We start from the raw sequence: 57,671 nt of genomic DNA, 5'->3' as shown, positions 1-57,671 counted from the left end.
CCGACCTCGGTCGTGCCGTCGGGCCACGTCGTGGTCGACGTACCGTCACCGTTGTCCACGGTGGTGGAACCGTCGGCGTTGGTCACTGTCATCGCGTCTCTCCTGTTCCTGTGTGTCCTGCTCAGGCACCGCTGCGACGGCTTCAGGTCACCGGAGTGACGAGCAGGTTCCGCCCCACCACCGACTCCCACGGGGAGAACGGCCCGGTGCCCTTGGTCGCCACGTTGCGCCGCCGGTACTCGAACTTCGGCTGGTCCGCGCGCAGGCCGGCGACCAGGTCCGAGAAACCGAACGGGATGTCGGCGCTCGCCTCGGGCGTGTCGCGGGTGAGGCTCACGGTGACCGCGTCGGCGCTGCCCCGGCGCATCTCGACGTCGATGCCGAACATGTCGGCCAGCTCAGGAGGCAGGCTCTCCGGGTGCTTCAACTGGTAGCTGCTCACGATCACTCGGGCGACCAGCCCGGTGGACGTGCCCAGCTCGTGAACGCGCTCGAGCATGACAGCGGGCTCGATCTTCACCGTGACCCCGGTGTAGTCGAGGGCCAGCGAGCTCACCAGGCGCGGATCGACGGGTTCGGCGTCGGTCTGGGTGAGGCGCAGCAGCGCCTCACCGTTGCCCACCGGAGGGTCGGCGGGCGGCTGGAACGCGGGCCGGCCAGGGGGAGTGGGCGGCGGAGCCTCCGGAGGGGGCTGGACCGGGGGTGAGCCGGCCCCGCCCACGGAGAAGGCCGCCGGGGTGGCCGTCGCGCGGGCGCAGTCGACCGGCACGCCGGTGAGCGGGTCGTTGACGAGCAGGGCCGCGACCACCCCCGAGACATCGGCCTGCACGGCGCTCGGGCTGCAGACCTTGGCGTAGAACGGCGGAGTCCAGCCGGGCGGCCAGGTGGCGGGATCCGGGAACGCAGGGGTGATCTGCTCGGTGGTGAGGAAACCGTCGTCCGGCTGGTCGAGCCGTATCCGCACCGGCACGTCGCGCTGTTCCTTCACCGTTTCGTCGTCGGGCGACCTCCGCAGGTTCAGCACGACCCGGCCCCCGATCCCGGTCGCCGCGCCGGACGCCGGGGCGAGCAACCGTGCCAGCAGCGTGTAGTACTCCATGGAGCAGTCCTGCACCAGCTCGAAGCCGCGTGCGTCGACCGTGGTGTTGCCGGCCTCCGTGCTGAGCGTCTTGCCTCCCAGGTCCTGCAGCCAGGAGGACTCGTCGAAGGAGGCACTGGCGTAGCCGCCCAGCACCAGTTGCGGGTAGGCGATCCCCTCCACTTCGGCGATGGCCGCGCGCAGGCGTTCCATCGACTGCGGGTCCAGCCAGGGGACCAGCTTGAAGCGCACCCTGACCTTCCACGCCTGGTCCGGGCCGGCGGCGGCGTCCGGCGCCGCGTCCGGCCGTACCAACAGCACACTCATGGCGGGGGCACCGTGCTCCAGGTCGAATGCCAGCCGGTACTCGCTGGGCAGGACGAAGTACTGGTTGGGCAGGGGCGACATCTGCCACAGACCCGCCGGGCTGTCCACCCACACGTTGTCCGGGTCGAGTCCCTGGTCCGCGTCGGCGCCGCTCTTGAAGTTCCAGTGGTAGTAGATCGGGCGGTTGGGCTTGTCCGATGCGGGCAGGCAGGCGGCGATTCCGCCGCCGCCCGGACCGAGCAGCATCGTCGTGGAGGCCATCTCGAGCTGGGCCTCCTCCCCGGGTTCCAGGTCCGCGAGGATCTCACCGGTCGGCGTTTCGGGGTTCCACACCCGGTAGGAGAGGGTGCCGTTGACGACGATGGCCGCGTTCGTGTCGTTCTGCAGGGTGTCGGCGGTGACGGCGGGATCCACCTCGGCGGCGAGGGCCAGGCGGCGCACGACGCCGGGCCCCGGCGTCGGCAGGTCGGTCACCGAGGCGAAGGTCACGGTGGACTGCTCATCGGTCGTGGTGAGGGTGGCCGTGAGGTCGCTCAGCGGCATCGGCCGGGCCTCGGCCGCAACGGTGTCCGGCCGCACCAGGTCGATCCACACCAGCAGGTTCCATCTGCCCACGTCGTCGGCCTCCAGGAACACCGCGGGCGTCCGCGAGCGCTTCGACCGGGCGGGCAGGGTTGCCACCGGGACGAAGTACGTCGCGTGGGCCCCGTCCAGGACGTCGCCCGGTTGCTCCGGCGGCGCGGGCACCAGAGGGACCTGATCGGCTTCCGGCTCGGCCCGTCGGGCCATCAGGTCGCTGAGGAGTCCGGGTTGGAAGGTTTCGCCGGTCGCGGTCAGGGTCTGTCCGGTGGCACCCGTCAGCCCGGGATCCAGGTCCCGTGTCTCGAGGCGCGCAGCGCCCGCTTCGTCGCTCATGACGCAGCTCCCTTCGGGCCGCCGTCCGTCACAGCTCGACCACGAGCAGTTTGTCGCTGCTCGTGGTGGCGGGCGTCGTCTTGTGGGTTCCGTCGACGCCGTAACCGGCCAGCTCGTAGGTGTACGTCGTGGCGGTGGGATCCTTCAGGGCGACCTTCCACGACTGGTCCTGGCCGGCGTTGGCCGGAGTGAGCTTGATCGTCTGCTCCTGGACCTCATGGGTGGCCGGGTCCTCATGGCGGAGTTTGACGACGACGAGCTTCCATTTGGTCATGTCCAGTGCACCGGCGGTCACTGTCACGTCCAACAGCGAGCTCTTCACTTCGCCGACCTGGACGGTCCCCTCCTGGCCCTCCTGCCATTGCCCGGGGGCCGTTGTCCCGTCGACGTAGGTGATGTCGGCCTTGTACTGGAACTTTCGGTTCTTCGCGGAGGGCAGGTCCACGTCCCAGCGCCAGGGCTCGGTGTTGTTGGTGAAGACGTGGGTGTTCTCCGTGTGGTACGAGGCGGCCTCGTCCGCGTACTTCGTGGACACGACGATCGACTGGAGAGGCGGGAAGAGGCCCTCGGGTGTGAAGAAGGCGCTCATGCGGTCCTCGAAGGGCGCGTCGATGAGCAGCCGTGAGGCGGAGGAGCGCTGCGGAGGGGTCGTCATACGGCTGCCGTTCACCAGCAGGAACTCGCAGCTGTATTCATACTCGGGTGATGTCTGGCCGCCGGTGTAGCTGAACCAGCTGTCCTCGGCGGTCGACGCGTTGAGGATGACCGTCTTCGCCGCCGACGGCAGGGACACGCCGGGCAGTCGCAGGTCGACCTGGACCGCCTGAACCGTCGTCCACGGAATCGTGCCGGCCACCACCTTGACGTCGACACAGCTCAGCCGGTCGTAGCCGATGATGAGGCTTTTCTCGCGGGTGGGCTGCGGGGGGATGTCGGTGGACGCCTGTGCGGCCTTGTAGTGGAGCCGGCTGGAATAGGTGAACGTGTCCTTCGGCGCTCCCTGGGCGTCCTTGGCCAAGGTGGTGCGGAAGTAGTAGGTCTCGGATCCGTTGAGGAAGTCGTAGGTCTGCGAGAAGGCCTTGACCTCGCCGGTGCGGTCGTCGGTCTGCCGGTAGTCGAGTGTCACCTGGATGCCGGCGATCGGGTCGTGCTCGAAGTCGGCGGTCACCCGGACCGGGACCTGGAGGGTGTGGAAGATGGGCGTGTTGAGGTCGGCCTCGATGAACGCCTTCTCCAGCTCGGGCTGGGTGACCATGGAGACCAGGGCCGCACTGGGGTAGGTCGAGAAGGGGTGAGCGATGTTGCCGTGGAAGGTCATGGCGAAGTCCGACTCACCCGTCTGCTCGAACTCCTTGAGCCACAGCTGGTTTCCGCCGCTCACCAGCGTCCCGGGCGGCTTGAAGTTCTGCATGGGGTCGTCGCCCAGTTTCGCCTTGTCCAGCTGACCCGTGATCAGGGGTTGGCAGAACATGCTCTTCAAGTACGCGGTGGCGATGTCCAGGACGAACTTCTCCAGTTGATCGCGCATCGCGTCGTCCTGCTGGGCGAAGTCGAACTTCGTGTACTCGACGTTGAGGCTGCCGGACAGGTCGTGGAGCTCCTTCAGGCTGCTCACCTGGGGAAACGTCCGGACGGGGACGCCATTTTGGGTCTCCACGATGGTGGCGTGGTCCTTCAGCTCCTGGTGCACCGCCTCGGAATGACCCGAAACGGTGACCGTGATCGAGGGGACCCGAGCCACGAACTGGAGACTGTAGGCGACGTGCGCAGGCAGCTTGCCCGTCTTGATCGTCTCACGGAAGAGCCGTATGCCTTCCTGTCCGAGCCCGATGGAGAAGCTGGCGACGTTCGACTCGGTCAGGGACGGCTTGACCTTGTTGTCGCCGGGCTGAACGAAGGTGGGGCCCATGGGGGAGGGGAGGCAGAACTGGACGTCGCCCTCGATCCAGGTGGGATAGGCGAGTTTGGGATCACCGGCCACCGGTCCGCGCCACTGCGTGCCGATCTCCCCGCCGGAGGCCACCGGACGGGCGAGCCGCAGCGCCCCCGACAGCACCTGGCTGCGCAGGTATGTGAGGATCTTCTCCCGGTCCTCCTGCTGCACCGTGCACTCGACGGTGAGGGTCATCAGTCCGCCCTCGGTCTCACCGGCCGGCAGCGGTTTGTCGATTCCCGCCATCACACTCATGTCCCTGGCGAAGGCGTAGATGGACAGTTCCGGGGTGTTCTGCGGACCGATGGCGGCCCGGACGCGTTGCGGAATCATCCAGAACTGAAGCGGGTCCTCGTCGTCCTGGTAGATGTCGACGTGACTCACCTCGGGAACCACGAACTTGTTGAGCAGGTTCAGCATGACGTCTCTCCTCGCACAGCTGATTCAGGCCGGCAGCCGGAGCACCACGGTCGGGTCGGTTCCGGGCGTCTCGGGGGTCGTGCGGTGGTCTCCGTCCCGCAGGTAGAAGGTGGAGGCGACGGTGTAGTCGGGTCCGCCCGCGCCGCTGTCGTCGGACAACGGCAACTGCCACGACGCGCTGGTGGCCCGGCCGGGAGCGAACACCATCTCGTGGGTGACCGGCTCACCCGTGGGCACCGGGTGGCGGAGGGTGGTCTTGACGAGTTTGACCACGGTGAAGTCCACGAGGTCGGCCACCACCGTCACGTCCAGGACCCGCGACGGTGCCGGCCCGACATCGAGAGTCCGGGACCCCTCGCCCTCCTTCCAGGGGTCCACGGTGGAGTGCCCGTCCGTGTACAGGGTCGTCACGCGGTAGCGGAACTGCCCGGTCGCGGCCGGCGCGAGGCTGGTGCGCCAGTCCGCCGTGCCGGTCTCGGGGGTGAGCCGGACGGTGGACCTGTTGGTGCGTCCCGTTCCGTCGTCGGCCTCCAGGTCGACCTGGAACGCGCTGATGCCGCCGGACCAGCCGGCCGCGCGCAGCCGGAGGGTCAGCCACCGGTCGAACGGCGCGGGTACGAGGACCGTTCTACCGGTCCGTGGCGACCAGTCCCGCACCAGGGTCTGTCCGTTGGTGAGGGCGTAGACCAGCCGCAGGTCGTAGGGCCGGCTCACGGGCGCGTACACAGTCCGCTCGTAGCGCTGACTGGGCTGGGACGCATCGAGTTTGACGGTGTCCTCCACGAGCCCGACGCCGTGGTCGCTGTCCTGGTAGCGGACGCCGGCCTCGACGTGGTGGACGGTCGACCAGTCGAGGGCTGCGGCGCTCAGGTCGACCGTCAGCCGTCCGACGTCGTCGATGCTGAGGAGCACGAACTGGTTGTCGGTGCGCAGCTCAGGCAGTTCCAGCGTGGCGCTGGAGGCGGCGAAGGACACCACCGGGCGCACGGTGATCGTCCTGCCGAGCGCCGGGTCGACCGTCCAAGTGACCTGATCGACCGTGGTGTTGTCGGTGAACACGGCGTCGTGGCGCTGGTCTCCGTACGTGATCCGGGCGGTGACGGCCGCGATCGTGCCCGCCGCGAAGTCGGCATTGCAGCTGACCACGGTGCGGCGTTGCTGGAAGATCGGATCGGAGAGGTCGACAGCGAGGAAGCAGCCCTCGTCGCGGGCCAGGTCGGGCGGGTCCAGCGTGCCGGCGGCGTCGAACGGCCACGGCAGGCCGGCCGCACCCGTGAACACGGCGTCGATGTCGCTGGTGGGTGGCGTGCCGTGCGGCGGCAGCCAGGGGGCGAGCCACTCCCAGCCCCAGGAGACGAAGGCTTCGCGGAGTGCGGGGTCGCCGTCCGCGGGCCAGTCCAGGACGTCGACGCCGGCCGCGGACGCCTGAACCAGTGCCTCCCGTGCGTCGGGGAGCGCCGCGACCTGCGTCCACAGGGCGGTCACGTCGGCGCTGCGGGCGTAGGCGTGCACCCGTCCGTCGGGGATCCTCGCCATCGCGCGCAGCCGGTAGGCGGCCTGCAGTGAGGGCCGTGCCGAGCGCAGTGCGTCCCACTGCATCGTGGCGCCCTCTTGCGTCAACGAGGCCTGGAACACGGCCGGGTTGCTCCCGGACAGCGAGGGCTGGGCGTGCACCGTCCGTTCGTCGGACCTCACTTCGGGGTCGAGCAGTTGCAGGGAGGCCGTGCCGTCCAGCCAGAGGGGAGTGGCGAGTTGAGGTCCGCCGGACGCCCGGACCGCGGCCGTGTCACCGCAGTGGGTGCGTGCGGCTGTCAGGGCCTCGTCGCGTTCCTCCGGGCGCAGCGCGAGCTCCGTTTGCAGTTCAATGATTCCGCCGTTCAACTTGTCGGTGCCGGAACGGTGCTTGATCAGCGACAGCACGGCGGCTCCGTCGGGTCCCCGGGCCAGCCGGGGCACTGATGCGATCGCGTAGAACACCTGGTCAAGCTGGTCGTCGGCGTACAGCGACCAGGTCGGTCGGGCCAGGAGTGCGGGGAGCCGGAGCACGATTCTCCACCTTCTTCCGTGCGACCAGGCGGAACGCGCTCTACACTTGATTGTGAGCACATCCACCCAATAGAGGCAAAATGTCCTCACACTCCTCCCCTCGGCTCCTCGTCGACCGGCATGCCCCTCTGACGGTCCGTCTGCTGCCAGGAGAGCCCGCTTTGGACCTCTCGCCGCAGGGCGTTCCCATGGCCAGCCTGGTGGTGGCGGGTGCTTCCGCGTCCGTGCAGATCAGTGCGCACTGGTGGCCGGACCACGAGGAGACGGCCGCCCTGCTGGCACAGGCCGCCGAGGAGTTGGAGGTCGCGCAGGGCGACCTGGTCGTCGCGATCGGCGGCGTGAAGGTCCACGGCGTCACGTTGACCGCGCGGGCCGACGGCGGAGAGGAGACCGAACTGGCCCAGTCCGCGTCGTCGGGCGCGCCACCGTACACGGCGCTGCTGACCGCACGCGTGGAGCCGGCACAGGTTCCCCTGGTGCAGGAGGCCCTCTCCGGCTCTCCCGGCAAGCTCTTCGTCCGCTTCGACGCCACGCTGGAGACCGAGCGGGTCCGCCGTGAACTGGACGTCGGCCAGGCCCTGAGCGCCGCGCCCTCGGCGGAACGCCACACCTTCGCGCTCTCCGCTCAGGCAGAGCCCCCCGAGTCCGTACCGACCCCGCCCGAGGCGGTGCTGCCGCTCCGGCTCACGGCCCCCGTGGGCGAGTTGCCCGTCCGCCGGCTGGATCTGTCCGGCACCGACGAGGCGGGGACGGCCTGGACGGTGACGGTCACCGCTGCGGACACCGCCCCGGCCCGGCTGCCGGCCGGGCAGAGCTTGCGGCTCACCGTCCACGGGGACGACGGCAGCTCCTACGAGCGCACAGGCACCCCCGACACCTCCGGCTGGACCGTGGACGATCACACCCTGGGCGTCGTCACCGTCACCTGCGAGGCGCCCGGCAGGGACGAGGGCACCACCGTCGCGGTCGAGGCCTGGTACCAGCCGGCGGGCGACGGCCTGCCCGACCACCGCAGCTTCACCCTGACCGCGCCCGCGTGGTCCGTGTCCTGGCGCGTGGCCAGCGGGCGGGACGACCTCGACGGCGAACTCGTCGTCGACGTGTCCGAGACCGGCGGCAGCGGCGGGACCGTCCCGAAGCACACCGTCCGTTTCACCACCCCCCACGTCCGGATCTAGCCGGAGCGCCGGCCGGTCCGGGCCCAGGAAGGCCACCATGCTCCAGATCGACAAGGCCCAGATGATCGCCGGCGTACAGGTCTACGGCGACCACGCCGACCCCGCGCTCTTCTACGCGGTGCCGCAACAGCCGACCTTCCGCTGCGACGCCCAGGGAAACCCCGTCTTCATGTACCTCAAGTACCGGCAGCCGAAGGTCCAGCCGTCGGGCCAGACCGGGGGCGGGTTCGCGACCTTCGACACCCAGTTCGCGCTGGACGACCCCACCCGCGCCGTCATTCTCGACCAGCTGCGCGCCCAGGTCGGTCAGGGCCTCGCCGACCGGGTCGGCCTCGGGACCATCACCTGGGCGAACGGCACGGCCCACCTCAACCTGTCCGACGTCGGCGGAACCCTCGTCAGCAAGGTGTGGAACCCGGTCGGGCCCTCCCTGTACGGGGACAATGTCACCCCGTTCACCGTCGAACTGCCGGACTTCGGCGCCACCCTGTTCGCCGAGGCACTCCAGGGCAAGGGCGGCATCGTCCAGGTGGCCTACGGCATGAACGGCTGGGTGAAGCTTCCCTCCGTCACGGGATACGGCCACTTCTCGTCGACCAAGTTCCGCTCCTTCGTGCAGAACGCCTCCGACGACGCCGGCTGGGGCGCCGACACCTTCTCCAACACGATCGCCGAGGTGGCGACGAACACCGATGTCATCGACACCCATGTGGACGCCGGCACGGGCGCAGACGCTCAGATGGTGGCCCGGATCGAGGAGAGCGTGCGGCGGACCGTGCTCGACCTCGCCACCAAGCGGATGACGGAACAGATCGAGGGCTACACCGGGGACCGTTCCGTCCTGGAGGACTACGAGACGATCCACCGGGAGTACAGCAATCTGCGCATCGACGACTTCACGATCACCGTCAACGAGCAGACCGCGGTGCTGTGGCCGTTCAATCCGCAGGGCACACTGCCGAACATCACCAACATGGCCGACAAGCAGGGCCGGCCGGTGCTGTGGGCCGATCACTACCGCGAGATCGACCTCGACGACCCGTTCTTCCGCTCGTTCTCCGTCCCGGTGCGGGTGAACGCCGACTTCGGCGCCGATGGGCCGGTGCACAGCGTGGACGTCCACGTGCAGTACCAGGGCGACAAGCTGGAGACAAACGACTACCACTTCGACAAGCCCGAACAGACCGAGACGTTCGCCGCCTACGTCAAAGGCGACTCCCGGGAGTACCAGCACTCCTTCACGGTCAACTACAGGGGAACGTCGACCGTCTACCAGGCACCCCTCGCGCCGCACACCGGGCCCCTGACCATCAACGCGGACGACCTGGGAGTACTCGAACTGCATGTGCTGCCCGGCAACCTCGACTTCAAGTGCGTGGACTCCGCCACCGTCAGCATCGAGTACACACCGGCCGACGGGCCGGCGATCTCGGACCAGGTCGTGTTCACCGAGCAGAACAACACCGAGCAGACCCTCACCCATGTCATCGCGGAGAAGCGCGACCGGCCCGTACGGTACCGGGTCGACTACCGGACCAAGGGCGAGGCCTTCCAGGACGACTGGAAGGAGACGACCGGCAAGCGCATCTACCTGAGCTCGCCGTTCAACGACATGCGCCGGGTCAGGGTCGTCGCCGTCGGCGACCTGGCCTCCACGATCGACTCCATCCTGGTCGACGTCCGCTACGAGGATCCCCAGAGCGGCTACAGCTGGGCCGACAGCAAACTGCTGAACGTGTCCGAGCCGTACAAGGAGTGGACGATCCAGGTCCGCGAGGCCCACTCCGGCACGCTGACGTACAGCGGCCTGGTGCGCTACAAGAACGGCAGCGTCCGGGAGATCCCCGAGACCGTGACCGACGAGGCGACGGTCGAGGTAGGGGACATGGTCGGCTCGGTGATCAGCGTCATCGTCTCGCCGGACCTCGTCGACTGGGCCACCGTCGACCTGGTCAAGGTCGTGCTGACCTGTGACGGCCAGGCCCCGGCGCAGGAGCAGGTCAAGAGCGCCCTGGTGCGCAAAGGCGGCGCCCCGCCCCCCGTGGTCTTCTCCCTGGCCGACGCCGCCGCGAAGAACTTCTCCTGGACCGCCACCTACTACTTCGCCGACGGCACCAGCGCCACCACGGCTCCGGTCACGACCGCGGACGTCAACGTGCTGCTGCCGCGCCGTCCCGGCGTCGCCTAGGGGCCGCCGCCATGCTCTCGCTCGCACCGCCGTTCCTGTCGGTGAACGGATTCAGCCTCTTCCCGGACCACGCCGACCCGCTCCAGTGGTACTACCTCCCCATGGGGCCGTCGATCGCCGTCCGCGACGAGGGCGGGGCGGCGCTGCCCGCCTTCTCGCTGCTGGAGTTCCGCGGGGACAAGGACGAGACCACCGGGGGACTGCTGAACTTCGACGTGGTCCTGGGGCCGCCCGCGGACCGGCTCGACAGCGCCCTCGACGAGGTCGCGGGGCAGATCCAGTCGCAGCTGAACCTGCCCGACCGACCACGCCGGCCCGTCCCCGTGCCGCTGGAGAGCGGCTCCGTCAAACTGGTTCTCCTCGACAGCGAGAGCGGCGCAGCGCCGGGAGACTCACGCTTCGTGGAGCGCATCATCCACCAGGCGCAGCCCAGCCTGTACGGGTCGAACCAGGCTGCCTTCTCGGCCGTGCTCGACGCCCGCGGCGCGACCCTGCTGGCGGGCTGTCTGGACGGGGCCGTGGCACCCATCGGCGTCGTGTACGCGCTGGACTTTCTGGCACTGCGGCCCGCCTACACGGTGACCCTGAACATCCGCTGGGACGAACTGAAGGAACGCCTCGACAAGACCTTCGGCGTGTCGGGTGTGTTCCTCTCGTCGCAGATCACCGAGCAGTTGGACAGACTCAAGGACGAACGGGTCATCGACGTCCAGGACGACCTGTTCGTGCCCGAGGGCGAGGCCGGCAAGTCGGTGATCGCGAGCCATGACCGGGCCGTGTCCGCGGTCTACGACATGATCACCGACTCCTTCTTCGAGGCCGCACTCGCACCCCGGCCGGCCCCCGACGGCTGGGACCGTGCCGCCGCGCTCGCCACCGAGTTCGGCCGAGTGGCCATGACCGGCGGCCTGTCCCTCGCCGGCACCTACACCTACCGCAGGAGCTCGTCCGTCGAGGAGGTGCAAAAACGCCTGAACGTCCGCATGGGCGAGCGCACCGCCGTCCGCCGGACCGTCTACCCGCAGGGACACCTGAGCGGCATCGCCGCGCTGATCGCCGCCTCCGGACGCCCGCAGAGCGACTTCACCCGGCGGGTGTCGGTCGACGACCCCTGGTTCAGCCGCCGTAGCGTGAAGGTGGTCTCGCGCGTCGACTTCGGTTCCGGATTCCTGACCTCGGTGGCCGTCGACCTGCGCTACGGGGACGACACCAAGACCGTCCTCCTCGATCCGCAGAACAACGGCGGCGAGGCCGACTGGCCCAGCCAGGTCGCGGGCGGCAGGATGGTCGAACCGGTGACCGTGGACATCACCTACCACCTGGCCAAGCCTGTCGGCTGGGTCCTCCCGGACCAGCTGACGGTCCACGACACCACCGAGACGGAGATCGCCGAGATCCGCCCCGGCGAGACCTTCGCCTTCCGCCCCGTACTCGTCCGCGATGAAGGCGTCCCCTGGGAGAACTGGCGCGCCGTCACGGTCGAACTGCGCTATCAGGACGCGGCCTCGGGGGTGTCGGGGCAGTACGTCCTCGACCTGGTCCACGATCAGCCGCTGTGGCAGTGGCCGCGCTTCATCGTCGGCTCGGCGCCGGGCACCTACGCCTACCGGCTCACCTACCACGGCATCGGCCGGCCGGACGTGGTGCGCGAGTGGACGCAGACGGACGACGGCGAGGTGAGGGTAGGCGATCCCTTCCCCGACACGTACCCCCTGACCGTCCGCCCGCTGGTCTCCTGGACGAGCGTGAGCGCGCTCCTCGTCGACCTGCTGTACGAGGACCCCGCCCACCAACTGCGGCAGGAGGCCTCCATGGAGTTCACCAGCGAGAAGGCCGGGGCCCAGCTGTTCAGCGTCGGCCTGCGGGACCCGGCCCTGCGCCGGGTCACCTATCGCGTCACCGTGCTGTACACCGACGGCCACATGGGCACCGTCCCGGAGTCGTCCACCGGACGTCCCACCCTGACCGTCGCCCCCGGCATGCCCGCTCACCAGGCCGTGGTCGTGCGCGTCGACACACAGGCCGCGGAGCAGGCCGGTGTCCAGGAGGTGCGCGTCGAGTTCGCCGAACCCGGCACGGAGACGGCTACCGCCTCCTACTCCTTCACCCGCGACTCGGCGCCGGTCGTCCACGAGTTCGATGTGACGGGCCCACCCGGCTACCGGTACCGGGTGGCCCGCGTCGACACCAGCGGACTGAGCCGGTTGGGGGCGTGGACCGACGCCGACCTGCCCGTCCTCGACGTTCCCGGCGCCTGACGGTACGACTGGAGGGCTCTCCCATGCTGCAACTGGGCACCACATCGTGGCTCGTCGACGGCGTGGAGGTGTTTCCCGACCACGCCGATCCCAACCAGTTCTGGTACCTCCCCGCCCCCGTCACCCTGGCCCAGGGTGACCAGGGGCCCGTCTTCACCCTCATCACATGGCGCGGCACGCCGGGCGACGCCGATTCCGTCGGGGGCGGCTTCCTGATGTTCCAGACCGCCCTGACGCTGGACTCGGAGGCGGAGTCCCGGTTGAGGAGCCGGCTGTCCGAGCACGCCCCGGGAACGGTACGGCTGTCCCCGGTCCCGTACGACGAGGGCGACGTCCAGTGCGTCGCCCTGGACGTGCAGGGCCCGGGTGGGACCGTGAACACGCTCCCACCGGGCGCGTTCCGCGCCGTCGAGACGATCCTCGGCGCGGCCGTGCCCTCGCTGTACGGCGAGAACACGGCGATGTTCAGCCTGCGGCTCAGCGCGCAGGGCGCGAGCCTGCTGAAGCAGGTCTTCCACGCCGGCGGCACCCCCGTCGGCGTCATCTACCGTCTACGGTTCACCGCGCTGCGGCCCGCCCTGTCCGTGACGATCACCGCCAACCTGCACCGCGTGTACAGCGAACTGGCCGCCGGGATCGACGCGCAGATCTACTGGGCCCGCGTGGGACTGGAAGCCGCGTTCCAAAGGCTCCGCCAGAGCGGTGTCATCCACATCGACATCAAGGAGTTCACCACCGACGCCGACAACGAACAGAAGATCCAATGGGCCCTGGACACCTTCATGAACCACCTGCTCGCCCAGTGGTTCGAACCCTCCCTCAGCCCACGGGACCTGCCCTCTCCCGCCCCCCGCCCGGCAACCGCGGTGCCGGCCGGCGCTCCGGCGGGTCCGGCGGCCGGGGCACCGGCGCCGGCCCTCGGTCCGTCCCCGGCCGCGGGCGGGACGATGCCCCTGACCCCCGCGGGAGCCGGACCGTTCGCCCCGCCGGGAGCGGGGCCGGTCACGCCGGTGACACCGGGCGCCCCGGGCGCCGTACACCCCCCAGGGGCGCCGGCGCAGCCCGCCGGGCCCGTCCCCGCGGCCCCGCAGCCGGCCGGCCCACCGCTCGTCCCCTCCCCGCCGGCGCCCCCCGTGACCTTCACCCCGCATCTCCCGCCGGCACCGGCGGCGCCGCCGCATGCAGCCCCAGCGGCCCCGCCCCCGGCACCGTCGCATCCGGCCGGAGCAGCACCCGCCGCGACCGGCGGCGTGAGCCCCACGCTCGTGACCTTCCGGCTGCGCTACGGCCTGCAGATCGAGGACAAGGAGGTCTCGTTCGGCTACGACCGGGCCGAGGCCGTGCAGCGCACCTATGCGCCCCAGGGATTCCTCGGCACGCTCGCCGCAGACCTGAACGGGCCACCGCACGTCATCGACGTCGACCTGGACGACCCCTTCTTCCGCACTCTCACGGTGCAGTTGGTCGGCGACGTGGACTTCTCCGCGCTCGGGCTGACGAGCATCGCCGTGTCCATCCGCTACGGCAGGGCCGAGGACCCCGGCGGAGTACGCTCCTTCGACCGCCTCGCCGACGCGGCCGCCCCGCATCCCGAGCCCGTCACCTTCTTCCTGGACAGCGCGGCGGACACCACGTACGCCTACCGGCTGGAGTACCACTTCGCCGCGGAGTCCGGCTGGCGGGGGCGAGAGCTCACCGTGGTACGGGAGGGCACCGACGACCAGTACGCCCTGTCCATCGATCCGCACCGGTTCCTGGGCTTCCTCCGGGTGGAGATCGCGCCGCACGACATCGACGCCCAGCTCGTGCGGGAGACCCGGGTCGAGCTGACCAGGAAGGAACCCGACGGCACCGAACTGCGCGACAACCGCACCGTGCGGCCCACCGATCCACCCTCGGAGTGGAAGGTCCGCACGGCCGACCCGGCCGATCTGACCTACACCTATCAGCTCGTCCACACCATGACCGACGGCTCCCTGATCACCTGCGACCCCGTCACCACCGGGGCCACGCGTCTGGCGGTCAACGACCCCTACCCCGGGCAGCTCGACATCGACCTGGTCCCGGACTGGAACCCGGCCGCCATCCGGACGGTGTTCGTGGACCTGCGCTACGCCGACCCGGCCGCCGGATACCAGCGCGAGCAGCGCATCGAACTGGACGCCGCGCAGACCGCCACCCGCCGCGCCTGGTTCGCGCTGCCCGACCCGCGAAAGCGTGAATTCTCCCACCGGTTCACTTTCGTACGTGCCGACGGCACCGTATCGGCCACGGACTACACGGCGACGACGGACTCACTCGTCCTGGTACGACAACCATGACGCAACCGCTGCCGCCCGCGATCCTCCGGGCGCTGCCGCTGCTCGGCCCCGGGGCACGCCAGTGGCTGCCGAGACTTCTGGAACCACTCACGTCGGCCCCCGGCGACGACCGGTGGCGACGCAGCCTGCTCACCCCCGAGCGGTTTCCGGTGGAGCTGAGCGTGTCCACAGCCTCACCCCACGCCGACCGCTACGCCACGGAGTTCGTCTCCCCGGCCGGCCCTCCCGAGTCCAGGCTGGCGGCGGGTGTCGAACGACTCGAGCAGATCGGGCTGCCACCCCCGGCCGCGCCGCTGTCCGCCCTCCTGCTGGACGCGCACCGCCGGCACGCCGTGGTCTGGGGAACGTGGCTGGCGGGTCGTCACGACACGCGCGGCGACCGTTTCAAGCTCTACGCGGAGGTTCCCAAAGCGGTCGCCGTTCCGGTCGAGCGTGAGGTTGCCCGGCTCGCCGGCGCGCGGCCGTTCCCGCTGCCCGAGGCCCGGCTCCGTCTGGTGGGCATCGACCTGACGACCGGCGCGGTCGAGCGCTATTACCGGGTGGGCCGCCTCACGGTCGCGGACCTGTGCCGACTGGTGCCCCGCGATCTGGACCCCGGACAGGAGACGCTGGCCGGCGCGGTCCGCGGCCTGCTCGGAAGACCGGCCGTCGACGAACTGCCCGGATGCAACGTGAACGTGAGCCTCGCCCGCGAGGCCCTGAGTGTGTCGGCTCCGGCGCGTACCTGGCTGGGCACGGATCCCGAGGTCCGTACCCGACTCCTGGACCACGCCGATCGGCACGGGCTCGACCTGACCCACTACGCCGTCCTGACCGCGGGGACCCCCATGACGCACCGGAACCGCCACGGCATGCTCACGATGACGGTGCAGCACGGACCCACCGTGCACCTCACCATAGGGTTCAGCCCCTGACTCGCCGTCCGCTACGAGGCGATCGCGCTGGTGCAGTCCTCAACGAGCATCAACCTGACCGGTGGACGTTCGAGCAGCCGCACGCGGCCGTAGCCGCATCGGGGACAGGCCGCGTCGATCACGCTGTCCGATTGTCGCCGGTCTTCTGATGTCCGAGTCGCCACGATGGCCGCATGACCACGACGAGTGAACGTGAGAGCGTACTGGCCACCCTGGAGCGGTTCTTCGCGGCCGAGGCCGCCTACCTGGCGGCCGGGGGCCCGGGCCACGCACGATTCGACGAGATGGCGGCCTGCCTGACCCCGGACGTGGTCCTGTACCAGGCAGAGAGCCTGCCTTACGGGGGTGTCTACCGGGGTCCTGCCGGTGTCGAGCGTTTCATGGCCGAGATGAGCCGTTACTGGAGCTCCCTCGAGTTCCTGGAACAACGCTTTGTCGTCGACGCGGACAGCGCGGTTGTGTTCAACCACGGCATGCTCACCGCGCGCGACAGCGGGCGACAGCTGGAGACCTCCGTCATGCAGCTGATCACCGTTCGCGGTGACCGGATCTCAGAGTTCCGTCCGTTCTACTGGGATTCCCTCGCCGTTGCCCGCACCCTCGGGTCGGTCCGCGTCGGCTGAGGCAGTCCCACGTGCTGTCCCGCTGCCCCCACCGCTCGCCCCGCGGTGGCGCTGGTGTTCCACGGGCAGGCCCGTCCTTGCGGGCGCGCCGGTCACAGGTGCTGGGCCAGGAACTGGACGGCCAGGCTGGTGGCGGACACCACCAGCCACAGACAGCCCCCGAGCAACAGGGGTGCGGGGCCGGTCCGGCGCAGCCTGGAGGGTTCGGTGGACAGCCCGATCGCGGACAGCGCGACGGTGATGAGGAAGACGGCGAGGGTGCCGAGCGGGCCATGGGCGCCGGGCGGGACGAGGCCGGCCGTGTTCACGGCCGCCAGGACGAGGAAGCCGGCGAGGAACCACGGCACCAGTCGGCCGATGCGCACCGGGCCGGGGAGGGCCTGCCCAGAACCTGCCGGGCCGGCGTCGGCCGGTGCGTCCGCCGTCCGCGCGCCGCGGCGGGCGAGGGCGGCCAGACCCAGGCAGACCGGGATGATGAGCAGCGTGCGGGCCAGCTTGACCACCACCGCGTAGTCGGCGGCCGGGCCGCCGTAGGTGGTGGCGGCGGCGACCACCGACGACATGTCGTTGACCGCGGTGCCCGCGAACAGGCCGAAGGCGTGCTGGCCCATGCCCAGCAGGTGCCCGAGGGCGGGAAAGGTGAGCACCGCGGCGACGTTGAAGACGAAGATCGTGGAGACGGCGTAGGCCACCTCCGCCTCGGCCGCGCCGATGACCGGCGTGACGGCGGCGATCGCGGAGGCGCCACAGATGCCGGTGCCCACACCGATCAAGGTGCGCAGGTCGCGGACGACACCCAGGCGGCGTCCGATCCCGTACGCCGCTGCCAGGCAGACCGCGAGGGTCACGATCATCACCGGCAGCGAGCCGATACCGACCCGCAGCACCTGGCCCAGCGACAGTTGCGCGCCCAGTACCACCACCGCGGCCTGGAGCACTCCGCGCCCGGCGAAGGTGATGCCCGGCCGCATCCGGTCACCGGGCCGCACCGCGACCGCCATCAGCACCCCGAGCACTATTGCGCTCACCGGGCCGCCCACGACGGGGACCAGTCGGCCCAGACCGGTCGCCAGGAGGGCGACACCGACGGCGAGGGCCAGCCCGGGGAGGCGGACGGCGAGGGCGGCGCCGGGCCTTCGGGCGGTGGAGAGGCGGCGCGGGCGGATGGTCCCTGACCGGGAGAGGCTGGCGTCCTTCATGATCACCACTCTGGGCGGCCCCGGGTTCCGTCGGTAGCCCCGGATCAAGCACGAGCTCATAGCGTGGGCGTATGAGTGGGTCATACGCTGGCGCTGTGACTGAGTCCTCCGTACCGGATCCCCGTACCGTCGGCCTCCCCCTGCGGATGCCCGATCTCGAATCGCTGAGGCTCCTCGTCCTGGTGGCCGACCTGGGGAGTCTGGGGCGGGCGGCCGAGCGGCTGCGGATCTCCCAGCCGTCCGCCAGCCGCCGGCTGTCCACGCTGGAACGCGGGCTGGGACTGGTGCTGGTCGACCGGACCCGGCGCGGCTCCCGGCTGACGCTGGCCGGGCAACTCGTCGCCGGGCACGCCCGGCGGGTCCTGGACGAGCTGGACGAGCTGCTCGCCGGGGCCGGCCGGCTGCGCGACCGGCGGGAGGCCGAACTGCGGGTCGCGGCGAGCCTGACCATCGCGGAGTACCTGCTGCCGGCCTGGATCAGCGAGCTGCGCGCTCGCCGGCCGGAGCTGTACATCGGGCTGCAGGTGACCAACAGCGAGCACGTGCCCGAACTGGTCGAGTCGGGCGAGGCCGACATCGGGTTCATCGAGGGGCCGCGCCTGTCCCGCGTGATGTCCACCCGGCAGGTCGCCCAGGACCGGCTCGTCGTCGTGGTCGACCCCGCTCACCCGTGGGCGCAGCGACGCGAGCCTCTGTCGGCGCGGGAGCTGTCCCGTGCGCCGCTGGTACTGCGGGAGAGCGGATCCGGCACGCGGCAGACGCTGGACCGGGCCCTGTACCTGGCCGGCTGCGAACGTGTCCGGCCCCTGGTGGAACTCGGCTCGACGGCCGCCGTGCGCGGCGCGGTGATCGCCGGCACCGGGCCGTCCGTCCTGAGCGAGCTGGCCGTCCGCGGAGACATCGCAGAGGGGCGGCTGATCGGCGTCGACGTCGCGGGCGTCGACCTCACGCGCGATCTGCGCGCGGTCTGGCCGACGGGGCGGCGCCTGGTGGGTCCGGCGGCGGAACTGGTCACGGTGGCCCGTCGGGTGGTCAGCGCAGAGCAGCCGACCCGCGCGTAGCGCCCGACCGGACGGCGATGCCCGCCTCGCCGTGCCTGCCACGGCAACGTGCCCGCGTGCCCCGGCCGGTGTCCGCCTGCGCTCGCCAGGCACCCGGCCGTACTCCACGCCGTGCAGACGCCGAGGGCCGGCGCCGGGCCACCTGCAGTCGCGCAGACGGCGTGAGGCACATGCGAGCCGCCCTCGATCGAGCTTCTCGGACCGGGTCGAACGTGTCGGGATCCAGCGGCTCAGCCACCGCCCCACAGTGGCCGGTACCTCCTTGGTAACCGGGGCCCTGCCCATCGTCCGGGGGAAGCGGTCGGCGTTCGGGCCCGGCCTGCGGATCCGACGGGAAGTCATGAGCCGGACAGTCGTCTTCGATGCCGGCGGCAGGGCAGGGCGGGCCGCCGTCGCAGAGGCCCGCGGCCGTGGTCACCAGGTCACCGCGCGTGCGGGAGCTGCGTCCTGCTGCCGCGCTGCTATGGGGTGCAGCGACGGGAGCGGTCTGCAGCGTCGACGTCCGCTGAGGTGGTCAGGCGTTCCCGGGGGGTGCGGCTCTCGGCGCGTTGGAGGCGCACGACGGCGTCGAGCCCACCGCCGGCGGCTGCCTCCAGGGTGACCTCGCCGCCGCCGGCGCGGGTGAGCTGCCGGACCATCGGCAGACCGAGGCCGGTGCCGTCGTGGTCGGCGTCAGGGGCCCGCCAGAACCGGTCGAAGGCTCTGTGCCGTTCGGCCTCGGTCATACCGGGTCCCTGGTCGATCACATGCAGCTCGACCACGGGGGGTGTGCGGCTGCCTTCCGCGGGGGCGGTCCTGATCGCCAACGTGATGGCGGTTCCCCGCGGGGACACGCGCAGCGCGTTGGAGAGCAGGTTGTCGATGATCTGCTCCAGTGCTCCCGGGACCGCCCACACCCTGACGGCGGTGGCTCGGGAAACGATGATGCCTACCTGTTGTTCGTCGGCGAAGGCCGCCCAGACGGCCGCGCGATCGGCGACGACGGCGCTCACATCGACCGCCTCCGGCCTGATCGCGGAGTTCTCCAGCCTGGCGAGCGCGAGCAGTCCCTGCACCATACGGCCGAGCCGCTCCAGCTCCCCGAGCGCTTTGTCGAGGCTGTCCTGTGCGCAGGGAGCGAGGTGCGGCTCGAAATTCTCCAGGCGCAGGCGTAGCGAGGTCAGGGGAGTCTTCAGCTGGTGGGACGCCTCGGAGGCGAACGCCTGATGAGCCTGGAGCAGGTGCTGGAGCCGGGTCGCGGTTCTCGTGAACGACGCGGCGAGCCGACGCAGTTCCGGCGGCCCGTGATCGGTGGCCGGCGGGTCGGTGATCCGGCCCTCGGCGAGTTGTGCGGTGGCGCGTTCCAGGGCCTGCACGGGACGGGTGACCGAGCGGGCGAGTGCGAAGCCGATGAGGGAGACGGCGGCCAGCACCCCGAGCCCGACGACGGCGAGGACCAGCCAGGTGGCGTGGATCTTTGCCCTGAGCGGGCCCAGCGCGTACACCGTTCGCACCACGCACGGGACGGTGGTGCCGGAGCCACCCGGCACGGTGACGAAGAGGACGTCGCGGCCTGTGGACGGGTCGCTGCGGGCGCCGACGGCGGCCTCGTCGCGGAGTGCGGTGGAGATGTCCGGCTCGGCGGACAGGTCTGTGCCGACCAGGGACCGGGCAGCGGTGTCGGTGAGGACGGTGCCCCTGTGCCCGGCGACGAGTACGCGGCTGCCGGTTCGCCGCCCGTACGCGCGGGCCAGTCCGGGCAGGTCGGCCGCCAGCCCGTGCTCCATCTTGTCCTCGCAGACTTCGGCGAGTGTCATCGCCCCCTGCTGCGCCGCGTGGGAGAAGCGGGACAGCTCGCTGCGGCCGTAGAAGATGGCGAACGGCACTTCGAGCGTCAGCAGGACGAGCAGCATGAGGCTCAGATGGCTGAGCAGCAGGCGACGTGTCACCGGGGCCCTCCGCCGCGCGCCGGCACTGCGGTGGACGTGGCGTCGAAGGGTGCCGGGGGCACCAGGCGGAAGCCGATTCCGCGGATGTTCTCGATCCAGGAAGAGTCGCCGAGTTTGCGGCGGAGCGCGGCGATGTGCACGTCGAGGGTCTTGGTGGGGCCGAAGAAGTTCGGTTCCCAGGCGATGTCGAGGATCTGCCGGCGGGAGCACACGGCTCCGGGGTCTTCGGCGAGGCAGGCGAGCAGGTCGAACTCCTTGGGCGCGAGAGCGATGGGCGCCTGGTGCAGATGTACCTGCCGGGTGCGACGGTCGATGGTCAGCGGGCCGATCCGCTGGACGTCGGCCGTCGCCGGTCGGCCCGGGGCGTCCGAGGCGTCCGGCTCCCTGCTTTGCGCGTCCGGCACTGCGGGGCGGGCGCGGCGGGTGACGGCACGGATCCGGGCGACCAGCTCCCGCACGCCGAACGGCTTGGAGACGTAGTCGTCCGCGCCCAGTTCGAGGCCGAGCACCCGGTCGACCTCGTCATCTCTGGCAGTGATCATGATGATCGGTACGGACGAGCGGGATCGGAGCGCACGGCAGACGTCGATGCCGTCCATGTCGGGCAGCCCGAGGTCGAGCAGCACCATGGCCGCCTCCGGCGCGGCCAGGCCGTCGGCCCCCGTTCTGGCGTGCTCCACGGTGAATCCGAAACGGCGCAGCCCCTCCGCCAACGGTCCGGCCACCCGGTCGTCGTCCTCGATCAGCAGTACACGCATGCCGAAAGGCTCACAGACCTCCGCCGAGGGGCGTGGGGCAAACGCCGGAACCTCCCCCGAGCCGGTGATCTTCCACGGCCGGAGTAACCGCGGCAGCGCGGTGCGATGACGAGATCCAGGGCATGGACAGCGTGGAGCAAGCCCAGAGTCAAGGCGGCGGATACCGGTGTCCAGTTCCCCCAGGTGGCAGCCCAAAACCGAGCCAGCGTCAGCCGCATGCAAGGAGATCCTCGGCGGCGGAATCATCTGGAGATGAGCGAAGGAAAGACGCTTCGCCGGAGAAATCCGGCATTCCTGCTGTATGTGCTCTGGCAATCCCTTTGATCGTCTTCCCGTAGCTTCGGTCGCAGGCCGGTGTCACCGGAGCACCGTGCGCCAAGTACCCCACAAGCACCTGGGATGCCCCATGCCCCTAGCTGAACTACGCCTCACGCGCCCGGACCTGGTGGAGCCCTTCACGACCGCGCTCTCGGGAGCACGTGCCACGGTACTGGGCCGGCTGTGGGGGGCCTTCGTGCGAGAACCCCTGCCCGGCGTGACCGGGCACCGCCGGAAGTCCGACACCATCGGGGTCGAGCTGCAGAGCGGCGTCACGCTCTCGGCGCCCCGGTCCTGCGCGCAGCCGTTCGCCGAGGTGCCCGACGACTTCGCCGTATCCGGCCCGCAGCGGTCGATCAGCGATCCGTCGGAGCTCCTGGCGCAGCTCGGACTGGACACCCCCGCGGTGCGGCGGCTGGCGGCCGAGCTCGACAACAGCGTGGTCAACCTGGCCCTGGCCAGGGCCGCGAACGCGGGCCGGGCGGTCCCGCCGAACGACTCGGTGGACGCCGAGCAGGCGGTCATCGACGGCCACCCGCAGCACCCCTGCTGTCGGACGCGTACCGGCATGTCGATCGCAGACGTCCTCGCCTACGCCCCCGAGCACCACCCGGTCGTCCAGCTGGCACTGCTCCGTGTTCCGGCCGACCGCTGGCAGGGTGCCGGCGTCTGGCCGCGGCGACTGCGCGACGGAGACACGATCCTGGTACCCGTGCACCCGTGGCAGCGCGACCACGTGCTCGGGCACCACCCCGACCTGACCGTCGTGGAGGAGACGATCCCGGCCCGGCCGCTGCTGTCGCTGCGTACCCTCGCACCGCTGGGCGTCCTGCCGGGCTGCCACATCAAGACCGCGCTCGACGTACAGGTCACCAATTACCGGCGCACCATCTCCCCGGCCGAGGTCGCCGACGGGCCCCCGCTGTCCGACCTGGTCTCGGCCGCCGTCCACAAGTCCGGGTACGGCGGCAGCCTGCACGTTCTGCGTGAACTGGGCGGCGGCGCGGTGTGCGTGGACGGACAGCCCTCCGCGAGCCTGGCGGCAATGATCCGGGAGTCGACCGAGTGCTGTCTCGACGCCGAGGAGATGGCCGTTCCGCTCACTGCCGTCCACGCGACCGGGGCCACCGCGATCTCGGGGGATCCGCTGCGCTGGCTGGCGGACTTCGCCGGGCTCGTCCTGCCGCCCGCACTGACGCTGCTGTCCATGGGGGTGGCACTGGAGGCGCACGGCCAGAACACCCTGGTCGTGCTGAGAAACGGGCGGCCGGTGCGGGTGCTGTACCGGGATCTGGACGGCGTACGCGTCAGCCCGCGCCGCCTGGCCCGCTGCGGCTTCACGCTGCCACCGCTGCTCGGCACCCGCGCGACCGATGACGTGGACGCCCTGCACACCAAACTCTTCGGCGGCCTGATCAGCGGAGTCTTCAGCGAACTGGTCGCCGTCCTCAGCCGGACGCATGAGGTGGATCCCCGAGCGTTGTGGGGTGCGGTGGCCGAGGCCGGCCGCAGGGTGTACGCCGGCCTGCCGGACCAGGAGGACGCTGCGGCGTTCTTCGGCGACACGATGCCGCTGAAGGCGACCGTCGCCATGCGCCTGGCGGACAACCCGGGCAAAGCGCAATGGACGTCCATCCCCAACCCGTTGGCGCTGTGCCGTTGACATCCGACACCGATCGTTGCCCCACTGGAGTGACCGAATGACCACCGGCGCCGTCCCCCGCACCAGCCTCGCCCCCACACCCGTCACCGCGTCGCCCGCCGAACCGATGCGGACAGCCGATGCCGTCACCGCCCACACCCTGCTCAACTGCCTGATCCGCGAGGTCTCCGCCCCCGAGCACCAGGTGACGGTCGATGATGACCACCTCCTGCTCCGCCTGCCCCGCCGGGGCGTCCTGCTGCGTTCCCGGCTGCGCCGGGCCTCGCTGATCGGAGCGCACCGCTTTCACGGCCCGGTGCAGCGGCTCGACGACGACGCCTGGGTGACCGTCGGCTGGCGCGAGCTGGCCGGTTACATCCGCGACGAGCTGGAACTGCGTACGGGTGTCACCAACGAGGAGTTCCTCACCCAGGTCGCCGACAGCCGAGACACCATCTGCACGGCGCTGGAAGAGCGAGCGTGCGCTACGCCGCATGCGGACCCGTACGTGGCCTCGGAGCAGTCCCTGGTGTTCGGCCATCGTTTCCACCCCGCTCCCAAGGCCCGTACCGGCGACCCGGTGGACTGGCTGGCCTACGGCCCGGAGACCGGCGCCCGCTTCCGCCTGCGCCACCTGGCCGTGCGACGCCACCTCGTGCGTGAGGAGGGCGACCTGCACGAGATGGACGCGCTGTGCCCGACGGCTGATCCCGGATTCGCCATACTCCCGGTGCATCCCTGGCAGTACCGGCTGCTGAGGGATCACGACCGGTTGCGCGAGGCGATGGCTTCCGGCGATGTCGTCGACACGGGGGTGAGCGGACCGGACCTGGTGCCGACCGCATCGGTGCGCACGCTGTACCACCCCGACAGCAACACCTTCCTGAAGTTCAGCCTGAACGTCCGCCTCACCAACTGCGTTCGCAAGCACGCCAGTTACGAACTCTCCGGTGCCGTCGCCCTCAACCGGCTGCTCCAGCCCCTCTTCGCCGAGCTCGCCGGCCGTTTCCCGGGATGCGTGCTCCTGGCCGAACCCGGCTACCGCACCCTCGACGCGGAGGGAGACACCGCCCTTCTGGAGGGCCTCGGCGTCATCGTTCGCTCCGGCCTGCGCCACCACCTGCGTCCAGGAGTGACACCGCTGCTCGCCGCCGCGGTGGCGGACGAGTACCCGACCAGTACAGCCCACGTCTCCCATCTGCTCGCCCGCGGCGACGGGGACGTCCTGGCCTGGTGGAACGCCTACCTGCGGCTGCTGTTGCCACCAGCGCTGGCCGCCTACTTCGAACAAGGCGTCGTCCTGGAACCGCATTTGCAGAACGTCGTGGTCGGTGTGGACGCCGACGGCACCCCGGCGCAGATGTTCTTCCGCGACCTGGAGGGCACCAAGCTCCTGCCCGGGCATCACCGACGCACCCTCGACGACCTCCCGGACGACGTCGGTGGGCCCCTCACCTACGATCCCGAACGTGGCTGGAACAGGGTCGCGTACTGCCTCCTGGTCAACCACACGGCCGAGGTGCTCAGCGCCTTGGCCGACCTCGACCCGACGCTGGAACCCGCCCTGTGGGGCCTGGTCCGCGACCACCTCGCCGCCTACGCGCGCACCGCCGCCGAACCGCCACGCCTGCGCGCCCTGCTGTCCGGCGTGCCCCTGCCCGCCAAGGCCAACCTCCTCCTGCGCTGGGCCCGCAGATCCGACCGGCACGCCACCTACGTCCCCCTGCCCAGCCCCCTCGGCGCGGACTTCCCCCGCGAGGTGATCCGGTGAAGCCCGCCCTGCTCGACCACGTCGGCAGGATGACCGACGACGACCTGCCCGCGTACGTCTACGACCTTCCGGCCCTGCGCGAGCACGTCCACGCGATCCGGGCCGCACTTCCGGAACGAGTCGAGCTGTTGTACGCGGCCAAGGCCAACTCCGCTTCCCGGATCGTGCGGACGCTGGCCGGGCACGTCGACGGATTCGAGGTGGCCTCCGGCGGCGAACTGCGCCACGTCCGCGCGCTCCTTCCCGATGCGCCGATCGCCTTCGGAGGCCCCGGGAAGACGCCGGCAGAGCTGACCTGTGCGCTGGACGCCGGAGTGGAACGCCTTCACATCGAGAGCGAACACGAACTGCGCCTTCTCATCACCCTGCTGGACGACCGGACCGTCGACGTGCTCCTGCGCGTCAACCTGCCCATCGACCTCGGCCAGGTCACCCTCGCCATGGGCGGCCGGCCCGGTCCCTTCGGCATGGACCCGGCGCAACTGGACCACTGCCTGGAGCTGGTCGCCGCCGACCCGCGCGTCCGACTGCGCGGCCTCCACCTCCACCTGGCCAGCGGACTCCAGGCTCCGGCTCAACTGGCCCTGGTGGACGAGGTCCTGGCCTGGGCCGAGCACTGGGCTCGCACACACGGAGTCGACCTGGCCGAAGTGAACGTCGGAGGGGGAATGGGCGTCGACTACACCCACCCCCACAAGGTGTTCGACTGGTCCGCATTCGGCGCCGGACTCCGCCCGCTCCTGGCCCGCCACCCCGACCTCACGCTGCGGATCGAACCCGGCCGCTCGGTCACCGCCTACTGCGGCTGGTACGTCACCCAGGTCCTGGACGTCAAGTTCAGCCGCGGGGAGGCGTTCGCCGTGCTGCGCGGAGGCACCCACCATCTGCGCACCCCGGCTGCGAAGCAGCACGACCAGCCCTTCGAGGTGATCCCTGACGACGTCTGGCCGCGGCCCTGGGCCCGCCCGGAGGTCCGTGACGAGCCGGTGACACTGGTCGGACAGCTCTGCACGCCCAAGGACGTCCTGGCCCGCCGGGTCACCGTGAAGAGGCTGCGTGCAGGCGACCGGGTCGCCTTCGCCATGGCCGGGGCCTACGCCTGGAACATCTCCCACCACGCGTTCCTCATGCACCCCCACCCGACCTTCCATCACGTCGACGATGCCGAGGCGTCCGCCACCGGCGACGCGTACGCCCGTCAGCCGGCATGAGCGAGGGCTCGCGCATGCCGGTGACGGCCGTACTCGCCGTCCGGAACTTCCGGCGCTACCTGCTCGGGCAGCTGGCGTCCAACATCGGCACGTGGATGCAGCGTGCCGCGCAGGACCTGCTCGTCCTCCACATCACCGGCAACAGCGGAAGCGCGGTGGGCATCGTCACCGCACTGCAGTTCCTGCCGCAGACCCTGTTCGGCCTGACCGGAGGCGTCCTGGCCGACCGGTATCCCAAGCGGCGGCTTCTGCTGCTCACCCAGACCGCCATGGGAGTGCAGTCACTCCTGCTCGGGCTGCTGACCGTGACCGCGGCAGTGAACCTGCTGTCCGTCTACGCGCTGGCCTTCGCCCTCGGCACCGCCACCGCCGTGGACAGTCCTGCCCGCAACGCCTACATCTGCGAACTGGTCGCCCGTGACGGCGTGGCCACCGCGGTCAGCCTGAACTCCGCCCAGTTCAACGTGGCCCGCGCCCTCGGCCCCGCCCTCGCCGGCCTGACCGTCGCCGCCTTCGGCACGGGCCCCGTGTTCCTCGTGAACGCGGCCTCGTACCTGGCCGTCCTCTACGGCCTGATCACCATCCGCACAGACGACCCAGACGACCCAGGCGACCCAGGCGACCACGGCCGGCCTCGACCCGGCCGGACCAGACTGCGCGACGCCTTCCGCCACATCGCCTCCACCGCGGAAATGCTGCTGCCGATCAGTCTCATCGCCTTCGTCGGCACCTTCGGCCTCAACTTCCAGGTCACCCTCTCCCTCGTGGCCGTCACGGCCTTCCACACGGGGGCCACCGCCTTCGGTGGCCTCTCCGCCGCATACGCCCTGGGCAGCCTCATCGGCGCGATCTACGGGGCGAGCCGCGGTAAGCCCCCCACCCCACGCCGTTTGATCACCATCACGGTCGTCTTCGGTGCACTGGAAGCAGCGCAGGGCCTGGTACCGGACTACGGCGCGTTCATGGCGCTGCTGATCCTCACCGGTTTCGCCGCGGTGACGGTGACCACCACTGCCAACGCGCTGACGCAGCTCCATGCCGACCCAGAACTGCGGGGCCGCGTCATGTCCGTCTACTTCCTCGTTCTGCTCGGAGGCACCCCCGTCGGCGCACCGCTGGTCGGCCTGGTGTCGGACGCCCTCGGCGCCCGCTCCGCCCTGGTCCTGGGCGGAGTCGTCTCGGCGTCCTCCGCCCTCGTGCTCTCCGCCTTGATCACAGGCCGAGTCCAACGGCGCTTCCGCGTCACAGGAGTGGCTTCCGCGACCGTCCCACCCTTCGCCTCAGCCCAGCCGGCACGGGAACGGCAGTCCGACCTGTGACGCATCCGCGGGGCCGGCGTCAGCCATCCGTGGAGACCCGCCCGCCCGGCACAGCCTGCTGGGGATTCGGACGGGTCCCACAGGCGGATGGTGCGGTCCTCACCACCGGTCATCAAGGCTCTGGTACTCCGCCACGTCCCGGGCGGCCGTCGAGGGCCGCCCGGGACGTCCGGCTCAAACGAGGTCGAACCGGTCGAGATTCATCACCTTGTTCCACGCTGCCACGAAGTCACGTACGAACTTCTCCGCCGCATCCCGGGACGCGTAGACCTCCGAGACGGCTCGGAGCTGGGAGTGCGCACCGAAGATCAGGTCGACGGCGGTGGCGGTCCACTTGACCTCGCCGGTGGCGCGATCCCGGCCTTCGAACACGTTCTCGTCCGTAGCCGACGCCTTCCACTCCGTGCCCATGTCGAGGAGGTTGACGAAGAAGTCGTTGGTCAGGATTCCCGGCCGGTGGGTGAAGACACCGTGGGGCGATCCCTTGAAGCCGGTGTCCAGGGCCCGCATGCCGCCGATCAGCACCGTCATCTCGGGAGCGGTCAGCGTCAGCAGGTTGGCGCGGTCCAGCATGAGGGTCTCCGGCGACAGTTTCTCGCCCGCCGGCAGGTAGTTGCGGAAGGCATCCGCCTTGGGCTCCAGCACGGCGAACGACTCCGCGTCGGTCTGCTCCTGCGAGGCGTCCGTACGCCCCGGTGCGAACGGAACCGTGATGTCGTACCCGGCGTCCCTCGCGGCCTGCTCGACGGCCGCGCACCCGCCGAGGACGATCAGGTCGGCGAGGGAGACACGCGTTCCGCCGGTCTGGGAGAGGTTGAAGTCCTGCTGGATCCGCTCGAGCGTGCGCAGTACCTCGGTCACCTCGGGGAGGTCGTTGAGCTCCCAGTCCTTCTGCGGCGCGAGCCGGATGCGTGCTCCGTTCGCCCCGCCGCGCTTGTCGGTGCCGCGGAAGCTCGCCGCCGACGCCCAGGCGGTGGTGACCAGCTGGGGGACGGAAAGGCCCGAGGCGAGGATCCTGCCCTTGAGGGCAGCGACGTCCTCGGCCCCGACCAGTTCGTGATCGACGTCGGGAACGGGGTCCTGCCACAGCTGCGGCTCGGGAACCCACGGGCCGAGGTAGCGCGAGACGGGACCCATGTCGCGGTGCAGCAGTTTGTACCACGCCTTGGCGAACGCCACCGCGAGCTCGTCGGGGTTCTCGTGGAACCTCTTCGTGATCGGGCCGTAGACCGGGTCCACCTTCAGCGCGAGGTCCGTCGTCAGCATCATGGGGGCGTGCCGCTTCGACGGATCATGGGCGTCGCGCACGGTGTTCCTGGCCGCGGGATCCGTGGGAGTCCACTGGTGGGCGCCGGCGGGGCTGCTCGTCAGCTCCCACTCGTACCCGTACAGGTTGTCCAGGTAGCCGTTGTCCCACTTGATCGGCTCGGTGGTCCATGCGCCCTCCAGACCGCTGGTGAGCGTGTGGGGCCCCGTGCCACTGCCGTAGGTGTTCCGCCAGCCGAGGCCCTGCTGCTCGATGGGAGCGGCCTCGGGTTCCGGGCCGATATAACTGGGTTCGACCGCACCATGACACTTGCCGAAGGTGTGGCCGCCGACGATGAGTGCGACCGTCTCCTCGTCATTCATCGCCATGCGCCCGAACGTCTCCCGAATGTCCCCGGCGGCAGCAATCGGGTCCGGGTTTCCGTCGGGCCCCTCCGGATTGACGTAGATCAGTCCCATCTGTACGGCGGCGAAAGGACCGGTGAGTTCCCTGTCGCCGCTGTAGCGTTCATCTCCGAGCCATGTGTCCTCGGGCCCCCAGAAGATCTCCTCGGGTTCCCAGATGTCCTCTCGCCCGAAACCGAACCCGAACGTCTTGAACCCCATGGATTCCATCGCGCAGTTTCCGGCGAACACCAGAAGATCGGCCCAGGAGATTTTCCGGCCGTACTTCTGCTTGACCGGCCAGAGCAGACGGCGCGCCTTGTCCAGGCTCGCGTTGTCCGGCCAGCTGTTGAGGGGGGCGAAGCGCTGTGCGCCGCTGCCGCCACCGCCGCGGCCGTCCGCGATGCGGTACGTTCCCGCGGCATGCCAGCTCATGCGGATGAAGAGCGGACCGTAGTGGCCGTAGTCGGCAGGCCACCAGTCCTGGGATGTCGTCATCACCTCGAAGACGTCACGCTTCAGCGCGTCGACGTCGAGGGTCGCGAACTCCTTCGCGTAGTCGAAGTCCCCGTCCATCGGGTTGGACCGGGGCGAGTGCTGGTGGAGAACCTGAAGGTCCAGCTGATTCGGCCACCAGTCCCGGTTCGTCCTGGGCCGCCGAGTCGGCGTGGGCGTCGGCGAAGGGATTACTGGATTCTCGCTTTCACTGCCGGACATGCCCGTCCTTCTTCCTGTCTCGGTGTTCCTTCTGCCGGCTGCCGCTTCGACGTCGTCGGCTTTGCGGGTGTCGAGCACGTCGACCCACACAATCAGCGCGCCATGGCGGCCACCGGCTGGAAAATGTGTGCCGCGTTCGTATGGTCGCGCACCGCAGACCACACCTCTATGAAACACGCAGAGCACCCCCGAATGACAGACGTGGGAGAAGGGGCGGCCTTTCTGCTCCCCTGCCGATTTCCGGCGCGAGCCGAATCGCATACGACAGCCCGGACCCGGACTCGCCGGAGGGTCCGCGCCGGCGGCGGTGAGGTCCCCGAGGTCGTCTCGCCGCGCAGTGCCGTCGGCACGTCGCTCAACCGGTTGCGCACGCTCGCGGAGCGCACGTCATCGGGGGCGGAGCTCTTCGTCGACCCCGCGCAGACCGGACGGGCGCTGTTCCACCGGATGCGGGCCGTCAGTGAGGTGAGCGGTGCGCCGACGAGTGACCGATCGCGTCCGGGGCCGCTCAGGACCGGGCGAACCGCGGGAGGCGGCCCTCGCAGGAGGCGGCGGCCTCCCGCGCGTCCTCACTCGCGCCACCCCGACACCGGCCCCGGTCTCGCGGCGCCTCGCGTCCTGCAGAGCGCCGTCCCAGCCCTGGTCGAGCAGCCGCTTGGCCGGCCGCAGGGCGTTGGGCGGAACAGGTGCGCAGGAGCGCGACCGCCCGCCGTACCTGCGCCTCGAGGTCCGCGTCGGGCACGGCACGGTTCACCAGGCCCCAGGTCCGCGCCCGGGCGGCGTCGAACGGCTCGCCCGGCAGGATGGTCTCCGTGGACACCATGGGCCCGGCGGTGCGCGGCAGCACGGCCGTGAAGCCGCCGGTGACGGCCAGGCCGACCGCGGTCCCGGTGAATCGGCGGGCCGCCGATCCGCGGGCCACGACGAGACCCGCGCTGGACGCGATCTTCGCGCCGCCGCCGGTGGCGTGGCCGGGCACCCTCGCCACCCCCGGCACCGGGCACGCCCGGGTCTGCCGCCTGATCCGCGGGCCCGGCATCTGTCGTAGCAGGTGCGGGGTCAGGCGGTCGCGATGAAGCCGTGCCGGGCGGCCAGGCGCTTCAGGGAGGCGATGCCGGGGAGGCCGTCGGCGGCGTCGCCGGTGTAGGAGCCGCCGGCCTTGCTGCGCTGCCAGGCCGCGTATGCGGAGACCGTCTTGGAGCCGAAGGAACCATCGGCGTACCTGTGCTGGAGGAGACCCTCGGCGACGAGGGCGTTCTCGACGATGCGGACCTCGGTCGGGTAGGTGGTGTGTCCGTCCGGGGCCGGTCCGTCCTTCTTCGCGGCAGCGACCAGGTGGGCGACGCTGACCTTCGGCTTGGTCGGCTTCGGTGTGGTGGGGCCGGCGTGGTACAGCACCTTGGCGGTGTCGATCGCACCCGGATCGCCGTGGTCGTTGCCCGGGACATCGACATGTCCGAAGTGGCCGCCCTGGTACTGCCAGACGGACCGCGAGCGGGACTTGCCCGGCCCCGGGTACACCGCCGGTGGTCCGGCCGGGAACACGTCCGGCACGCCCCAGGAGCGGACCGCGGCCAGCACCTTCTGCCAGCCCGGCTTCCTCGCCGGATCCCAGCCGGTGGTCCAGGGGGTGCTGGAATGGCCGAGGACCTCGATCTGGATGCAGACCCTGCCCTCGCGATTGGTCCGCCGGGCGCCGTCGTTGCGCAGGGCCCGGGCGCTCAGGTCCAGCGCTCCGAACTGGCCGACCCGGTCGGTCACCGGGCAGTAGATGAGTTGCGGCTCGGAGGCCACGCGGATCAGGTACGACCCGACGGCCTCCAGATACCTGCCCCCGGCCGGGGACTCGGTGGTGTGGTGCACGACCCGGGGCGGATTGCCGGGGGTGTCCATCGCCCCGCCGATGACGCCGTCGCCGAGCGGGATCGCGCCGGGGATCCATCTGGTGCCGGTGAGGCCGTGCACCGGCTCACCGGCGACGGGCAGGTCAGCGGCGGTGGGGTGGCCGTCGGCGATACGGGGCTCCGGGTCCGGGTCGCGGATGATGAACGGCTCGGCGCCCACCGGCTCGTACCAGTCGAGGTCGCCGTCCTCGCGCAGCACGAAGACCGAGCCGGGGCGACGCGGGTGCTGGACGGCGGAGCACGGTGTGCTCGCGACGGCGGCGATGGCGAGTACCTCATCGACGTGTGCCTGGCTCACCTCGCCGCAGTAGGTGACGGAGCGGTCGGGGTGGACGACGGCAGCGTGGAAGGCGGTCATGGTGTTCCTCGTGAGGCGTGGAGTGGTGGATGGCGTCGAGCTGCTCGCGGTACGAGGCGGCAGGACAGGCTGGAGGACAGGCGGGAGGCAGGTCCTGGGGGTCAGGTCTGGAAGGCAGGTCCTGGAGGAGGCCGCTGCCCCGGTCCGCCCTCGGTCAGGAGTCGTGCAGCCGCAGCACGATGCGCCCTGGAACGGCGTGGCCCCTCTGGTGCCGAAGGTGCACCTGATGAGGCTGATGGCGCACACCTCGTGGCCGCCGACGCAGCGGAGGTGCCCGCCAGGACGGGCTGGTCCCGGCGAAGCCGTGGGGCCTAGGTGCTGAAGGGCTGGAGCCGTGACGGCGCGCCGTGTTCGGCGCGCAGCGGCACGAGGTCTCGCAGCGAAGTGGAGGGTTCCAGTCCCAATTCTTCCCGCAGGATGCGGCGGCATTGTTCGAATTGGTGCAGTGCCGCACCCCTATTGCCGGCAGCCAAATGTGCCTTCACGAGTACACGGTGGGCACTTTCCCGCAAGGGTTCGGTACGTACAGCGGCGAGTCCGGCGGCGACGGCTTCGCCGTAGCGCCGAGCTGAGGTCAGTCGCTCGGTCATCGCTTCCAAGGCGTAAAGCCGGAGCTGACGGTATTGCTCCTGCTCGATCAACATCCAGTCATTTTCCGGCCATTCCGGCAAGAGGTCCACCGATAAGTCCGCCAGCGTCTGCATGGTGAGGATGTCGTCGCACGGGCGTGAGCTGTCGAGCAGTCGGTGGGCGCGTGCCACCGCTTCGTGCAGGTCAATGGTGATGTGCTTGGAAAGGGCCAGCTCGCGCGCGGTCGCGTCGATGATGGGGTGACCCGTGCGCGCCGCTCGCCAGACGGACGATCTCAGGTTGGCGTTGGCGCGTGACGCCGTGACGTCCGGCCAGAGGATCCCGGCCACGTAGGCGCGGGATCGCGGCATCCCCTGCAAAGCCAGGAATGCAAGGAGCCGTTGAGTGCTGGAGCAGACCGGAATGCGCGCATGGTCGACCGTGAGTGTGAAGCCCTTGAGCAGCTTCAAATTAATAAAATGTGATTGTCCGTTCATCGACGCCCCCGGTACCGATGTCGACGGGTGATCTTCGTTCGGTCGTCGGCTTCTCGAAGCCATGTTACGGCCACGTTATGACCGCAGGGTCGAGGATTATCCGGATGGCGTCAACGAAGAAACAACGGATCGTCGCAAAAACGTCACCGGTCCCGTTCCAGCAGCTCATCGAGCCAGGTCCGCAGTGCCAGGAAGACGTCGACGGTCTGGTCCGCCGCCGCGGGGGGCTTCTGCTCCCCGTCGACGATCTGGATGATGCGCGCGCGGAAGCCGTCCGACCTGCCGTCTTCCACCCACACCCGGAGTATGAGGATGCCGGACCGCGTTGAAGGGGTCTCCATGGGAGACCAAGTGTTCCGCACGGGTGTCACCCCGACGTCGTCGATCCGTGTCCGGCGGCGTCACGGCACGCGGCGGGGGACGCAGGGGTGACGCCGGTGCGACGGGCGAGTCGCGGACGGATCACAGGAAGTCTGCATCGTTGCGGCATACGTGGTCAGCACGCGTCGGGCCGAGGGGGGCTTGCTATGGGTGACTTCGGTGTGATCGCCGATGTCTCGTCGGTCGTCGTGAGCACGCTGACCCAGGCCCTGCGCGGGTTGAGCCAGGTGGAACCGCCGATCGCGGAACTGAACGACCTGTCCGAGACGGTGCAGACACCGCCCCCCAAACTCACGGTGTTCCTCTACGAGATCGCCGAGGATCCCACCTCGCGCAACCGGCCACCGGTGCGTTCCCAGCCGCCCGAACCGCTGACCACCCGCAAACCGCCGATGGCTCTGCTGCTGCGGTATCTGATCACTCCCTGGGGCGGCGACCAGGCGACCCAGCACCGGATGCTCGGACGCGCTCTGCAGACGTTCTACGACGACGCCATCCTGGACGGCGCACAGCTCTCCGGTGGCCTGGCCGGCAGTGTCGACTCGCTGCACCTCACCCTGACACCGCTGACCCTCGACCAGAAGTCCTGGGTCTGGTACGCGATCCAGAAGCCGTACCGGCTCTCACTGAACTACGAGGTCCGCGTCGTCAACCTGGACTCTGCCGTGGAGACAGCGCTGCGGCCGGTGCAGAGCCGGACCATCGAGGGGACGGCGACGCCATGAGCGCCTTCCTGCCCCTTGCCCGTTCGACGCTCTACAGCCCCGTGTGGCTGGTGCCGTTCGACGACTACGCACGGCGGGTGCGCGCCGCGGGCGTGGACGTCCGCCTCGAACGGTTCGACGAGGCGAACGGCGGCTGGCTGCCGCTGGACGACCACGCGGTGCGCACACCCAGCGGATCCTTCGCCTTTCCGGGGCTCGGCAGGCGGGCAGAGCCGCGGGCAGCACGGCCGGAGCGCCACCGGGCCCGCTTCGCGGCCGCCGGCTACCAGCCGCTGTACCCCGCCGACGGTCAGCCGTTCTCGGCCGAACTCGTCGGCGTCGAGTTCCTGGTCCACCCGTACGACGACACCCACCCGCCCTCCGCGGGCGCCTCGCCGCGGCTGGTCCGGCTGCTGCCGGCGGTCTCCTTCGCGTACCCGCCGGGTACGCGCACGGTCCACGGTGTCGTGCTCGACGCCGCCGGCAGGGCGCCGGTCGCCAACGCGCTCGTCGAGGCCAGGGGGCGCACCAGCCAGGACCTGACACCGTGGCACGAACGCACGCTCTCCGACGCGCGGGGAGCCTTCCGGCTCGCCCTGCGCTGGGAGGGCGAGAAACCCGCCGAGCACGCGGTCGAGGAGACATTCCGGCTGGAGGCCACCGAGCGGCCGGGCCGGACCGGGTCGCTCCTCGTACACCTGCCCCAGGACGCGGAGCGTCAGCACGTCATCGAGATCCGTGAGCAGTGAGGAGCCCATTCCATGGCTGAGTATCTGAGCCCCGGGGTCTACATCGAGGAGATCGACGCGGGGCCGCGGCCGATCGCGGGGGTGAGCACCAGCACCGCCGGGATGGTCGGGGTCACCGCTCGCGGGCCGTACACCGGCAAACCCAAACTGGTGACGAACTTCCTGGAGTTCCAGAACACCTTCGGCGGCTTCCTGCCCGAGCCGGAGGCGTCCGTGCGGGACGCGTGGGCCGACAACCCCTCCGAAGGCGGCCGCTGGTGGCTGTTTCCGCTGGCCGTCAAGGGATTCTTCGACAACGGCGGCCGGCGTCTATACGTCAAGCGGGTCGCCGGCGCACAGGCGAAGGCCGCATCAGGCGTTCTCGGCCAGGGGCTGGTGAGCCCCATCGCCACCGATGCCGCGCGCGGCGCGACCAGTCTGCAACTGGGCCACCTGGTCGGCTTCACCGGCGTCGGACAGCAGATCCAGATCTTCCGGGGCGACGACCAGCAGGCCATCCACACCGCCACGGTCTCCGGCTACGACATGACCAAGCGCCGGATCACGCTGAGCGCCGCCCTGCCCGCCGAGGTCAGGACGGCCCGAGGTGACTATGTCCAGGTCGGGGCGCGCGGCACCGAGCAGACGCTGCGGCTGTCCGCCAACAGCCCCGGCGCCTGGGGCGGCGGCGTCCAGGTCCGGGTCCAGCCGATGGTCGGTGCGGCGCTGCCGGTGCTGCCCGACCCGCAGGAGGGCCCGCTGTTCGTCACCCGGCTCGTCGCGGACGTGGCCGCCGACGGCGAGACGGTTCAGGTGGCCGCGGCGCCCGGGCTCGACCCGGACGACCTGCCCGCCGACGTCTGGGTCCAGATCGGCTCCGACCGGTACAAGGCCGAGGTGGGCCGGCCCGCGGACGGCAAGGTCACCCTGACCCTCCCGGCAGGCACCACCCACCCGGCGTGGGAGACCGGACTCACCGTGCGCCGGGTGCGACGGGGCAACCTCGCGACGGGGCGGACCCTCAGGGTCGGCGGCGCGAGCAGGCTGTACGAGGGAGCGGTCGTCCAGCTCGACGACGGCACCACCCTGACCGCCGTGAACGTCCAGACGGTCGCCGGCGATGCCGTCACCTTCGACCGCGACGTACCGGGGACGTTCTTCGAGACCGACCGGATCCATCTGGTCGAGGCCGAGGTCAGCACGCGGTTCACCGACCCGGGCGGCACCACCGTCACCGAGAACTTCGCGGGACTTCGGCTCACCGGCGACACACCGTCGAACCTGGTGACCGCCCTGGCCGACCGGTCGCAGCTGGTACGGGCCACCGCGCTGCCGGGACTGTCCACCGACCCCACGAAGTTCCCGCTGCCCGCGATCGGCTCCTGGCTGACGCTGGCGGACGGTGACGACGCGTACGAGTCCCTGAGCGTGGCCGACTTCGTCGGCACGGACGGCGGCAGCGGACGGCGCACGGGAATCGTCGCGCTGGAGGACATCGACGAGGTCGCCGTCTGCGCGGTGCCCGGCATGTGGTCCGGCACGGTCGAATCGAGCCTGGTCACCCACTGCGAACAGCTGGGGGACCGGTTCGCGATCCTCGACCCGCGCGACGGCCTCGACATCGAGGGGATCCAGGCGTTCCGCGAGCCGTTCGACACCAAGTACGCGGCGCTGTACTACCCATGGCTGGTCACCCGGGACCCGTCCACCAACCGTGATGTCGAGGTGCCGCCGTCGGGCCACATGGCCGGCATCTACGCCCGGGTCGACGTGGAGCGGGGCGTGCACAAGGCACCCGCCAACGTGGTCGTCCGCGGCATCCGGCAGACCGACGGCTTCGCCCAGGACATCACCAAGCGCCATCAGGACCTGCTGAACCCCAAGGGGATCAACGCGCTCAGGTTCTTCCCGGGCCTGGGCCACCGGGTATGGGGCGCGCGCACGCTCTCCTCGGACAGCTCGTGGAAGTACATCAACGTCCGGCGGCTCTTCCTCTTCCTGGAGGAATCGATCGACGAGGGCACGCAGTGGGTGGTCTTCGAGCCCAACGACGAGTCGCTGTGGGCCCTGGTCCGCCAGACGATCACCAACTTCCTCACCACGGTCTGGCGCAGCGGCGCGCTCGCCGGCACCACCGCCGACGAGGCGTTCTTCGTGGCCTGCGACCGCACCACGATGACCGAGGACGACCTGGCCAACGGGCGACTCATCTGCGTCATCGGCGTCGCCCCGGTCTTCCCCGCCGAGTTCGTGATCTTCCGGATCCAGCAGAAGACCCGCGAGACCCAGCTCGCCTGAGCATTCGACCGAGGACCACCGAGGACCACCGAGGAGCGAGGAGGGGCCGCCATGCCGCCCGTGACCAGGGACGATCCGTACGCGTCCTACAACTTCCAGATCATCGTGACCAACGTCAGCGACGACGGCGTCGCGGTGAGCGGGTCCTTCACCGAGGCCAGCGGCCTTGAGCTGGAGATCCCGCCGATCGAGTACCGCAACGGGAGCGAGGACATCACCGTCCGCAAGATCCCGGGGCTCAAGAAGTACACCAACCTCACCTTCAAGCGCGGCATCACCGGCCATGTCGGCTTCTGGAACTGGGTGGTCGAGGCGCTCAACGGCAAAGTGCGGCGCACCTCCGGTTCGATCGTGCTCCTCGACGAGAACCGTCAGGAGGCCATGCGCTGGAACTTCGACCGCGGCTGGCCGACCAAGTACACCGGCCCGACCCTGAGCGCCACCAAGAACGAGATCGCCATGGAGACGCTCGTCCTCGCGGTCGAGAAGCTGGAGATCGACGTCTGACATGACCAGTGAAGCGCTTCCCGGCGTGTCCCTGACGCTCGCGCCGCGCGGGTCCGAGGCGGAGCCGCTGCGTACCGACGTGGCGGCGTTCCTCGGCCGGCTCCGCCGCGGTCCGGTCGGTGCCCCGGTGCGGGTGGAGAGCTGGAACGACGTCGTGGGCGCCTTCGGTCCCCCCGCGAGCTCGTCGGGCCGGGGAGACCCGCTGGACGGCGCCTGCGCCACCCCGTACGCGCTGCGCGGATTCTTCGAGAACGGCGGCCGCACGGCCTGGGTGCTCCGTGTTTCCGGGCCGGCCACCACGGCCTGGACACGGTGGACGGTCGGCCCACTGAGCGGATTCCCCGCCACGTCCTACCGGGTGGTCGCCACCAGCCCGGGCACCTGGGCCAACGGCGCGCGGGTCGCCATCCGCTACCAGGCCAGCACGGTCGCCGGACCGCCGACGGTGAGCGTACGGGTCACCGTGCCCGGCGAGGTGCCCGAGGCGTTCCCCGGTCTGCCGCTCCCCGAGGCGGCGGACCGGCTGGCCACGTCCCGTTTCCTCCGGCTGGTCCCGGACGGGCCCCCGCCGCCGCCCGGCCGGCGCGGCCCGATCTCGAAGTCCTGGGACCTGACACTCACCGGCGGCACCGAATCCGCGCCCACCCGCGGCGAGTACGAGGACGCCGTGGCCGTACAGGCCGACCTCCCGGAACCGGCGCTGGTGGCGCTGCCGGACCTCGGCACGGACCTGTCCGGGAGCGCCCACACCGACGTGGTGCTGGAACTGCTCAACAGTGTCGCCCCGTTGCACGACCGGCTGGCCGTCCTGGACGTACCGCCCCGGCTGTCCGGCGTGGACGAGGTCGTCGACTGGGTGGGGTCGCTCACGGCGACGGGAGACAGCCGGCTGCTTGACTGCGCGGCCGTCTACCACCCGGCGCTGCGCATCCCCGACCGGCACGGGCTGCGCACCATCCCCGCCTCCGGGCACGTCCTGGGCGTCATCGCCCGCCTGGACGGCGAGCGCGGAGCACACCACACGCCTGCCAACGCCGTGGTCCTGGATGCGGTCGACCTGGCGGACGAGTTCCCCGAGCCGCAGCAGGTACGGCTGTTCGAGGCCGGCGTCGACCTGGTGCGGTGCACCCGAGGGCAGGGACTGACGGTGTGGGGCGGGCGCACCCTGTCCGCCGACCCCCGCACCCGTTACATCGCCCACCGCCGCCTCGTACACCTCCTGGTGCGTGCCATCCGGAGGGTGGCGAGCCCGCTGGTGTTCGACGTCAACTCCCCGGAGCTGCGGCTGACGTTGGTGAGGGCAGTCACCTCGGTGCTGCTCTCCGCCTTTCGGGCCGGGGCACTCGCCGGGGGGCGGCCAGAGCAGGCGTTCCGGGTGGTGTGCGACGACACCGACAACCCGCCCGAGCAGGACCCGGGAGAACTCGTCTGCGAGATCGAGGTCGCCCCGGCCGTCCCCATGGAGTTCATCCGGCTGCGCCTGGTACTCGGCCAGGACCGAGGTCTGGAGGTGATCGAGGCATGAGCGAGGACCCGCTGCCGAAGTACCGGTTCCTGGTCACCCTCGACCCCGGCGACGCCTATCTGCCGGCCGCGCAGGCGCTGCTGCTGCCGCTGGTCGCGTCCGGTGCCTTCCAGGAAGTCACCGGTCTGGGCGCGCAGTTGGAGGTGACGAGCTATCCGGAGGGCGGCCGCAACGACTCGGTGCACCAGCTGCCGCTGCGCCACTCCTGGAACCGGATCACCCTCAAGCGCGGTGTGGTCCGCGATCCGCTCCTGTGGGCCTGGTACCAGGCCGGGCTCGCCGACTCGCTGGGCGCCCGCCGCGACGGCGCGGTGATCGTCCTCGGCCCGGACGGGGTGCCCGGTGCGGCATGGGCGTTCCACGGCGGTCTTGCCGCCAAGTGGACCGGTCCGGACCTGCACGCGGAGCAGAACGCGATCGCCATCGAGTCGCTGGAGATCGCCCACGAGGGACTGACCAAGGTCCTTCAAGGCGCCGCGGCGAGCGGCTCGTCGCGACCGAACCGAGGGAGGTGACCGTCGTGCCGAAGGTGACCATTCACCAGCTCGAAGTGCGGTTCCAGGTGGACGGCGACGACGGCGCGGTGTTCACCCGCCTGTTCAACAAGCACATCCAGGCCTGGTCGAAGCTGTACGAGGAGGCGTGCGCCCGCGCCGCGCACACCGAGGCCGAACGCCGCTTCGGTCACGAGGAGGGGCAGTCATGAGCGTGACGCCCGTGTCCTTCGCCCGCCAGGGCGCGGCCCAGGCCCGCCTGGAGATCGTCCGGCCGGTGATCGCCGATGAGCGGCAGCGGCGGATCCCGCTGCGGTTCAACCCGACCGACTACAAGCTGAGCAAGAGCAACACCTTCGCCGAGATCACCATCCCGGGCCTGGAGACCCCGCCGCTGCAGTATGTGCGCGGCGGCACCGAGACCCTCACCGTCCAGGCGCTCGTCGACACCTCCGACACCTTGGAGAACGTACGGAAGGCCTATGTCGACGCGCTGCGCAACCTGCTGAGGCCGGACAGCCGCGAACACGCGCCGCCGGTCGTGCGGTTCGTGTGGGACGAGGAGGTCTTCACCGGCGTCGTGGAGAAGCTGGACGTCAACTACCAGCTGTTCCGGCCGGACGGTGTTCCGCTGCGGGCCGTGCTGGACCTCTCGCTCAAGGAGTTCCGCACCGCCGCCGTGCAGGTCGCCGCCACACCACGCTCCTCGCCCACGGTGGAGAAGAGCTATGTGGTGCGCCGCGGCGACACGCTCAGCTCCATCTCCAGCGCGCTGTACCGGCGGCCCGACGCCTGGCGGGAGCTGGCGCGTGCCAACGGCATCACCGATCCACGGGACCTGCGGCCGGGCCGGGTGCTGACCGTGCCCCGGCTGCCGTGAGGAGCGCGCCATGAGCACCCCCACTCCCGAGGTCGCCTCACCCGACCGGTACGCACCCGAGTTCGAGGTGCGCATCGAGGGCCTGGAGATGGACCCGTCCACCAAGAACGACATCATCGACATCAAGGTGAACCGGGACATCGACGAGATGTCCGGCTTCGACCTGACCCTCAACAACTGGGACGACGCCGGCCTGCGTTTCAAGCACAGCGACTCGCCGGCCTTCAGGCTCGGCGGCCGGGTCTCGGTGCGGCTCGGCTACGCCGACAAGCTGCTCACCGTCGCGACCGGGACCATCTCCACGCTCAGCCCGAAGTTCACCGACAGCGCCTCGCCCACCGTCCAGGTCAGCGGAGTGGACGGGCTGCTGCGGCTCAAGGACCGCAAACCCACCGAGAACGAGACGAAGATCTACCGCAATCAGCCCGACTGGCAGATCGCCGAGCAGATCGCCCAGCGTAACCACCTGCGGGTCGAGGTCACCCGGGAGGGGCCCACGCACGACCTGGTGGTGCAGAAGAACCAGGACGACGCGACGTTCCTGCTGGAGCGGGCCAAGCGGCTGGACTTCGACTGCTACATCCTGCCGGACCCCAGGACCGGCGAGGACACGCTCTACTTCATCAGACCGACCGACGGCCGCGACGGCCGGCCCATCCGGGTGTACCGGCTCGCCTACGCGCCGGGACTGTCCACCGGGCCCACCGCCCAGCCCGAGGGGCTGATCCCCAACCTGCTGGAGTTCACCCCGACCCTGACCGTGTCCCAGCAGGTCAGCAAAGTCACCGTGCGCGGCTGGGACCCCCGTACCAAACAGTCCATCGCGTTCACCGCGACCGCGGAGAACCTGCCGGCCGGGCAGAACACCGCCGACGGGCAGAGCGGGCCGCAGGTCGCCGAGTCCACCTTGCAGGGACGCCAGGAAGTACTGGTCGACGCGCCGGTCGGCAGCGACCAGGAGGCCCGCGAACTGGCGATCAGCCTGCTGCGGGAACGGGCGTACGAGTTCATCACGGCGACCGGCAAGGTGGCGGGCCTGCCCGAGCTGCGGCCCGGCGACAACCTGGAGATCTACGGCCTCGGGCGCCGGTTCTCCGGCATGTACTTCGTCAAGCGCGTCGAGCACACGCTCAACACCAGTGGGTTCTTCACCCAGTTCACCGGACGGCGGATCCACCAGGGGGACCAGTGACCATCAGGACCACACCGCGGGCCCGCAGCACCGACAAGCGGTACTACGGCGTCGTCTCGGCGATCGTCGTGGAGAACGACGGCGACGACGAGGGCCAGGTCAAGGTGAAGTTCCCGTGGTTCGACGACGTCACGGTCACCGACTGGATCCGCGTCAGCCAGCTGTACGCGGGGAGCGGCTACGGCTCCCTGTTCGTGCCCGAGAAGGGCGACGAGGTCCTGGTGGCCTTCGTCCACGGGGACATGCGGTACCCGATCGTGCTCGGCGGCCTCTACAACGGCGAGGACAAGCCGCCGACCGCCCGCACCCAGGGCCGCGACCAGAAGATGATCCGGACCAGCCACGGGCATGAGGTGCTCTTCGACGACGCGGCGGACAAGGCCGCCGTACGGATCACATCGGCCGCCGGGCACGTGGTGGAACTGGACGACCAGGGCAAGGCCATCCGGATCACCGCCGCCGAGGGCGGCAGCGTGACCGTGACCGCGCAGGGCGAGATCACGCTCAAGGCGCCCAAGGTGACCGTCGATTCCCCCTCCATCGACCTCGGCGGCGGCGCCACCGAACCCCTGGTGCTGGGCAACGCGCTGCTCCAGGCGTTCAACACCCACACCCATCCGTCCGCCGCCGGGCCCACCGGCCCGCCGGCCCCGCCGCTCACCCCCGCCGTACTGGCCAAGAAGGCGAGGACGGCATGAGCGAGGAGTTCCTCGGGACCGGCTGGCGGTTCCCGATCCTGCCCGACGCCTCCGGGCGCCTGGGGTACGCCGTCGGCGAGGAGAGCATCGAGCACTGCCTGCGGGCGCTGCTGCTCACCGGCACCGGCGAGCGGGTCATGCGGCCCGAACTCGGCACCCGCGCCCACGAGCTGGTGTTCGCGCCCGGCAGCGTGCAGAACCTGCGCGACCTGGAGACTTCGATCGCCGCTGCCGTCCGCGACCACGAGCCGAGGGTGGAGCTCGACGAGGTCCGCGCCGAGGCCGACCCGGCCGACGAGGCGCGGATCACCGTCTCGGTCGTCTACCGCATCCGGCGCAGCAACACCAAGGCGAACCTGGTGTTCCCGTTCTACGCAGGGCTCACCGGCTCCACCGGCTCCCCCGGGAGGACGCCATGACCCTGCCCGCGCCCCAACTGGACGACCTCACCTGGGCCGACATGATGGCGGCCATCCGCCGCCGGATCCCCGCCGAGTCGGACGGCACCTGGACACTGCACGCGCCCGTCGACCCCGGTGTCACCCTCCTCGAACTCTTCGCCTACCTCCTCGAACAGCGGCTGTACTGGCTCGACCAGGTGCCCGACGCACTCGTGGTCGCCATACTGCGGCTGCTCGGCCTGGAACCCCCGCACCCCGCCCGGCCCGCCGCCACCGTGCTGAGCGTCGCGGCCCGGCAGGCGGGCACCGCCGTCCCGGTCATCCCCGCCGGGACGGCGCTCACCCGTGACCCGGCGGGGCAGATCGTCTTCACCCTCGACGAGGACGTGGCCGTCTTCCCGCTCGCGGAGGACGGCGAGGTCACCGTCTGGACCGACCGCGACCGCACGGCGGACCTGCGCGCCCGTCGGGGCGTCCCGCTGCTCGCGGCCGACGGGGCCCCCGCCGCAGCCCGGTTCACCCTGCCGCTCGCCGGAGCGCACCCCGCGCCCGGCCCGCTCAGCCTGCTGTTCGAGCTGGACGCACCCGCCGCGTCCGTGCCGGCATGGCTGCCCGGGGCGGTCGCCGACGTACCGCCGCCCGCCGAGCTGACCTGGTCCTGGTTCCGGCCCGGGACCGATGTCTCGGGCCCGTTCGCCAAGTGCGAGGACGGCACGGCCGGGCTCAGACGCTCCGGGGTGGTCCGGCTCCACCCGCCCGCCGGCTGGACCACCCAGGACAGCGGGATCCTGGTGTCCACCCCCGCCGCGACCCACGCCGCCCCGCCGCGCCTGCTCCAGCTCGCCGTCAACGCGTCCGCCGCACACCACCGCCGGCGGCGCACCGCGAGCGGCAGCGAACTCCAGGAGCAGATCGACGCCTGGCTCAAGCTGCCCGGCGAGCACCTGGTGCTGCCCGAAGCCGCCGAGCGCCTGCTGGAGGCGACCCTGCGACTCGGGGGCCAGGAGTGGCGGGCCGTACCCGACCTCACCTTCGGCGGGCCCGCCGACCAGGTCTTCGTACTCGACCGGACCGAGGGCGCGCTGGTGTTCGGCGACGGACTCACCGGGCGCATTCCCCACCCGCGCCAGGAAGCGAGCGTCGAGTACGCCATCGGCGGCGGCCGGGACGGCAACGGCGGCATGACCGCGAACTGGGTACCGGCCGGGGACTCCACGGCGGCGATCAGCGCCGCCAGCCTGGTGCGTGCCGAGGGCGGTGCCGACCCGGAGACCGTCGCCGAGGCGCGCCGGCGCGCGGCCGCCTCCCTCAGCGAGGTGACCCGCGCGGTCACCGTGGACGACTTCACCACCCTCGCCCGTACCACACCGGGCGTCGCCGTCGCCCGCGCCTACGCCTCCCTGGGGGAGCACCCCGGCTTCCCGTGCACCCCGGTGCCCGGCGCGGTCACCGTGCATCTCGTGCCGGCGGTGCCACGCGAGGACCTGGCCCGCGAGGACTTCGTGGCCGCGCCGCGCCCCGATGCGGGCATGCTGCGCGCGGTCGCCGCCCACCTGGAGCGGGCGCGGCTGCTCACCTCCGAGGTCTTCGTCCGCGCGCCCCGCTACCGCGACGTGGTGCTGCGCGCCGACCTGTCGGGCGACCCCGCCGACCGCGCCAGGGTGTCCGCCCAGCTCACCGAGGCGCTGCGCCGCTACCTCGACCCGCTGGTCGGAGGCGACGACCAGGACGGCTGGCCGTTCGGACAGCCGCTGCGCCCCTCGGCCCTGCTGCGGGCCGCGCACCGCGCGCTGGGGGACCTCGCGGACGTCTCCGCCGTGGCGATAGGCCTGGACGGGGCCGCCCCGGACGAGGACTGCCGGGAAGTGCCGCTCGGGCCCGGTGAACTACCCGTCCTGCGGGCGGTCCGCACGCGGATCGTGCGCGCCGTCGAACCGGGGGAGGGGCTGGCATGACCGGCGACGTGTGGTGGGAGAAGGCCGCGCGCGATCAGGACGGACGGCTCGTACCGGGCCCCGGACCGACCGGCGTCCAGCCCGAGCTGACCGACGCGAGCCGAGAGGCGGTCCGGGCCGCGGTACGCGGCCGGATCGCGGGCTACACCCCGGACTGGACCGATCCCGACCGCCAGGACGCAGGCGTCGCGCTCGTCCGGCTCTTCGGCACCCAGACCGAACCCGTACTCACGCGCGTCAACCGGCTGCCGGAGAAGGTGCTCGCCGAGCACCTGGCGACGGCCGGAGTGCGACGGCGTCCGGCCGGGGCGGCGGCCGCCCTCCTGGAGTTCACCGTGAACCCCCCGGACGGCACCTCCGTCCTGGTGCCCGCCGGATTCCAGAGCGCGGCGTCCGGCCCGGCCGGGCAGGTGGTGTACGAGACCGACCAGGACCTCTACGCCACCCCGGCCGCCCTCGCCGCCCTCGCCGTACAGGAGGGCGGAACGCTTCAGACGCTGCCGCTGGGACCGGCCGGGCCCAGCCGTCCGTTCGCACCGTTCGGCCAGGACCCCGAGCCCGGCAACGGCCTGTGGATCGGGCTCGCCGGGACGGCCGCCCCCTACCCGCAGCTCTCGCTGGGCTTCGTCGTGGTCGCCGCCCCGCCCGCCCCCGCCGACTCCGGCGGCCTGGTGCCCCTGCCGCTGACCCCCGCGCCGCTGCTGCACTGGGACGTGCTGGACGGCACCCGGCTGGTCCCCGCCGAGCTGGTGCGCGACTCCACGGCCGGGTTCCGGGCGAACGGGACCGTCGAGTTGCGGGTGCCGCGCTCATGGGCGCCGGGCAGCCCGCCCGGCAGCCGGCCGAGGCCCCCGTTGCGCTGGCTGCGGCTGCGGATCGCGCACGGCGCCTTCGCCGGACCCGCGCCGGTGCTCTCAGGGCTGCGGCTGAACATGGTCGCCGCCACCGCCGCCCGCACCATCAGGGACGAGCCGCTGCAGCCAATCGAGAACAGCGGGGACAGCGGGGCGAGCGGACGGCGCCGTATGCGGCTCAGCCAGCTGCCCATCCTCACCGGGTCCGTGGTCATCGAGGTCGACGACGATCCCGGTGGCGATGTGTTCGGCACCGTGGCCGGCTCCGCCTCCCGCTGGCGGGAGGTGGAGAGCCTGGCCGGATACGGCGCCGACGACCGGGTCTTCACCGTCGACCACGAGAGCGGCGAGGTGACCTTCGGCGACGGCGTCCACGGCGCGGCCGTACCGCCCGGATTCCGCAACGTCCGCGCCGTGCGCTATCGCGTGGGCGGCGGCAGCGCCGGAGCCGTGCGCGCGGGCGCCGTCAGCGCCGTCGTGACCGCCCTGCCGTACGTCATCGGCGTCAACAACCCCTTCCCGGCCTCGGGAGGCACGGATGCCGAGCCCGACGCCGACGCGATGCGCCGGGGGGTCGGCGAACTGCGGGCCCGTGGCCGGGCCGTGGCCCCGGCCGACTACGGCCTGCTGGCCACCCGCGCGCCCGGCGCGTCGGTGGCCCGCGCCCACGGCGTGCCCGGCCTGCACCCCGACTACGCCGGGGTACCGATCCCCGGCGTCGTGGGGGTCCTCGTCGTGCCGCCGGGCGACGACAGCGGAGAGCCGCCGGTTGCCACCGCCGCGACACTGCGGGCCGTCGCCGACCACCTCACCCGCGAGGCCGCCCCCGCCGGGGTCACGGTGGTCGCCGCCCCCGTGCCGTACCGCCGGGTCGCCGTCGAGTCATGGGTCGCCCTCGACCCGGACCTCGACCGCGCCGCAGTCCTGACCAGGGCGGGCGACGCGGTGCGCGGCTATCTGGACCCGCTGCGCGGCGGGGAGGACGGCGCGGGCTGGCCGTTCGGCGGCGCGCTGCGGCACACCGCACTGGTCCGGCGCCTGCTCGCGGTCGACGGGGTGCTGGGCGTCGACCGGCTCTCGCTCACCGTCGACGGACTGCGGCTGCCGCCCTGCACCGACCATGCGATCGGGCCCCACGACCTGGTCTGGCCGGAGCGCCCGCTCCTCATCCCGGTAGGAGACCGGCCATGACGTGCACACCACACCCCGCGACGTTCCGCCTCCTCGACGGGTACGTCGGCTGGGACCAGAGCCCCGCCGGAAGCGAGCCGGGCACGGGCGGCATCGTCGGGTTCGACGAGCCGGACGGCATCCGGCTCGCCCATCCCGGCGGCGCGCCGGAAGGACCCACCAGGGAGCAGGTCCTGCCATGGTTCCCCGACCCGCGTCTGGCGCCGGCCTGCGGGTCGTGCGGCTGGTATCTGCTGGTCCCCGAGGAGCGACGGCTGCTGCGCCGCGACGTGTGCAGCGGCGCCTTCGCCCCCGTACGGCCGCCCGAGTGCGACCCGGGCCTGCTGCGGCGGCCGGTCTCCGTCGCCGCGCGTGGACACCGCCTCGCCGTGGTGGAGTCCGACCGGGTGCTCGTGTGGCGCCGCGAGGGCGCCCAGCTCGCCGGGGTGATCCGGGTACGGCGGCCAGGACGGGTCGCGCTGGGGCCCGGTGACGAGGTACTGATCGCCACCCGGGGCAGTACCGACCTCCGCCGGTTCGACTCGGCAGGCGGACGCAGAGGGGTGCTGCGCACCGGGGCGCGGGGCGAGGTCATCGGCCTGCGCGTCGCGGACGAGCGGACCGTCTGGCTGCTCACCGACGACGGCACCCGGCTGCGGATCTACCGCGGCGGGCACGGCCGGCCCTTCCGCACCGCCACCGCGGACGAACTCGCCGTGGCCCTGGCGCCTTCCACGCTCACCGCCGTGGACGAGAACGGGTTCTGCCTGGACGAGAAGGGCCCCGACGGGCCCGTGACCCACTGCCACACCTGGCGGGGCCTGCCCCGGGACGCCCTGCCGCCGCGCACCGACACCTACCTGACCAGCGGCTCGTATCTCACGACCCTGATCGACAGCGGTGAATCACGCTGCCGCTGGCACCGGGTGCGCGTCGACGCCGAGGTGCCCGCGGGTACCTCGGTCTCCGTCGGGATCGTGGTGACCGAGGACGGCCGCTACGAGCAGAGCGACTGGCAGACATCGGCCCCGGGGGCCACGGACTTCCTCGTCGACCAGCCGCCCGGCCGCTTCCTGCGGCTGCGGCTGCGCCTGTCGGGTGACGGCGGCGCGACTCCGGTCGTGCACCGGATCCGCCTGGACTTCCCCCGCGTCACCAGTGCCGACCTGCTGCCGCCGGCCTTCCGCCAGGACCCCGCGGCCGACGACTTCACCGAGCGCTTCCTGTCGCTGTTCGACGCCACGTTCGCCGACCTCGACCGGGTCATCGAGCGGTATCCGGCGCTGCTCGACCCGGCCGGCGTACCGGAGGGGGTGCTGCCGTGGCTCGCCGGACTGCTCGGCCTGTCGTTCGAGGCGGGCTGGGACGCGCGGACCCGGCGCGCGCTGCTCGCCGCGGCCCCGGAGCTGTACCGGCGCCGGGGCACGCCCTGGGCACTGCGGGAAGCGGTGCGCATCGTGTTCGGGGTGACCCCGGTCATCGACGAGCTGGCCAAGGACCGCCGCTGGGCACAGCTGCGCGCAGCCGTCGGGTGCGCCCCACCGGGGCGCGTCCCGCCGCCGGGACCGCGCCAAGGGCTCGGCGCCGTACGACTGTTCGGCCGCTCGGCGAGCCGCTTCCGGGTCGGCGGCTCGGCGCTGGGCGCGGCGCCACTGCGTGCGTTCGGGGCGCCCGACAGCGATCCGCTGTCCGCGCACGCGCACCGGTTCCGGGTGCTGCTGCCCGCCGGGTCGGCGGACATCCGGGCGCTGCGACGGCTGGTGGAGCGCCAGGCGCCCGCGCACACGGTGGGGGAGGTACGGACCGGCGGCGCTGGCTTCGTGGTCGGCTCCCGGTCCACGGTCGGCGTGGACACCGCGTTCGTCCCGCTGCCGCCGCCCGTGCTCGGCGGCGCAGACCCGTTGCGGCTGAACCGCGACGGAGTGCTCAGGCCGGGATCCAGAGGATTGCGCCGAGGGGTGGGCGTGGGAGTCGTCTCCGCCGTCGGTGTGCATACGCAAGTGTCGTGAGAGGACGGGCGATGACGGAGACAGGGACACCAGGGACAGCGGAGTTCGACGCGCCGCCACTGCGCAGGCTGCGGTACTTCCACGGCCAGATGCTCGGCGCCAGGGACTTCCAGCGTGAACAGGATTACTACCGTGAGCGATTGAAGCTGCGCATGCGCTGTCTGCTCGGCTACGGCGTGGTGTGCGGCCTGTTCGTGGAGCCGGTGCCGGGGCAGGGCGACTGTACGTCCGGCGGCGACGGGCACACGGGGGCCGACGAGCCGGCCGCGACCGATGAACACACCGATGAACACACCGATGAACACACCGATGGGCACACCGAGGCGGAGCACACCCGGTACAGGGCCAAGGTGCGGATCAGCCCCGGCCTCGCCGTGGACTGCGACGGCAACGAGGTCGTCGTACGGGGCGGTTGCGATATCGACCTGTGGCAGGCGCTGCCCCCCGGCGAGCGGGACACCGACACGGTCTGGATCGGCATCCGCTACGCCGAGCGGCCCGTCGAGCCCACCCGCGCCGTCTACAACGACGCCTGCGCGGACACAGCCGACTGCGAGTTCGGCTGGACGGAGGAGTGCCACAAGGTGGTCGTCACCGGATGCGAGCCGCCGGTGGACGAGCGCTGCGACACCTGCTGCTCCCGCTGCGCGCACACCACGCTCTGGCTGGCCAGGATCGACGGCGTGGACCGGCACCAGCCGGTGCGCCGGGACCGGATCCACATGAACGTGCGCCGCCCGTTCGGCCGCCACCTGCCCACGGTCATCACCGGTGTCAACTGGATCCACGGACACACGTACACCATCGACGAGGCCAAGGCCCTCCTCGGCACCCAGGACGAGGGCGGCGGGCTGGTGGTGCGGTTCTCCGCCGGTGTACGCACCGACTCGCTGCAGCCGGGCGTGGTGGAGATCCAGGTGATCGAGGGCGGCAGCGGCCGCAACGCCTCCACCTGGTACATGGGCGGCACCTTCACCGAACCAGCCGCCGAATGCGGCGAGTTCACCGATGAGTTCCGCTACCGCCAGACCACGCGCGAGACGCTGCAGGACGGCGACCGCGTGCTGATCACCGTCCGTGCGGCGTTCCTCCTCGACCGCTGCTGCCGTCCGGTCGACGGCACCCACGTCGGCGGACGCGTACCGACCATCGACGCCGGCACGGACGTATCGGTGGCGGCCCGCGGGGGCTGCGAACTGCCTCCGTCCGGCATCGGTCCCTGGACGTCCGGAACCGGGGCGGGCGGGGACGTCTTCGAGAGCTGGTTCTTCGTTAAGGAGCGCTGATCATGCGAACAGACTGCGGATGCGGCTGCGGTGGTGACGCCACCCGGACCTCCGCCTTCGTACGCCCGCGCTTCTTCGCGGGCCAGCTGCTGACCGAGGACGATCTCGGTCTGCTGGTCGACTACATGACCGCGAAGGGCAGGCTGCACAACCGCTCGCTGTACGGGCCGGGGGTCATCTGCGGCCTCGGCGTCACCTGCGCCCCGTGCGGCGACGGCACCGTGACGGTCCACCCCGGACACGCGCTCGACTGCGCGGGCAACGACATCGTGGTGCCTTGCGCCGAACAGGTCGATGTACGGGCCCTGGTGCGGGAACAGCGGGTCAGCGCCCTCGGTGTGGACTGTGGTGAGAACTGCGACGACGAAGGCGGCCGCCGCTACGGCCTCTATGTGCGCTACCAGGAGACGCCCGTCGAACCGGTGGCGCCGTACGCCACCGAGGAGCCCTGCCCCTCGCCGGGCTGTGTGCCCTCCCGGATCCAGGAGGGGTTCCGCTTCGTCGTCAGATGCGACGACTTCGAGGACCACCGCCACAACCCCGGCACCCGGTTGCTGGCGAGCATCGGCGACCTGGCCCGGGCCGACGGCGCCCGCACCCGGGGCCGACGGCTGGAGTACTACCTCGACGCCCTGTCCACCGCCTCGGCCGGCACCGGCAGGACGTTCCGCTTCGACGCCGCCGACGCCAAGCGGTACGCCGCCTCCCTGGCCTGGCTGCGCCAGAACACGGGCGGCGAGGGGCCGCCGCCACCACCGGCGGCCCGCGAGATGACCGAGCACGTCCGCGCGCTCGCCGGCGGCGTAGCCCGCTACGACACCTACGACGCCGCCGGACAGGAGCGGCTCAAGGGCGCGTACCCGGACCTCGCCACCGTCCAGGAGGCCCGCGGCGTCCTGGCCACGGCCTGCGACCGGCTCCGCGCAGCCGACATGGAAGCGGCGTGGCCCGACCCGCTGCACCGCACCCTCGCCCGCGCGGTCGTCACCGAGACCGCGGCCCGGGTGGTGCCCGAGCGGGGCGACGCGGACGCGCCGCTGGAAGTGCGCATGGTGGCCCAGGGGACACCGCTGAGCCATGCGCTGCGGGTGGAGTTCCGTGCGGACCTCGGCCTGATCCGGGAGTGGCTGCTGTGCCGCCTGGACCAGGCCGGCGAGACCGGTGACTGTCGGCTGCGCACGGAGGTCGCCGCCGTCGACGTACCGCCGCTGCTGCCGGCCCCGCCGCCGGACAGCGTGGAGAAGGCGAGCATCGCCGAGGTGCAGCAGATCGCCGAAGCGGCGGCGGCACTCACGCTCGCGCTGCGGCGCTTCCTGACCGACGCCGCGTGCGCCACACTCAACCCGCCGTGCGGCGACTCCACCGACACCGACGTGCTCCTCGCCCATCTGGAACTGGACGGCTGCGATGTCGTACGGGTGTGCTCCGGGATCCGCGAGCAGGTGCTGCCGGGCGGAGGCGCGTACGGTGAATGGCTGCCCAAGCTCTACCGGCTGCGCGAACTGGCCGAGCGGGTGTGCTGCGCGCCCCTGCCACGCCTCGACAGGCCGACGCTCCCCCCGCAGGGCGACATCGTGCGTCCCTACGTGGAAGGCCTGCTCGGCGACTGGCCGCGCACCGGGGACCTGGAGGAGATGCTGTCCCTGCTGCTCACCCCGGCACCCGGCGAGACGCCGCCCAAGGCGCTGCACGAACAGGTCTACACCACTCCCAGTGAAGTGACCGACAGCATCCAGGAGCTGTCGATCCTGCGCACCCAAGTGGCCGAGCTGACCGCCGCCTTGGAAGGGCTGCGCACTCAACTGGACAGCGCCCGGACACAGGTCGGCCGATTGAGCGGGCAGGTTCCGGAAAACCTCGAGTCCCGCCTCGCGCACCTCGAGGGCGGATCCGGCGAGCCGTCCGGTGAGCCGCCCACCCAGGACGGGCCCGCCAGACCGCCGGCCAAGCGCACTCGCCCCACCCGTAGCCCGAAGCCCGGGGAGACGCCATGACGGGCCCGCTGCGCCCCGCCTTCCACGAGGGCCAGGTGCTGGCCGCCGCGGACCTGTCGGCCACCGTGGAGTACGCGCGCGCCATGGCCGACCGGCACGCGCGTCATCTGCACGACTGGGGCATCGCCGAGGGGCTCGGCCTCGTCACCGGGGGCCGCACCGACCCGCTCACCAACGCCCGCTACGTCGAGGTGAGCGTGACGCCGGGCATCGCTGTCGACGGCACCGGCCGAGAGGTGGTCCTCACCGAGCCGGCCGTGCTGCGCGAGAGCGACTTCGAGGAGGTCAACGGGGCGGACCAGCCGACGGACGAGCCCTACCCGGTCTTCCTCACCGCGGCCGACCGGGAGCCCGCCCAGGCACCCGGGCCCGTCTCGTGCACCAGCAGCGCGACCAGGACGCGCGTGGAGGAGTCGTACCAGATCCTCTTCGGGCGCCTCGGCGACGAGCGGCTGGTCGACGAGCAGCGCCCGCCCGCGACCGGCGCCCCGCCGGCCGATCCGCCCGCCCGCTGGCTCGTCCTGCTCGGCTACGTCCGCTGGACGGACGGCCACTTCAGCGGGGTGGAGACCAAGGCCCGCGGGGTCGGGGTGCGCTTCGCGGGCGTCCGGGCGGACACCGTCTCGGCCCGCTCGGACGCCCTGACCCTGCGCACCGGACCGACAGCCCAGGAGGGCAAGCCCGCGCTCGTCCTGTCCGGGGGCGACAAGCCCAGCCTCGTCTTCGGGCTCTACCAGGGCAGCGGCACGGTCGCCCCGCTGATGACCCTCGCGGCCAACGGCAACCTCACCATCGAGGGCAGCTTCAGCGGCCGGATGCCGGTCGGCAGCACCCTGGTGGTGTCCGGGACGGCCACCGACGGCATGCTGCTCCCGCTGCCGCCCGGCATCACCGCGGAGCAGATCGCCGACGGCCGGGTCGTGATCCATGTGCAGTTGACTCCGCGCGTACCGCCGACTGCCACCACATCCACGCTGGTCAGCACGGTGGAGGCAGCCGTGGACGGCGACCGCCGGGTCAGGTGCCGGACACGTCTGTACGACCCCGGGGCCGGCTCACCCGCGGTCGTCGAACGGCCCGGGGCCGTCGACTTCCTCGTCCTGGCGACAGTCGCGGCAACGAACGGAGGTGGCTGACCATGGCTCTCACCGTGGTGTACGCGGCCGACACCGGCCATGTGGTGGGTGCGCTGGCCCTGTCCGGTGCCGGTGCCCCGGCCGACGTGGCCGCGCTCGTCGGACGCGCGCTGCCGATGCGCGTCGGCCTCGACGAGGGCCGCGTCGCGACCCTGCCACTGAAGGCCGGGGACCTCGCCGTGGCGGCCGTGGACGACGAACCGGCCGCCCTTGTCGATCCATTGGCGTTCGGAGTCGAGCTGAGCCCCGAGGGCAGGCCCAAACCCACGCTGGTGCGCCTGGCCACCTGGACCGGCGGTGCCGGTGTCGCGCTGGCGACGGACGGGCTCACCATCACCGTGCAGGTCGCGGCGGCCCGGCCCGCCAAGGTGGTCGCCCTGGTCTCCGACGACCAGGACACCCATGTGCTCGCCGGGGAGCTACCCGCCCAGCAGACCCGGCTGAAACTGCCGGTGAGCCTCGGCCTCGGCGGCAGGCACGGCGTACTGGTGCTGGTGGCCGGCTGGGCGGGCCGCCTGGAGGAGGCGGACGTCACGTGACCACGCCCCCTGCACGGACCGTCGACGAGGCCGGTGAGATCACCGTTCACCGGTGCACGGTGAGCGTGGTCCGGCGCGGTGGGTGGAGCTGGGGGCCGGACCCGCGCGGCATGGTGCGGCAAGTGATCGACTTCCTTCCGGAGCTGCTGGCGGACCACTTCGCCCAGCAGCTGACCGGCGACGGCCCGGACGTGGAGATCACCGAACCGGTGACCGTCACCGTCCGGCTGGGCGGGCCCGGCCGGCCCGGCGGGTCCCACGCGCCCGCCGAGGTCCACTTCGCGCCGGTCGCGATGGCCGAGGTCCCCGGGGAGGCGCCCGTCCAGGAGTTCTCGTTCGAGGAGTCCTTCGCCGCCGAGGCGGCCGTCCGGGACGCGCCCACGGCCGCCGCGCTCTTCGCCGAACTCGCCGAACGGGGCGAACTGGGCGCACTCCTCGCGCTGCTGCCCGAGGAGACGCTCCGGGTGTATGCGCTCGCCCTGCTCGGCCACGACGACGGGGCAGCCGCCCGGCTGCTCACGGAACTCGTCGAGCGCCTCCGCCCCGGCAGGCCGTCCGAGCCGCTGCCCGACCCTCTCCGCACCGAGGTCGCCGACGCCGGCGCTGCGGCCCTGTCCAGGCTCCTCGCCGAGTACGTGACCTCGGCGGAGTACGACGAGGCGGCCCGGCTGGTGCGGTCCTTGGCCGGGGAGCAGGACCAGGTGGTCGAGAAACCGAATCCGCAGGCGGCGTCAGGTGCCGTCATGGTCCGCGCCACCGAAGAGGTGCGCGTGTGGTCCGTGTTGCCGTTCCTGCTCGCCGGACCCCTGGCCCGCATCGGGTACCTCGACGCGATCGCCCCCGCGCTGGCCGGTGTCGAACTGGTCGAGGAGGCACCGCTGTTCGCCGCCGCCCTGGCTTACAAGGTGCTGGGCGTGACCACACACGGCCGGCGCCGGGGCGAAGAGGACCGCGAGGCGGCCGCCGCCTTCGCCGGGCTCCGACCGCCCGTCCCCGAGGACCGGCTGACCGCGTTCGCACGCGCGGTACGGCCCGCGCTCCCGCTGCTCGACGGCGTCCTGGCGCTCTCGGTGTGCCGCGGCCACGACCCTGCCGACCCGCTCCTGCTCACCGGGGCCGACGACGGGCTCCTCCTGATCGACGCGCAGGGCATGTTCCCGATCGCCTGGGCAGCGGACCTCGCGGCGCTGCTGCCGTACTGGCAGGCCGGCGGGCGGCCACCGGTGCTGGTCTGCGGAGGCCCTCTTCCCCCCGGCTCGCTGCGCGAACTCGACTCGGCGGGCGTGCCGTTCCTGACCGGCGTACGGCCCCTTCGCGGCGATCCGGTCGTGCGGCTGCCCTGGCGTACGCCCCTGTGGACAGGCGCGGCACAGCAGCTGCCGGATCCGCACCTCGCCGCCGAACTGCCCGGCCACGCAGACCGGTTCGCGAACCTGGTCACCGCGCTGGTGGCCGAGCGCAGGGCGGTACCGCTCGCCCAGGACAGCGCACTGGAGCGCTCCGTCACCCTGGCCGCGACCCTGGGCCTGGCCACGATCGCCTGGACGCTCTGGCGTGACCGCGAGCTCCCTGATCCGCTGCTGGCCCTGAGCCGCTTCGCCGACCTGGAGGCCACCGTCCGGTTCGAACCGGACGCCGTCCGGGTGCGCGTCCCGATGGGGCGGCGCCACGCGGACCTGCTGCGCGGCGGGTTGTTCGCCGACGTGCCCGACGTGGTCTGGCTGGGCGGGCGGACCCTGACCTTCTCGGGAGGCTGAGCCACATGGGCGAACCGGCGCTGGAACACCTGCGGATCCGCCTGGCGGACGTCCACCGGGCGCTGCGCGCCGCCGTCGAGCGGCAGTCGCGGATCGCGGCCCGGCTCACCCGGCCGGACCTCACGCCGTACTGCATCACCGACGAACAGGTCGATGTGCTGCTCGGCGAGGTGTGCGCCTTCACCGACGCGATGGCAGGCCCGTGCGCCCCCCAGCGGCCCGAGTCGGAAGCGGAACGGGAGCTGAGGCGGAGCGCGTCCGCCGAGGGCCGGACCCTGCCACTGGACGCGCTCGCCACCCGGTTCGGCCTGACCCGCGCCGAACAGGACGCGCTGCTGCTGGTGGCCGCGCCCGAACTGGACCGCGGCTACGAGCGGATCTACGCCTACATCGTGGACAACCTGAACCGTCGGCTGCCGAGCGTGGAACTGCTGCTCACAGTAGGGGCGTTGAGTGCGGCGGACGGGGAGGCGGACGGGGAGGCGGACGGGCCGGGGGAACCAGTCGCGGCGGACGGGGCGGTCAAGGCCGCCGAACCGAGCGTGGCCGCCCGCCTCGCGCTGCGCCGCGCGCTCGGACCGCCCGGGGCGCTGCGCCGCTACGGCCTGCTGCGCACCTACGGAGAGGCCGCGCTGGAGCTCGCCCAGGAACTGGTCCTGGGCCCCGGAGTGCTGGACTTCCTGCTGGGCTGGGGCACGGACGTCGGGCTGCTCGGCCACGACCCCGGCGAGGTCCTCCAGCCGGATCCACGGGTCCTGCCCCCCCACCTGTCCTCTGCCGGGCTCACCCGGCTGGGCCGCGCGCTGGGGTCGGGCGACATCGACCTGGCCGGGCTGTGGGGCTGTCCGCCCGGCGGCCAGCTCGACGCCGTCCAAGCCCTCGCCCGCGCGGCGCGAGCACCGCTGAGGTGCCTGGCCGGCGACCCCGAAGCCGACGTGCGGACAGCCGCCGCACTGGGTGCGGTGCTGTGGATCCCCACTGACGACCTGCACGGTGAGGGGCACCGGGCGCATGCCGACGCGGTGTTCGGCGCCCTGCTCCGCTCGCGGACCCCGGTGTGCCTGACCGGCCTGAAACCCTGGCGGCCGGCGGGACTGCTCGCCGCCCGCGGCTACGCCGAAGTCGTGCTGCCCGCACCGGGGTTGGGTGATCGCCGGGCGATGTGGTCGGCCGCGCTGCCGGACTTGAACGGCACGCTCCTCGAAGACCTGGCCGTGCGCTACCGGATGAGCGGCGGCGAACTGCGCGCCGTGGCGTCGGTGGCCGGGGCCGGGGCGCGCCTGGCGGGCAATGGGCACCCGGAGCCGGTCGCCGACCACGTGGAGCCCGCCATCGCCACCGTCATCCGGGGACGCGGCGGCAGTGCGGTGCGCTCGATCGTGCCCCGGCGCACCGTGGACGACCTGGTCCTGCCCGAGGCTCAGCTGAACCAGATCCTGGAGATCGCCTCTGCCTCCCGTGCCTGGCCCCGGATCGCCGAGACCTGGGGCTTCGCGCGCCGGTCGGCACCCGGCGGAGTCAAGGCGCTGTTCACCGGCGAGCCCGGCACCGGCAAGACCATGTCCGCCGAGATCGTCACCGGCATGCTCGGCCTGGAGCTGCTCAAGGTGGACCTCGCCCAGATCGTCTCCAAGTGGGTGGGGGAGACGGAGAAGAACCTGGAGGCCGCGTTCCGGCAGGCCGAGGAGAGCCACGCGGTGCTGCTCTTCGACGAGGCCGACTCGTTGTTCGGCAAGCGCGGTGAGGTCAAACACGGCACCGACCGGTACGCCAACCTCGAAGTCGGCTACCTGCTCCAGCGCCTGGAGGCCAGCGACGGCCTGGTGATCCTCACCAGCAACCTCAAGGACAACATCGACGTCGCGTTCACCCGGCGCTTCCACTTCGTGGTCCACTTCCCGCGCCCCGCCGCCGCGGAGCGACGCAGGCTGTGGCGCCTGGCCTTCCCCGAGGAGGCCCCGCTCGGTGCGGACGTGGACCTGGACGTCCTGGCCCGCCTGGACATGACGGGCGCCGGCATCACGGCGGCGGCCCGCACCGCAGCGCTGGCCGCGGCGGA

General features: G+C 71.5%; 43 protein-coding genes (2 of these 43 cut by a window edge). 31 read left to right on the top strand and 12 right to left on the bottom strand.

Going from position 1 to position 57,671, the window contains the following annotated elements; translation table 11 throughout:
- The 4 genes in view from K7G59_RS02435 to K7G59_RS02420 are tightly spaced (at most 50 nt apart) and all read right to left on the bottom strand, a layout consistent with a single transcriptional unit that may run on beyond the window.
- Positions 1–92, bottom strand: the 5' end (the start) of a protein-coding gene (locus K7G59_RS02435) for a T-complex 10 C-terminal domain-containing protein (RefSeq protein ID WP_225830096.1). The gene continues 676 nt to the left of window position 1, outside the view; 92 of the gene's 768 nt are visible here — the first part of the coding sequence; the start codon lies at positions 90–92; its stop codon lies beyond the left edge, outside the window.
- Positions 93–142: 50 nt separating this feature from the next.
- Entirely contained in the window at positions 143–2,320 is a 2,178-nt protein-coding gene (locus tag K7G59_RS02430; RefSeq protein WP_225830095.1) for a hypothetical protein, read from the bottom strand.
- Between the two features lie 28 nt (positions 2,321–2,348).
- Positions 2,349–4,673 carry a hypothetical protein gene (locus K7G59_RS02425; RefSeq protein WP_225830094.1) on the bottom strand — a complete coding sequence of 775 codons (2,325 nt, stop codon included), beginning with the start codon at positions 4,671–4,673 and terminating at the stop codon, positions 2,349–2,351.
- Between the two features lie 24 nt (positions 4,674–4,697).
- Complete coding sequence (locus K7G59_RS02420; protein ID WP_225830093.1) at positions 4,698–6,719, bottom strand: hypothetical protein; 2,022 nt, start codon at positions 6,717–6,719, stop codon at positions 4,698–4,700.
- A 188-nt stretch (positions 6,720–6,907) separates the two neighbouring features.
- On the opposite strand from K7G59_RS02420, the gene K7G59_RS02415 reads away from it, so the two are divergent.
- The 6 genes from K7G59_RS02415 (at position 6,908) to K7G59_RS02390 (ending at position 16,201) form a co-directional block, all read left to right on the top strand.
- Positions 6,908–7,897 (top strand): hypothetical protein, encoded by a 990-nt coding sequence (locus tag K7G59_RS02415; RefSeq protein ID WP_225830092.1) that lies wholly within the window; start codon positions 6,908–6,910, stop codon positions 7,895–7,897.
- Between the two features lie 37 nt (positions 7,898–7,934).
- Complete coding sequence (locus K7G59_RS02410) at positions 7,935–10,085, top strand: hypothetical protein (protein WP_225830091.1); 2,151 nt, start codon at positions 7,935–7,937, stop codon at positions 10,083–10,085.
- Between the two features lie 11 nt (positions 10,086–10,096).
- Positions 10,097–12,343, top strand: coding sequence for a hypothetical protein (locus tag K7G59_RS02405; protein ID WP_225830090.1), 2,247 nt, complete (start codon positions 10,097–10,099; stop codon positions 12,341–12,343).
- Between the two features lie 23 nt (positions 12,344–12,366).
- Positions 12,367–14,664: a hypothetical protein gene (locus tag K7G59_RS02400; protein ID WP_225830089.1), complete on the top strand. Its 2,298-nt coding sequence runs from the start codon at positions 12,367–12,369 to the stop codon at positions 14,662–14,664.
- Positions 14,661–15,578, top strand: a complete 918-nt coding sequence (locus K7G59_RS02395) for a hypothetical protein (RefSeq protein WP_225830088.1) — start codon at positions 14,661–14,663, stop codon at positions 15,576–15,578. Before K7G59_RS02400 ends, K7G59_RS02395 begins: the two co-directional genes overlap by 4 nt.
- A 173-nt stretch (positions 15,579–15,751) precedes the next feature.
- Entirely contained in the window at positions 15,752–16,201 is a 450-nt protein-coding gene (locus K7G59_RS02390) for a nuclear transport factor 2 family protein (RefSeq protein WP_225830087.1), read from the top strand.
- A gap of 92 nt (positions 16,202–16,293) precedes the next feature.
- On the opposite strand, the gene K7G59_RS02385 is transcribed toward K7G59_RS02390, so the two are convergent.
- Positions 16,294–17,400 carry a YeiH family protein gene (locus K7G59_RS02385; RefSeq protein ID WP_225830086.1) on the bottom strand — a complete coding sequence of 369 codons (1,107 nt, stop codon included), beginning with the start codon at positions 17,398–17,400 and terminating at the stop codon, positions 16,294–16,296.
- Between the two features lie 146 nt (positions 17,401–17,546).
- On the opposite strand from K7G59_RS02385, the gene K7G59_RS02380 reads away from it, so the two are divergent.
- On the top strand, positions 17,547–18,461 hold the full coding sequence (locus tag K7G59_RS02380; RefSeq protein WP_225830254.1) for a LysR substrate-binding domain-containing protein: 915 nt from the start codon (positions 17,547–17,549) through the stop codon (positions 18,459–18,461).
- Between the two features lie 461 nt (positions 18,462–18,922).
- Here K7G59_RS02380 and K7G59_RS02370 read toward each other — a convergent pair whose 3' ends face one another.
- Positions 18,923–20,389, bottom strand: a complete 1,467-nt coding sequence (locus tag K7G59_RS02370; protein ID WP_225830085.1) for a HAMP domain-containing sensor histidine kinase — start codon at positions 20,387–20,389, stop codon at positions 18,923–18,925.
- Positions 20,386–21,147 (bottom strand): response regulator transcription factor, encoded by a 762-nt coding sequence (locus K7G59_RS02365; RefSeq protein WP_225830084.1) that lies wholly within the window; start codon positions 21,145–21,147, stop codon positions 20,386–20,388. The genes K7G59_RS02370 and K7G59_RS02365 overlap by 4 nt, the downstream gene beginning before the upstream one ends.
- 406 nt (positions 21,148–21,553) lie before the next feature.
- Here K7G59_RS02365 and K7G59_RS02360 point away from each other — a divergent pair, with 406 nt between their 5' ends.
- Genes K7G59_RS02360 through K7G59_RS02345 form a run of 4 tightly spaced genes read left to right on the top strand, consistent with a single transcriptional unit; the run spans position 21,554 to position 27,408 of the window.
- The gene (locus K7G59_RS02360) at positions 21,554–23,128 is read left to right on the top strand and encodes an IucA/IucC family siderophore biosynthesis protein (RefSeq protein WP_225830083.1); all 1,575 of its coding nucleotides are present in this window, start codon (positions 21,554–21,556) and stop codon (positions 23,126–23,128) included.
- A gap of 37 nt (positions 23,129–23,165) precedes the next feature.
- Entirely contained in the window at positions 23,166–24,878 is a 1,713-nt protein-coding gene (locus K7G59_RS02355) for an IucA/IucC family siderophore biosynthesis protein (protein WP_374114175.1), read from the top strand.
- The gene (locus tag K7G59_RS02350) at positions 24,875–26,089 is read left to right on the top strand and encodes a type III PLP-dependent enzyme (RefSeq protein WP_225830082.1); all 1,215 of its coding nucleotides are present in this window, start codon (positions 24,875–24,877) and stop codon (positions 26,087–26,089) included. The genes K7G59_RS02355 and K7G59_RS02350 overlap by 4 nt, the downstream gene beginning before the upstream one ends.
- Positions 26,086–27,408, top strand: coding sequence for an MFS transporter (locus tag K7G59_RS02345; RefSeq protein ID WP_225830081.1), 1,323 nt, complete (start codon positions 26,086–26,088; stop codon positions 27,406–27,408). The genes K7G59_RS02350 and K7G59_RS02345 overlap by 4 nt, the downstream gene beginning before the upstream one ends.
- A 174-nt stretch (positions 27,409–27,582) precedes the next feature.
- On the opposite strand, the gene katG is transcribed toward K7G59_RS02345, so the two are convergent.
- The 5 genes from katG to K7G59_RS02320 all read right to left on the bottom strand — a co-directional run bounded on the left by katG (position 27,583) and on the right by K7G59_RS02320 (position 33,445).
- Positions 27,583–29,775 carry a catalase/peroxidase HPI gene (gene katG / locus K7G59_RS02340; protein WP_225830080.1) on the bottom strand — a complete coding sequence of 731 codons (2,193 nt, stop codon included), beginning with the start codon at positions 29,773–29,775 and terminating at the stop codon, positions 27,583–27,585.
- Between the two features lie 508 nt (positions 29,776–30,283).
- On the bottom strand, positions 30,284–30,814 hold the full coding sequence (locus tag K7G59_RS02335; protein WP_225830079.1) for an enoyl-CoA hydratase/isomerase family protein: 531 nt from the start codon (positions 30,812–30,814) through the stop codon (positions 30,284–30,286).
- Between the two features lie 20 nt (positions 30,815–30,834).
- Positions 30,835–32,037, bottom strand: a complete 1,203-nt coding sequence (locus K7G59_RS02330; RefSeq protein WP_225830078.1) for a peptidoglycan-binding protein LysM — start codon at positions 32,035–32,037, stop codon at positions 30,835–30,837.
- A 311-nt stretch (positions 32,038–32,348) separates the two neighbouring features.
- Positions 32,349–33,077: a BTAD domain-containing putative transcriptional regulator gene (locus tag K7G59_RS02325; RefSeq protein ID WP_225830077.1), complete on the bottom strand. Its 729-nt coding sequence runs from the start codon at positions 33,075–33,077 to the stop codon at positions 32,349–32,351.
- Between the two features lie 170 nt (positions 33,078–33,247).
- A complete protein-coding gene (locus K7G59_RS02320) occupies positions 33,248–33,445 on the bottom strand; it encodes a hypothetical protein (RefSeq protein ID WP_225830076.1) in 198 nt (65 codons plus the stop codon).
- A gap of 186 nt (positions 33,446–33,631) precedes the next feature.
- On the opposite strand from K7G59_RS02320, the gene K7G59_RS02315 reads away from it, so the two are divergent.
- The 20 genes in view from K7G59_RS02315 to K7G59_RS02220 are tightly spaced (at most 51 nt apart) and all read left to right on the top strand, a layout consistent with a single transcriptional unit that may run on beyond the window.
- On the top strand, positions 33,632–34,210 hold the full coding sequence (locus tag K7G59_RS02315; protein WP_225830075.1) for a DUF4255 domain-containing protein: 579 nt from the start codon (positions 33,632–33,634) through the stop codon (positions 34,208–34,210).
- Positions 34,207–34,938, top strand: a complete 732-nt coding sequence (locus K7G59_RS02310) for a carboxypeptidase-like regulatory domain-containing protein (RefSeq protein ID WP_225830074.1) — start codon at positions 34,207–34,209, stop codon at positions 34,936–34,938. The genes K7G59_RS02315 and K7G59_RS02310 overlap by 4 nt, the downstream gene beginning before the upstream one ends.
- A 12-nt stretch (positions 34,939–34,950) precedes the next feature.
- Positions 34,951–37,215, top strand: coding sequence for a phage tail sheath C-terminal domain-containing protein (locus K7G59_RS02305; RefSeq protein ID WP_225830073.1), 2,265 nt, complete (start codon positions 34,951–34,953; stop codon positions 37,213–37,215).
- 51 nt (positions 37,216–37,266) lie between these two features.
- Positions 37,267–37,722: a phage tail protein gene (locus K7G59_RS02300; RefSeq protein WP_225830072.1), complete on the top strand. Its 456-nt coding sequence runs from the start codon at positions 37,267–37,269 to the stop codon at positions 37,720–37,722.
- A gap of 1 nt (position 37,723) precedes the next feature.
- Positions 37,724–39,247: a phage tail sheath subtilisin-like domain-containing protein gene (locus K7G59_RS02295; protein WP_225830071.1), complete on the top strand. Its 1,524-nt coding sequence runs from the start codon at positions 37,724–37,726 to the stop codon at positions 39,245–39,247.
- On the top strand, positions 39,244–39,762 hold the full coding sequence (locus tag K7G59_RS02290) for a phage tail protein (protein WP_225830070.1): 519 nt from the start codon (positions 39,244–39,246) through the stop codon (positions 39,760–39,762). Before K7G59_RS02295 ends, K7G59_RS02290 begins: the two co-directional genes overlap by 4 nt.
- Before the next feature lie 5 nt (positions 39,763–39,767).
- On the top strand, positions 39,768–39,953 hold the full coding sequence (locus tag K7G59_RS02285; protein WP_225830069.1) for a putative phage tail protein: 186 nt from the start codon (positions 39,768–39,770) through the stop codon (positions 39,951–39,953).
- Positions 39,950–40,621 carry a LysM peptidoglycan-binding domain-containing protein gene (locus tag K7G59_RS02280; RefSeq protein WP_225830068.1) on the top strand — a complete coding sequence of 224 codons (672 nt, stop codon included), beginning with the start codon at positions 39,950–39,952 and terminating at the stop codon, positions 40,619–40,621. Before K7G59_RS02285 ends, K7G59_RS02280 begins: the two co-directional genes overlap by 4 nt.
- 10 nt (positions 40,622–40,631) lie before the next feature.
- A complete protein-coding gene (locus K7G59_RS02275; RefSeq protein ID WP_225830067.1) occupies positions 40,632–41,813 on the top strand; it encodes a phage late control D family protein in 1,182 nt (393 codons plus the stop codon).
- Positions 41,810–42,511, top strand: a complete 702-nt coding sequence (locus K7G59_RS02270) for a phage baseplate assembly protein V (RefSeq protein WP_225830066.1) — start codon at positions 41,810–41,812, stop codon at positions 42,509–42,511. The genes K7G59_RS02275 and K7G59_RS02270 overlap by 4 nt, the downstream gene beginning before the upstream one ends.
- On the top strand, positions 42,508–42,930 hold the full coding sequence (locus tag K7G59_RS02265; RefSeq protein WP_225830065.1) for a GPW/gp25 family protein: 423 nt from the start codon (positions 42,508–42,510) through the stop codon (positions 42,928–42,930). The genes K7G59_RS02270 and K7G59_RS02265 overlap by 4 nt, the downstream gene beginning before the upstream one ends.
- Positions 42,927–44,867: a putative baseplate assembly protein gene (locus K7G59_RS02260; protein WP_225830064.1), complete on the top strand. Its 1,941-nt coding sequence runs from the start codon at positions 42,927–42,929 to the stop codon at positions 44,865–44,867. Before K7G59_RS02265 ends, K7G59_RS02260 begins: the two co-directional genes overlap by 4 nt.
- Positions 44,864–46,912: a putative baseplate assembly protein gene (locus tag K7G59_RS02255; protein WP_225830063.1), complete on the top strand. Its 2,049-nt coding sequence runs from the start codon at positions 44,864–44,866 to the stop codon at positions 46,910–46,912. Before K7G59_RS02260 ends, K7G59_RS02255 begins: the two co-directional genes overlap by 4 nt.
- Positions 46,909–48,900: a phage tail protein I gene (locus tag K7G59_RS02250; RefSeq protein WP_225830062.1), complete on the top strand. Its 1,992-nt coding sequence runs from the start codon at positions 46,909–46,911 to the stop codon at positions 48,898–48,900. The genes K7G59_RS02255 and K7G59_RS02250 overlap by 4 nt, the downstream gene beginning before the upstream one ends.
- 11 nt (positions 48,901–48,911) lie before the next feature.
- Positions 48,912–50,186, top strand: coding sequence for a hypothetical protein (locus tag K7G59_RS02245; protein ID WP_225830061.1), 1,275 nt, complete (start codon positions 48,912–48,914; stop codon positions 50,184–50,186).
- Positions 50,187–50,188: 2 nt separating this feature from the next.
- Entirely contained in the window at positions 50,189–52,180 is a 1,992-nt protein-coding gene (locus tag K7G59_RS02240) for a hypothetical protein (RefSeq protein ID WP_225830060.1), read from the top strand.
- A complete protein-coding gene (locus tag K7G59_RS02235; RefSeq protein WP_225830059.1) occupies positions 52,177–53,316 on the top strand; it encodes a hypothetical protein in 1,140 nt (379 codons plus the stop codon). The genes K7G59_RS02240 and K7G59_RS02235 overlap by 4 nt, the downstream gene beginning before the upstream one ends.
- 2 nt (positions 53,317–53,318) lie before the next feature.
- Positions 53,319–53,855 carry a hypothetical protein gene (locus K7G59_RS02230; RefSeq protein WP_225830058.1) on the top strand — a complete coding sequence of 179 codons (537 nt, stop codon included), beginning with the start codon at positions 53,319–53,321 and terminating at the stop codon, positions 53,853–53,855.
- Positions 53,852–55,612 (top strand): hypothetical protein, encoded by a 1,761-nt coding sequence (locus tag K7G59_RS02225; protein WP_225830057.1) that lies wholly within the window; start codon positions 53,852–53,854, stop codon positions 55,610–55,612. The genes K7G59_RS02230 and K7G59_RS02225 overlap by 4 nt, the downstream gene beginning before the upstream one ends.
- Positions 55,613–55,617: 5 nt before the next feature.
- Positions 55,618–57,671, top strand: the 5' portion of a protein-coding gene (locus K7G59_RS02220; protein ID WP_225830056.1) for an ATP-binding protein. The gene runs 136 nt beyond the window's last position; the window shows 2,054 of its 2,190 coding nt (coding positions 1–2,054); its start codon is at positions 55,618–55,620; the stop codon falls past the right edge of the window.

Origin of the sequence: Streptomyces sp. NK08204, assembly GCF_020400585.1 — a bacterium.
In the GTDB taxonomy this organism is placed as follows: domain Bacteria; phylum Actinomycetota; class Actinomycetes; order Streptomycetales; family Streptomycetaceae; genus Streptomyces.
The sequence above is the reverse complement of the archived record's forward strand: the minus strand, read 5'-3'. Positions and strand labels throughout refer to the sequence as shown.

Coding starts and splice junctions, on each gene's coding strand:
- K7G59_RS02430 (WP_225830095.1), bottom strand. CDS start 2,320: ATGAGCGACGAAGCGGGCGCTGCGCGCCTCGAGACACGGGACCTGGAT.
- K7G59_RS02425 (WP_225830094.1), bottom strand. CDS start 4,673: ATGCTGAACCTGCTCAACAAGTTCGTGGTTCCCGAGGTGAGTCACGTC.
- K7G59_RS02415 (WP_225830092.1), top strand. CDS start 6,908: ATGGCCAGCCTGGTGGTGGCGGGTGCTTCCGCGTCCGTGCAGATCAGT.
- K7G59_RS02410 (WP_225830091.1), top strand. CDS start 7,935: ATGCTCCAGATCGACAAGGCCCAGATGATCGCCGGCGTACAGGTCTAC.
- K7G59_RS02405 (WP_225830090.1), top strand. CDS start 10,097: ATGCTCTCGCTCGCACCGCCGTTCCTGTCGGTGAACGGATTCAGCCTC.
- K7G59_RS02400 (WP_225830089.1), top strand. CDS start 12,367: ATGCTGCAACTGGGCACCACATCGTGGCTCGTCGACGGCGTGGAGGTG.
- K7G59_RS02395 (WP_225830088.1), top strand. CDS start 14,661: ATGACGCAACCGCTGCCGCCCGCGATCCTCCGGGCGCTGCCGCTGCTC.
- K7G59_RS02390 (WP_225830087.1), top strand. CDS start 15,752: ATGACCACGACGAGTGAACGTGAGAGCGTACTGGCCACCCTGGAGCGG.
- K7G59_RS02385 (WP_225830086.1), bottom strand. CDS start 17,400: ATGAAGGACGCCAGCCTCTCCCGGTCAGGGACCATCCGCCCGCGCCGC.
- K7G59_RS02380 (WP_225830254.1), top strand. CDS start 17,547: ATGCCCGATCTCGAATCGCTGAGGCTCCTCGTCCTGGTGGCCGACCTG.
- K7G59_RS02365 (WP_225830084.1), bottom strand. CDS start 21,147: ATGCGTGTACTGCTGATCGAGGACGACGACCGGGTGGCCGGACCGTTG.
- K7G59_RS02360 (WP_225830083.1), top strand. CDS start 21,554: ATGCCCCTAGCTGAACTACGCCTCACGCGCCCGGACCTGGTGGAGCCC.
- K7G59_RS02355 (WP_374114175.1), top strand. CDS start 23,166: ATGACCACCGGCGCCGTCCCCCGCACCAGCCTCGCCCCCACACCCGTC.
- K7G59_RS02345 (WP_225830081.1), top strand. CDS start 26,086: ATGAGCGAGGGCTCGCGCATGCCGGTGACGGCCGTACTCGCCGTCCGG.
- katG (WP_225830080.1), bottom strand. CDS start 29,775: ATGTCCGGCAGTGAAAGCGAGAATCCAGTAATCCCTTCGCCGACGCCC.
- K7G59_RS02335 (WP_225830079.1), bottom strand. CDS start 30,814: ATGCCGGGCCCGCGGATCAGGCGGCAGACCCGGGCGTGCCCGGTGCCG.
- K7G59_RS02330 (WP_225830078.1), bottom strand. CDS start 32,037: ATGACCGCCTTCCACGCTGCCGTCGTCCACCCCGACCGCTCCGTCACC.
- K7G59_RS02320 (WP_225830076.1), bottom strand. CDS start 33,445: ATGGAGACCCCTTCAACGCGGTCCGGCATCCTCATACTCCGGGTGTGG.
- K7G59_RS02315 (WP_225830075.1), top strand. CDS start 33,632: ATGGGTGACTTCGGTGTGATCGCCGATGTCTCGTCGGTCGTCGTGAGC.
- K7G59_RS02310 (WP_225830074.1), top strand. CDS start 34,207: ATGAGCGCCTTCCTGCCCCTTGCCCGTTCGACGCTCTACAGCCCCGTG.
- K7G59_RS02305 (WP_225830073.1), top strand. CDS start 34,951: ATGGCTGAGTATCTGAGCCCCGGGGTCTACATCGAGGAGATCGACGCG.
- K7G59_RS02300 (WP_225830072.1), top strand. CDS start 37,267: ATGCCGCCCGTGACCAGGGACGATCCGTACGCGTCCTACAACTTCCAG.
- K7G59_RS02295 (WP_225830071.1), top strand. CDS start 37,724: ATGACCAGTGAAGCGCTTCCCGGCGTGTCCCTGACGCTCGCGCCGCGC.
- K7G59_RS02290 (WP_225830070.1), top strand. CDS start 39,244: ATGAGCGAGGACCCGCTGCCGAAGTACCGGTTCCTGGTCACCCTCGAC.
- K7G59_RS02280 (WP_225830068.1), top strand. CDS start 39,950: ATGAGCGTGACGCCCGTGTCCTTCGCCCGCCAGGGCGCGGCCCAGGCC.
- K7G59_RS02275 (WP_225830067.1), top strand. CDS start 40,632: ATGAGCACCCCCACTCCCGAGGTCGCCTCACCCGACCGGTACGCACCC.
- K7G59_RS02265 (WP_225830065.1), top strand. CDS start 42,508: ATGAGCGAGGAGTTCCTCGGGACCGGCTGGCGGTTCCCGATCCTGCCC.
- K7G59_RS02260 (WP_225830064.1), top strand. CDS start 42,927: ATGACCCTGCCCGCGCCCCAACTGGACGACCTCACCTGGGCCGACATG.
- K7G59_RS02255 (WP_225830063.1), top strand. CDS start 44,864: ATGACCGGCGACGTGTGGTGGGAGAAGGCCGCGCGCGATCAGGACGGA.
- K7G59_RS02250 (WP_225830062.1), top strand. CDS start 46,909: ATGACGTGCACACCACACCCCGCGACGTTCCGCCTCCTCGACGGGTAC.
- K7G59_RS02245 (WP_225830061.1), top strand. CDS start 48,912: ATGACGGAGACAGGGACACCAGGGACAGCGGAGTTCGACGCGCCGCCA.
- K7G59_RS02240 (WP_225830060.1), top strand. CDS start 50,189: ATGCGAACAGACTGCGGATGCGGCTGCGGTGGTGACGCCACCCGGACC.
- K7G59_RS02235 (WP_225830059.1), top strand. CDS start 52,177: ATGACGGGCCCGCTGCGCCCCGCCTTCCACGAGGGCCAGGTGCTGGCC.
- K7G59_RS02230 (WP_225830058.1), top strand. CDS start 53,319: ATGGCTCTCACCGTGGTGTACGCGGCCGACACCGGCCATGTGGTGGGT.